We start from the raw sequence: 56,131 nt of genomic DNA, 5'->3' as shown, positions 1-56,131 counted from the left end.
CACCGGTGTGAAACCAGCCGCCCTGCCAGGCTTCGGCGGTTGCAGCTGCATCCTTGTAATATTCGGAAAAGAAACCGTAGCGCGGATTGCCACCCGCGCGGCGGACCAGCAACTCCCCCACATCAGAGGGGGTGCCACTGTCATCGACGATAAGACAATCGACGTCTTTCGCCGGCATGCCGATGCTTGCCTGGGCAACCAGCCGGTCCGTGGTTGACGCCGCAATCACGGCCCCCGCACCGGTTTCGGTCATGGCCCAGGCTTCCACAAGCGGAAAACCGAACCGTTGCTCGAATGCGACCTGCAGCTTCGGATCGACACCGGCCCCGAAGCCAAACCGGACGGAGTGCGCACGGTCGCCCGGAGATGGTTCGAAACCCATCAACATGGAGGGCATCACACCGAGATAATGCAGGCAAGTGGCGCTCGAGGCAGCGACATCCGACCACCATTGGCGCGGATGAAATCTGTCCAGGACCGTAAGGCAACCACCGACCGTCACCATCGCCATGAAGGAATAGGCCATGGCGTTCATGTGAAAGATCGGCAACGGCGTGATCATCCGCTCACCTTCTTCAGTGAGGTTTGCCAGACCACCAACACCGGCATACCAGCGCCCTGCAAGCAGAAAATAGGTATTGGGGAGAACGCACCCCTTCGGCTTGCCCGTGGTTCCGGATGTATAAAGAATGGCAGCTTCCCGCGCTTCTCCTGCATTCGGCCGCATGACCACCGCATCTCGCCTGGGTTCGGGGAACTCCTGCGATGGTCCGATAACAGCTGCCCTGATGCCCGCGGCCTTCGCTGCCGATCCGAGTTCAGCGTGACGGCTTTCGATCGCAACGATCAGCGCCGGCTCCGAGTGCCCGATAAGATATTCCAACTCTGCGGCGCGCAGATCCGGATTGATCGGCACAACGGAACCGCCGATACGATTGACCGCCAGCCAATAGAGAAAGAAGGAAGGGCGATTCTCCAACAGAAGGGCAACGCGCATGCCTGCACCATATCCTGCACGCGCCAGGTCTTCTGCAAGGGCATCAATTTGCTGCTGGGCCGTACGGTATGACATTTCGCCAGGCGCAATGCCATAGACCTTCGCCGTTCCGGAAAGCACGTTCAGAACCGGGCGGTCTGGATACCTGGTTCCCGTTGCCGCAAACGCTTCATATACAGTTGAAAGACCAGGCACGCTCATGGCAGCAGCTGAATATTGCCGAAAGCCGCATCGCAATTCAGGATATCGACACGCTTGTTCGCGATCCGCAGCGACCCGTCGACCACGGCAAGTTCGTGCACAGCAGTCAACGCCAGGAGAAACTGTTCGTCCAGCCGGGTTTCGACGTAGTGCATCGATGTGTTGGTCACGACCCGGTTGTCGGTCATCTCGTCTATGAAGGGGCGCTGAATAACGTGATGGCACCGGCTCTTCGGCTTCTGACTGAAGGTTCTGGCCCCATTCAGTCGCTCCACCCGCAGACGCAGCATGAACATGTCTTCGTAAAGCAGTGACGTCACCAGATGAGGGTCGGTCTGCTTGTAGTCAAGCGGCATCCAGTAGTGGCCGTCCTCCAGCCAGAGAGCCAGCCACTCGTCGTAGCGGCCCTCGTCGAGCATCCTCGCCTCTTCATAGAGGAAGTCGATGACCTGTTCCTTTGAAACGGCCATTACGCCTCCTCCATCGATACTGTCATGAATTTAATCCAGGCATCGAACTGGTTGCGCATCTGGCGTTCTGTTGTACCGTTCTCGACAGTCTCCTCGGAAAAGTCCTCCTCCCCGGTTCGCAGCCGCTGGATGTTGACCCATTCCATGCCGTTCGACATGAGGCCTTCCTGTGCCCGCTCGTACATTTCCAGATCGTCGTGCCCGACCATCGAGGTCGGAGCGTTGATCATCCGGTTGTACATGGCGGTACGAGACAGGAGTTGATCCGGTGCGCCGACCAGCCGGTAAATATAGCTTTCCACCAGCGTCTTGTCCGGCCCGAGCGGAATGAAGTTTCTGAGCTGCTGGATCGGTCCCTTGATCATGATGTTCGGGAAATAGACCGTGTTGTGCCGGTTTTCGTCGAGAATCTCCCTGGCACGCTCCTCACCATGGGCCTCGCACAAGGCCTCGAAATAGCCGGGAACCGCCGAGTAGTCCGAATGGATCGAATGGTGGACGCCTGTGTGCCCGTGGCCGTTCGGCCAGGTGCGTATGCCCATCTTTTCGAAGAACTCGTAGGGTGACATGAAAGGAGCAATGATCTCCATCGCAGGTGGCCGCGGCTCCGGATTGCCCATTTCCTTCCAGATTTTCACCGCTGTACCGGCAGAACTTTCGTGGGCAACCATCGGATGGCAGGTGTCCGTCTGGTTCTCCACCAGCATCTTCCAGTTACACTTGTGCATGTAGCGCAGTGGAGGCCCGGCAATCTCCAGTCGACCTGCCGGAGACCGGTCGACCATGTTGTCGATCGAACTCAGGCTGTCACCGAAGAACTCGTCGAAGTCGATCCCATCGGACGCGAGACGGGCAAAGACAAACCCCCGGTAGTTTTTGACTGCCCCGACCGGTGTCATGCCTTTGGCGCTTTCGCTTTCGGAAAAGCCGGTCTCCTCGTAGCCTTTCTTCAGAGGTATCGCGAGCAGGCATCCGTTCGTCTTGAACGACCAGGCATGATAGGGGCAGCGGAAGAATTTGCCCGTATTGCCATCCCGGTCGATTGCGATCTTGGTGCCCTTGTGCGGACACCTGTTGAAGAGCACGTAGATTTCGCCATCGGAATGTCGAACCTGAATGACTGGCTGATCACCGATTTGCGTGGTGAAGTAGTCACCTTTCTTCGACGTCTGGCTTTCATGGCCGACAAACACCCAGGCATTCGCGAACAGGTGTTCCATTTCCAGCCTGTAGATATCAGGGCTGGTGTAAACGTCTCTGTGGACCTGCGGCCCGGTAAACAGGGCGGTGATATCGCTAACTGTCCGCATGCTGGCTTCTCCTCCGGAATGCGACTTACTTCGGGCGCGTGACCTAGATGTCCAGAACCAGACGCGCCGATTTCGCACGACTGACACAAATCTGCATGACCTTCCCAGACGCCTTCTCGGCGTCAGACAACACGACATCCCGGTGATCGGGCGTCCCGCTGATCACATCCGTCTGACAGATGCCGCAATCACCTCTTTGGCAATCATACATGACATCGAGACCAGCTTCCTCGAGCGCCTCGATGATAGTCTGGTCTGGCGCGACGGAGACGACTTGCCCGGTATCGTGCACTTCAATTTCAAACGCTGAATCACCGGTCTGCACCTCCGGCGTGCTGAAAAGTTCGACATGCACGGCGTCGCCCGGAATTCCGGCAGCGGCTGCAGCGGTCCGCGCCGCATCGATCATGCCTTTCGGCCCGCAGATAAAAACATGCGAACCGGCCGTTTGAGCTTGCATGAGTTCGGACAGATCGAGGGGTTCGGTGTCGTCGAAGTAAAAATGTGAAACTTCGCCAAACGCAGATTTCAGCTGATCCGCAAAGCCCATCCTGGACGAGGTTCTGGCTGAGTAGTGTAGTGCGAAGGACCGGCCTTGCGACTGCAGCCGCGTTGCCATGGAGATCAGCGGCGTGATACCGATCCCGCCTGCAAGCAACAGGCTATGCGGTGCATCTGGTTCGAGCGGAAAGTCGTTTTTGGGCTCGGTTACGGAAACCGTCTGACCAACAGCGAGATCGTGCATGGCCTTCGATCCGCCCTTGCCATCATCCTCTCGCTGGACCGCAACGGTATAGAGATCAGTGGCTTCGGGCCAGTCGATCAGGGAATAGGCGCGGGTGCCTGCCGGTCCGAGATCGAATTCGATGTGAGCGCCGGGCTCATAGCCGGGCAAAGGTCCGTCCACCTTCGACCGAAACCTGAAGACGTCAATCTGATCCGTCTCCGGCTCCCTGCTTTCAAGAAAAAGTTTCACCGGCAGTCCCTCCTCGAAATAAATATGAAATTTCATATAAATTGAGTCAAGCCTCTTTTTTCCTGAAAGTTTCCGGGCTAAACGAATGAGGGGCGCATTTGTAGTCTCCCGGATTGCAGACGAGCAGGTTTTCGACCTGCCAACCTCGGTGTGAGGTGCGATGCGCTGTGAAACTTCGAGAGATGGGTTGCAAGCAAATCCACTTGCCGCGCATCCTTTGCAACGGACCTTGTTGTTCTTCCCGGGTTGAATTCCGGTCCGGTCTGACAACAATCAGGAAGGCCCTTGAAGGGACCTGAAGAGCAATTGCTCAAAACGGGGGTGATGTTGGCTCAGACACCGGAAAAATTCGTTTCCTCCTACCTGCTTTATCTCCTGGCAGCGTCGAGTGAAGCGGCCAGCCATCAGTTTCATGCCAAGGTGCGCAAACTGGGACTTCGCGTACCCGAGTGGCGGGTCCTTGCCTGCCTGTTCGATCAGGATGGATTGATGATAACCCAGCTGGCGCGGTTCTCGCTCATGGAACAGTCCCGCATGACGCGTATCGTCGACCAGATGGAAAAGCGCGGGCTTGTTGCCCGAAAAAGTGATGCGGGAGACGGACGCCGGGTCCGGATCTACCTTACCGATGACGGCCGTTTGATGAGCACTCAACTTGTCCTGGAAGCAAAAGACCACGAAAAAAGGCTGCTCTCGGCGCTCAGCCCTGCCGACGCGGAACGGATTAAGCCGTCATTGCTTCGGCTGCTGGATGCGCTCAACTCGTCGCTGATTTCCCAGGACTAGATCTGCCAACCTTGCTGTTTCACCGGAACCCATTGGATTTGGCGGGAGGCAAAACCATAGCCGGTCATTCAATTTACAACTGTTATGCGCCGGGTTTCAGCGGTTGAGACCGTTGGCTTTCCAGGAACGACCATATCGACCGCGTGACGCGGTTCGAGTTCGGCTTATGCCTGAACAGACGGATTTCGAGCGGCACTTCCCACTCCGGCGCGCCGGTCTGCACAAGGATCCCGGCTTTCATGTCCGGCGCGACCAGGCTTTTGGGAAGCCACGCAACACCCATGCCGTCACGCGCCCGGATCCGCAGCGCACCTGCCATGGAGTTCTCATAGACAATCCGCAGGCGGGCCGACAGACCCGCGCCTTTGAACAATGGCTCCAGGTGCCGTGCGATCGGTGCGTCTTCACCGAAACGCAGAAACGGCATCTCAATCTTGTCGGCGCTGAAACTGAACAGCGGATTCCCGTCCGATTGCGGTTTGGAAACCGGAATGAGACTGTCATATCCGATTACCAGGGACCCTGACTTGTCAGGATTACTTTCGGGAGACCCGGTTCCCTGTTCGCTGTAACGGACATGGTGGCTCTCATAGGCGATGACGAAATCGACATCGCCGTTTTTGAGATCCCGCAAACAATTCGGCAAGTCGTCCGCTCTCAGCCGCGAGAGAATGGGTCCGTACGTCTCCTCAAAGCCCTGAAGCCAGGTCGGGTAGAACCGCCAGCCAATCGAATGCTGAGCGCCGAACGTGACCACGTACTTGTCGGGAAGCGACTGAGCCTCGAGGATCTGGCTACGCTCCTGCTCGATCCGCTCGAGAGCCTGCTGGCCGGCCTCCAGTATCTGCAATCCCGCCGTCGTGAGACGCACAGGCTGTCGCGACCGGTCGACAAGGGTCACCCCAATCCAGCTTTCCAGCGATCTGATCCGGCGACTGAAAGCTGACTGGCTCAAATTGCTTTGATCCGCGGCCTGGGAGAAGTTCCCCGTGTTGTTGAGCCGGGCCAGATCCCGGAAGAGATATATATCCATGAGAATCGAACATATTGCAAAAAACGCATAATGTCATGCAAACATAATATTGGATTTGAGTCTGGGTTTGCCTCAATTTTGAGCTTGAGGAAATTCTAATCAGAGCCATAAAATGTCTGTAGAAAAAATATTGCCGACCGTAACGACGCGTATTGAATTCGACCGGTTCCCAAGGGTGGATCTATGCCATCAGCCAACCCCCATCGAAGCCATGCCACGCCTGAGTGCGCATCTGGGCGGGCCGCAACTTTTTATCAAGCGCGACGACTGCACCGGACTTGCGACCGGAGGCAACAAGACACGCAAGCTCGAATTTCTGATGGGCGAGGCGCTCCGTGAGGGGGCCGACATCGTGATCACGCAGGGCGCTGTACAATCCAACCATGTACGGCAAACAGCTGCGGCTGCCTGCCGGCTGGGCATGAAGTGCCATGTACTGCTCGAACGCCGTGTCCCGGGAAGGACCCAGGCCTACGAGGAAACCGGAAACGTATTTCTCGACAAACTGTTTGCAACCACATTCGAATTCCGGCCGAGCGGCCTGGACATGAATGCCGAAGCACAGAATGTGGCGGATCGCATGAAGACCGAGGGACACAAGCCCTATTTCATTCCCGGCGGCGGGTCGAATGCCACCGGCGCCCTGGGATATGTGAGCTGCGCCCAGGAAATCATGGATCAGTGCCTTGAGACCAATCAGCGTTTTCAATGGCTGGTCATGGGCACAGGCAGTTCCGGCACCCAGGCCGGCCTGGTCGCGGGATTTCATATCCTCGGCTATGATCTTCCCGTCATGGGGGTCAGCGTCCGCCAACCGCGTGAACGCCAGTTGAATGCTGTCCTCGCAACGACGCAGAAAACGCTGGCCAAACTGGACGGACCACACATTGAACCGGGAAACATCCTGGTAGACGACGGCTATGTCGGAGAAGGCTACGGCCTGCCGACCGCTTCCACCCTGGAAGCGATCCGGCTCACGGCCCGCCAGGAAGGCATTCTGCTGGATCCTGTCTATTCGGCCAAAGGCATGGCCGGGCTGATCGGCATGGTCCGCGAGGGTTTTTTCAAGCCCGAAGACAATGTCCTGTTCCTGCATACGGGAGGATCGACTTCGCTATTTGCCTATGAAGACCAGATAATCGGAAGCCTGGATTAAGCGAACAAACAAAATCAATAAAATCCGGTCAACCGGCACCATCCACCAGAGGAGTGAATCATGAAAAACAGTTTGAAGTGTCTGACGGTCGCAACCGCAATGAGCGTGTTCGCGGTGCCTGCCCTTGCGGCCGAGGAAGTCAAGATCGGCGTTCCGTCCTGGACCGGCGCCCAGGCAATTGCACATCTGCTTGCCGCTGTGGTCGAAATGCGCATTGGCGGAAAAGCCGAACTGATTCCCGGCAACAACGCCACGATATTTCAGGCGATGGATCAGGGCAAAGGCGACATTGACGTTCATCCCGATGTTTGGCTGCCCAACCAGGAGAGTTTTACCAAGAAATACGTTGATGGCGCCGGCACCGTGACCCTGTCATCCAATCCCTATGAAGGTAATCAGGGCTTCTGTGTCTCCAAGGACTTCGGCGAGGCAAACAACATCACCGACATCGCCGACCTGGGACGCCCGGACGTCGCCGCTCAAATGGACAGCGACGGCAACGGCAAGGGCGAAATGTGGATAGGCGCACCCGGGTGGGCATCTGCCAATGTCAACGAGGTCAAGGTCCGCGACTATGGCCTGATGGATTTCGTTGAACCGATCCGTGCCGAGGAAAGCGTCAAGACCGCGCGTGTCAAGGACAGCATTGCCAAGGGTGAAGGCTATGCATTCTATTGCTACAAGCCTCACGCCATCTGGTACATGTTCGACGTCAAGATGCTGACGGAACCGACCTATGATCCGGCGAAATACGTCATGGTGCAGCCATCGGACGACGCCGACTGGTTCGAAAAGTCGAACGTGACAACCAAAGATGCACTGAAGAAAGTGCAGATTGCATGGTCCAACTCACTGCCCGACCGGTCACCAGCCATTGCGGAGTTCTTTTCCAAATTCTCTCTTACCGCGGATGATGTAAGCGGTTTCGCGTTCGAGATCAGCGGAAATGGCCGGGAGCCAGAAGATGTCGCGCGGGAATGGGTGGAAGCCAACCCTGACCGTGTGGATGCCTGGCTGGGCCTCTAGTCCCGGACGCATTCGAGCATGACGCGGTGCCGGTTCTTCCGGCACCGCCTGATCTTGACGCAGCCAATGCTGCAAAACCGCGGGACGCCGTCAGCCATGAGCGATGAGACCGTCATAGAAATCTCCGATGTCTGGAAGATTTTCGGAGCAGATCAGCAAGGCGCGCTGAATGCGATCCATGAAGACGGTCTGACCAAGGCCGAAGTTCTGGCCCGCTACAATGCGGTGGTCGGTGTCGCGGATGTCAGCCTTTCCGTCAACAAGGGCGAAATCTTCTGCATCATGGGATTGTCGGGTAGCGGCAAATCCACTCTGGTCCGTCATTTCAACCGCTTGCTGGAGCCGACAGCCGGCCGGATCCTGATCGAGGGAACGGATGTGATGGCGCTCGGTTCAAAGGAATTGCAAAATTTCAGGAACCGGAAGATCGGGATGGTGTTCCAGAACTTCGCGCTCATGCCCCACCGGTCAGTCCTGGACAATGTCGCGATGCCCCTCGAAATTCGGAAAGTCTCCAAGAACGAGCGGATGCGGCAGGCGGCAGCTTTTCTCGATATTGTCGAACTCGGCGCCTGGGGTTCCAAATATGCGCATGAATTGTCGGGCGGGATGCAGCAGCGTGTCGGTCTCGCTCGTGCCCTGGCGGCCAATCCCGATGTCCTGCTCATGGATGAGCCGTTCAGCGCCCTGGACCCCCTGATCCGGCGCCAGTTGCAAGATGAATTCATCCGCCTCAGCAAGATGCTCAAGAAAACGACCGTCTTCATCACCCACGACCTTGACGAAGCTGTCCGGATCGGTGACCGGATTGCCATAATGCGGGACGGCAGGGTGGTTCAGATCGGCACTGCCGAAGACATCGTGATGCACCCGGCCGATGACTATGTCGCCGATTTTGTCGCCGGGATTTCCCGGTTGAAGGTCGTCAGGGCACATGCGGTGATGCAACCGCTGGCGGAGTACACACGGGAACATGGCCCGCTGCCGGAGAACACTCCGCGCGTTGCGGAAAGCGAAACACTCAGCACCCTCATCAACATGGCAATCGGCACGGGCGATGCCATCATCGTTGAAGACGAGGGGACCGACGTCGGTGTGATCACAAGAGAAAACATCCTGCGGACGGTGATAGAGGGGACCGAGGTATCATGATGGACCAGAGCAACGTGCCCCTCGCCGATAACGAAGCCGAAGCTGAACGGGCCTATACCGAAGAGCGCCGGAAGAACATTGCCGAATTTGTTCGTACCAATCCGGATTACTATGTCACGAATTTCGACCGTATCGGCGAGAGCTCGAAATTCACGGCAACGCTCAATCTGATGGCAGGTCTGTTCGGGCCTGTCTGGTTCGGTGCGAGAGGGTTGTGGTCATGGGCCCTGCCGTTTCTGATCATCGAGACCCTGGCAATCGTCCAGATCGCGCGCGGATTGTTCGGCGACCTGGCTGCAGAAGCCATGGAACGGATTGCCTCGATCGAGGGAACGCTCGAATTGCGCCGCGAACAGCTTGCTGCGGCAATCGAAAGCGGGTCCGACAAGGCGGATGTCTACAAGCGCACCGTGGATTCCCTGGAAGCCAATATCGGAGGAATACGCGCCGAAGCCGAGGCTCTTGCCGATCAGGGTGTGTCGATCGCCCTGGCAGGCCTGGCGCTGCTCGTCCTGGCAAAAGGTGCACAAGCCATCTGCGCGAACTGGGCGCTGGAAAAGCGGTTCTCCGAATGGCTGTCCGACAACTCCATCCGTTCCGGAATGCCGGCATCCCAAATTGCTTTCAGCGCCGTTTTCATGGCGCTTATCGTTCTGGCTTCCGTTTTGCATTACAGCTTCCCCGGTCGGTTCTCGCTGCTTTCCGCTTTTCCGACCAATCCGGAATTCCGTATTGTCAGTATCGAAGCCGTGGAAGCCTTCTTTGCGTTCTGCGTCGCCAACGGTGAAGGACTGTTTGATGCCATCACCTATGTGATCCGCCTGCTGCTGGACGCTCTGGAACTGGTATTCGTCAGTACGCCGTGGATCGTGGTTGCCAGCCTGATCATCCTGTTGACCTGGCTGACGGCCGGCATTCGGACCGCGGTCTGGTCCGGAGCATTTCTCGCCTATATGGGATTGCTGGGCTTCTGGGACAAAGCAATGACCACCCTGGCTCTGCTGGGTACCGCTGCATGCCTGTCAATCATTATCGGCATCCCGCTCGGCATGTTCGCGGCCAGGCGCCCCCGGTTTTATTCCTTCATTCAGCCAATCATGGATTTCATGCAGACCATGCCGGCCTTTGTCTTCATGATCCCGGTGATCGCATTTTTCGGGACCGGCAAGCCGGCCGCCGTTGTCACGACCATGATTTTTGGCGGTACACCCGTCGTCCGCCTCACGGTGCTTGGCTTGCGAGGCGTTCCCGAGAGTGTTCGGGAAGCCGCAATCGCGTTTGGTGGCAACAAGTGGTACCTGCTGACCCGGGTTGACCTGCCGCTGGCAAGCCCGTCCATAAGGGCGGGGATCAACCAGACAATCATGCTGTCGCTTGCCATGGTGGTGGTCGCTTCACTGATCGGTGCCAAGGGCCTGGGTGAGGATGTGCTCGAAGCCCTGCAATATGCGAATGTCGGTCAAGGCATTCTCGCCGGTTTCTCCATTCTGTTCTGTGCCATGATCCTGGACCGGATCGTTCAAGGTGCCCGGAAATGATCCCACTGGTTCTGGTCCACGGGTTCATGGGTGGCAGCGAACAATGGAAAATGCAGGCACCGCTTGCGGACATAGGTCCGCTGGTGACGCCAGACTTGCCGGGTTTTGGGCAAAATGCGGGTGCTCCCCCTGTCAACTCGATCGGTGGGTTTGCCGATTGGGTTCTTCAGGGCCTTCTGGACCAGGGCATTGAGCGGTTTCATCTCCTCGGGCATTCCATGGGAGGAATGATCGTTCAGGAAATGATGCGGCGCTCGCCGGAAGCTGTCGACAGGCTCATACTGTACGGCACCGGACCCGTCGGAGTTTTGCCGGGACGGTTCGAAACCATTGAAACTTCCATGAAGCGCGCTGCAGAAGACGGAGCGCCAGCGACGGCGCGCCGGATATCAGCCACCTGGTTCATGCGTGGGGAGCAGGCTGAAGAATACGCTGCCTGTGCAGCAATTGCCGAAAAGAGCGGCCTAGGCGCGATTACGGCAGGTCTTGAGGCAATGAGGGACTGGTCTGGTGAAGACAGTCTTTCCGCGATCCAAGCCCCTTCGCTCGTGCTTTGGGGCGACGGCGACCGAACCTATGCCTGGCCACAGGTAGAAACTCTCTGGAAGACCGTTCCCAACTGCGAACTCGCCGTCGTTCCAGGATGTGCCCACGCCGTGCATCTTGAAGAGCCGGAAATTTTCAACCGCCTGATTGCGAAGTTTCTTAGCGACATGTGACGAACTTGGCCACATTCGTGACAACCTGACAGTCAAGCCCACCGCAGAACATTCGCCTCAGAAAAGATATCTGCTTTCCAATAACAGCCCGTAGCGCTGGTAGTTCTGTTCGAAGACCGCCTTGGAACCGTCGGAGACCCATCTGCGGTCAAAATTCGATTGCAGCCACCAGTATCGCCCCCCGACACCCACCTGCCAGTTTCTGGTCAGGTCGAGATTGAGCATCAAGTCGGTTTCAACGCCGTGTGTCCATTGGCTCTCCCAGGTTTCAACCCTGGTGTGGCTCCAGGGTACAGCCGCCACATCAAATGACCAGCTGACCCTTTCGCTGATGTCTCCTTCCGCAGTCAGGCCGACGCGGATCGCATGCCATTGACGCGTCTGCTCAATGACCGTCCGGCCGTCCTCAGCGTCAATACTGTCATTCAGGTAGTGATAGCCGACGAAGCCCTTTAACCGGACCATCTCGTTCGCGAAGCTGGCAAAGCGCCAACCACCATCGACAACAACGTATCCAAGAGCACTTTCCTCCAGATCGCCGCTCGGATTGGTATAGAAGTCCCCTTCACCGCCAAAATTTCTGCCAAGCCCGACATATCCGCGCACAAAGGTGCTCGTGGTCAGGTCTTCCAGCTCTCCGACAATCTCGGCGGTATGCGACGAGACGCCATCGACAGTGTTCCAGTTCAGGTCACCCGTATCCAATTCGGAGTTGTTCTGGCTATACCAGTACCGGAGCCCGATACTTCCCCGCAGCGTTGGCGCCTGATACTGCGGCGATCCCTTGATGTTGTAATCCGCTGCCTGAGCCTGAAAGCACAAGAAAGTCACGGTGAGAAGCGCGAAAAATCTTTTGAACACAGAACCTGTACTGCCGAGAATTGATGCGCGGAACTCGCGCTAAAGATGCAAATATCCATTGCAACTTATGGTTAATGGATGGTGAAAATTTCGCTTTCCAGCTCGGTTTTTCGCAAGAATCTCGACATGTCCATGAACCTGGGAACTGCAAATCCACAGCCGGCAGCCGGATTGGTGCCCCCAGTCTCGCCCGGTGCATCCGCCATCGCGAAAAGCTTTTTTATTATTAAAGTCAGATACTTGTGCAACCAATCTACCGATCGTCCGTCGACACCCCAATGAATAGGCCCTTTCCTGTTCCGGTTAAATTGCATTGCAATGCGCCTCATGTGAGAGTGAGCGAGTGCGGCCAGAATCTGAAGGGATATCCATGGAAAGCATCAATCTGTACCTGCCCGGAATCCTGCTCGCCTACGTGGCATTCCTGATGGCTATCGCGAGCCCGGGACCAAACATTCTGGCGGTGATGGGAACATCCATGAGCGTTGGAAGGTCTTCGGGGATCGCATTGGCGCTCGGCGTTGCGTCGGGCTCATTCACCTGGGCGGTCCTTACCGTCCTCGGTCTTTCCGCGCTTCTCGCTGCATATGCAAACGCGCTCATTGCAATCAAGATATTAGGCGGTCTCTACCTGTTTTGGCTGGCCTACAAGTCGTTCAGGTCGGCGATGTCGCGACACGACATTGAGGCCAGAGAGCTGGCTGGCGGCCGAAGGACACCGTTCGGATACCTGGCGCGGGGATACATCATTCAGATGACCAATCCAAAAGCCGCTCTGGCATGGATTGCGATCATATCCCTCGGAATGAAAGAAGGCGCGCCGATCTGGGTCGGTGCCTCGATTGTGCTCGGCACATTCATCTTGTCGATCATTATCCACGTAATCTATGCGTTGGCCTTTTCGACACCTGTCATGGTGCGCGTCTATGGCAGAGCACGACGCGTCATTCAGGGTACTCTTGGCGCTGTCTTCACGTTTGCAGGATTGAAGCTTCTGACCAGCCGGACGTGACGTGCGTCTGATCTTCTGGAACTGCAGCATGGCGCTTCATCGCAAGGTGGAGGCCCTGCTTTCGCAGAAACCCGACATTGCGGTCGTATCCGAATGTGCAAGGCCAGATATCCTGGCCGAACGCGGCGTCACCGACCTTGAAGCCTGCTCGGTGCTTTGGATGGGGGAAAACCCCCACAAGGGTCTGGGTATTTTCGCTTTCAACGACTTCACTGTATCGCGGGTGGAACCTTTCTACCCGACACTCCGTTTTGTTCTTCCTGCACGCATCGAGGGGCCGCGGACATTCAACCTTTTGGCCGTCTGGGCCCAAAATGCCAGCCCAGGTATCACACGCAAACACCAAAGCGGTCCGCTGCGCCGGGCCCTGACCAAATACAAGACTTTCATAGACTCCGGACCGACAGTCATCGGCGGGGACTGGAACAGCAACGCGATCTGGGACAAACCGGGGTGGCGGATAAATCACATGTCCAAGGTCAATCTGCTGGAAGGCATGGGCCTTTACAGCGCCTACCATGCCTTTCACGAAGAAGAGCACGGGCGCGAAACAATCCCTACGCACTACTGGCGCGACAGGCGCATCGACGGTCCGACCTATCACATCGATTATGTTTTTGCGCCTTTGCCGTGGCTTCGAAATACAAGGGAATTCGAGATCGGCACCTTCGACGACTGGATTGGAAACGGTCTGAGTGATCATGTGCCATTGATCATTGATTTTTAAGGCAAAGCGCGGTCGGTGCAAGCTTGCAAATTCTCACCATTTGCTGATCCGTTTCATCAGAAAAGAGTTTCCCAATTCAAGGCCACCGCTTGTTGGCCCGCGACACGGGCTAACAAGCGGTGCATCAAAGAACCCGCAAAAACTGAAGCATTACACCTTGTTCAGGTCCTTGATCAGCAGCAGAACGTCTCCCGTGTAATAGGGCTGGCATGGATGAAGCCGAACGGGCGCGCTTTCCTTGAGATCATAACCAAGGCGCTGGTAGAGGCGAACGGCACCCGTGTTCTGGGCGTAAACCTGAATGCTCATCGTCGATTTGCCGTTTTCCCGCGCCAGGCTTTCTGCCGAGGCCAGCAACGTGGTGCCCAGCCCCCGGCCGCGATGCCCAGGAAATGTGGCCAGGGCATTGATATACCAGGTGCCGACCGAGTGTTTCTCTAGCTCCACAAAGGGCGCGATCGGTGCGGGAAGTGTATCGGGGTCATCTTCCGGTGCGGTATCGATAGGATAGCTCAGCACCATGCCCGTGACGAGATCCTGATCTTCCGTCACCAGAGCGTTCGTGAAGGAGAACCCTCCAGACGGTCTTCTTGCCCGGTCTGCACCGACATCAAGTGGCGCCTGATCGTTTTCGCAGGCCCGGCTCCAAAGCCAGTTCGGGATACCCTCGCCCGCGATATCGATGAGCTTGGCGAGCGGCTTCGCATCCAGTGCGGTGGCTTGCCGAATTGCACGGTTGGTTTGAATATTCATGTTTTCAACTCGAAAGTTACTATTTGGGAATTCAGTTGAGTACGTCCGGCAGATCACCGGCATGACGCCTGCGGTTCGCTGTTTTCAGTGCGCAGTGACCGGGCCCACCGGACCTCCTGAATCCCACTCCAGATGAGACTTTTCGACTTCCACGGGCGCGGCGTGATCATGTTGATCAGAAGGAGCGGCCAATTCATTGATATTCAGTCTTGCGGCTCCAGCGAGCGGAACCACCAAATACTGGAAGCATTCGCCGTCGAGTGCTTTTCCGACCGCTGGCCGGACTTCATCAAGTAGCAGTTTGGTTGCTGCGACGGAACGCTTCCGGTCCGCGGCAAGGTCGGAGGAAACGCTGGCCCCCGACTGAGCCTGACCGGCCAACGAGAGAACAAGCAAGGGCGATAATACAATTGATTTCAACATTTTAGCATTCCAATTCAAATAATGTGCAAATTCGAGACACGGCGGTTCAAGCTGCTGGTCGGAACTGATCATGTAAAGCAATGCACCCGACATGCCTGTGATCCGTGCCACAGCACCCGCCAACGACACGAATGTTGGGCAGATGGCGCAAGAGGTCTGCACTCAACCGGCCGAGTTCGCCCGGGTTTCCGTCATCAAGGGTTTCCGCTTCATCCAGTTCGGCATGGCTCATTCGCGAGGCGTTCGACCTGATGCCACCGACCCGCAGTTTCCACGATGCACCGGTTTCCAGCACCTCCCGGAAATGGTCGGGGTGAGCACAGTTGATCATGTAGTAGAGCGGACTGCTGTCGGTGGCCTCATCAACCTCTTCAATGGCTTCACGCAATGGCTGGCCGGATGGCAACCGGCCATCGGTTTCCAGCGTAAAGGCGATCACGGCCGGTAGATCGATTTCCCTTGCGGCCCGCGCGATACCAACCGCCTCCCCGGCATGTGTCAGCGTCATTGCGCTGATCATGTCTACACCGGCGCGTCCCAGGGCATGAATTTGGGGTGCATGGATCAAAAGCGCATCTTGATAAGAAAGTGTCGCGTCCGGGGCATAGGCATCGCCCGACGGGCCTACGAGCCCGTTGACCAGGATCGGCAAACTGTCCGTTTCGTGCCGCTTGCGGATCTCGGAGACAAAACCTACCGCCCGTTCGTTTGTCTGAAGAACGTCCGGGACCGATTTGCCCAATGGTCCTGCCCAGGCCACGCCCGCTCGCCAGGTCGGCGCATCCAGGATGAAACCGCGACCCGACTGGCGCGCTATTTCGACAAAACGTTCATAGTATTCGACCAGATCCCACCGTCCCTGATCGCTGTCCAGCAACACCGCTGCTGAAAAGCACGGCAGTTCATATCCCTTGTCAAAGATAAGATAGGTTTCCAGTCCGCCGTCGGATAGAAAGAAACGATCGGCCTGCATAAGCTCTTGAATTCGCATGAAAGCTGTCCTCTTGTGTTGATGACAAGAGACTTATTCGACGCCACGCCAAGCTGATAGTTGTCGCGTGGTCCGGTTGCGAAGATATTTTTTTCGTTTTATTTTCAATGAGTAAGGGAAGATTTTCTCCAAAGGTGTTTGCTTTGGGGAGTGTCAACTGGACTCGCGGTACAGTCGGGATGCAGCCGATGAAAGAGAAAATCGACACACGAACGAGAATACTCGACATTGCGGAAGCCGCGGTTCTTGAGAAAGGTTTCGAGGCAACGTCCATAGAAGAAATTGTCGCCGGTGCCGAGATTTCACGCGGCGGTTTCTTTTACCACTTCAAGGACAAGAACGCGCTGGCACGTGCCATGCTGGAGCGATACATCGAAGTCGAAAATGCTCTCTACGACGATCTGTTTGCGCGCGCCCGCGAACTGAATGACGACCCGTTGCATTGTATGCTCATCGGCCTGAAGCTGCTGGCAGAAATGCTGGAAGAAATGCCGACCGGGCACCCCGGTTGCGTGATCGCGTCGACGGCCTATCAGGATCGCCTGTTCGACGAAGGTGTCCGGGAATTGAACCGGCAGGCCATTCTCGGATGGCGAAAGCGGTTCAGAGGCATGTTCGAAGACATCTCGGAGCTCTACGAACCCAGGGAACCGGTCAATCTCGACGCGCTCGGAGACATGGTATCAGGCGTGGTTGAAGGCGGTCTCGTGTTGCAGCGTGCCTTGCGAGAGCACAACAACGCTTCCGAACAGATCATGTTGTTCCGCACCTACCTGAAGCTGCTGTTTGCACCCCGGTGATTGTCGCCGCCAACGACGCATCCCGAACGCGCGACCCCAGCCGTTCCCGTCGCTAATCCTTCCGGAATCTGACCGGCGGCGACTTCTCAGGCAAGAGCCCTGAACGAAAGCGTTGCAGAACAAATTGCAAAAGCAGGCCGACAAGCAGCATGCGGATGAATGAACTGCGGGTCGCCCATTCGGGTGGCAGGCGATTGGTGAAGATCTCCGTGACCGACCAGAGTGTCCAGATCGTCAGTGCGCCCAGAATGGCGCCCCTGTTGTTGCCCGAACCGCCGGCCATAAGCATCACCCAGACCAGGAAGGTCGTCAAAAGCGGGTCGGTCGCCGTTGGTGACAGGAAGCGGAAATAGTGAGCCGACAGACCGCCTGCAACACCCATGACCGCGCAGCCGATGACGAAGGTCTGAATGCGGTATTTCTCGACATTCTTGCCGGCAGCCAACGCGGAGGCTTCGTTGTCCCGTATCGCGCGAAGGCTGCGGCCCCAGGGGCTGTCGTAAAGCCGGGAGGTGGCAACATAAACCAGAAGTACGATCACCCAGACGAAGCCAAGAAAAACAACGTCCGACATGCGTCCCGTGGTGAAGTCGGAAAGTGGTCTCGGTATCCTGGAAACACCCAGGCTGCCATTCGTCAGCCAACTTTCGTTGACAAAGACGAGGCGCAAGATCTCGGCGATGCCGATGGACGCCATGGCGAGGTAGTCACTCTTGAGCCGCACGCAGATGCGGGCAACTGCCCAGCCCGTTATGCCCGCAACGAGCGCCGCACCGACAAGGCCGATCGGAACCGGCATTGAAAATCCGCCCAGGTGCCTGCCGGATGCCGCCGTCGAAAGGATCGCGGAGGTGTATGCTCCGACACCGTAGAAGCCGGCTATGCCTGCATTGAAGAGACCGCCCATGCCCCATTGGACATTGAGTGCAAGACAAAGCAGCGCGTAAATGCCGCCCATGATCAACAGGCTCACCACGTAGAAGAAAAGGCCGGTCAGTTCCATTACAAGAGCCTCCCCTTGAACAGCCCCTGCGGGCGGAAGATCAGCAGCGAAATCATGATCACGAAGGCGACTGCGGTCTTGTAAGACGGTGAGATCAGCGCTTCGTCGCCGATCCAGTGATAGGAGGACAATTCCTCTGCCATGCCGATGATGAAGCCGCCGGCCATGGCGCCCATTGGCTTGCCGATGCCGCCGAGAATGGCCGCCGCGAACATGGGCAGCAGCAGGTTCCAACCCAGGTTCGGGTGCGCGCTGGTGTTCAGTGCTGCGAAGGCTCCGGCAACGGCAGCGAGCGCGGCACCGATGATCCAGGTCCAGCGCACGACCTTCGCGGTATCGAGGCCGGAGACTTCTGCAAGTTCGGGATCATCCGCAACAGCGCGCATGGATCGGCCGGTCCTCGTCGCCGTCAGGAAAAAATGCAGCAAAACCGCGATCACCGCCGTCGTCACAATCGCCTGAAGGTGCAACACCGATACCCGGAAGGTGTCGAACAGGATCAATGGCGGTCGAACCCCGGCGACAAGGACCTGGTTCTCCGAGCCCCAGACAAGCTGGATCAGAGAACGGAACACAAGCGCGATCCCGAAGGAGGAAATCACCGTGTAGATCGTCGGCAGGTCGCGGAGCGGGCGGTAGAAATAGCGGTCGACGAAAAGGGCGGCGAAAACCGTCAGCGCCATGCCGAACGGCACGAGCAGAAGCGGGTTCACCGGCATGAGCGCTGCGACGGCCAGGATCCCGTAGGTTCCGAGCGTCATCAGGTCACCATGGGCGAAATGCGCGAACCGCAAAATCCCGAAGATCATCGATATGCCTACGGCGCCGAGTGCATAGATGCTGCCGATGGTGAGTGCCGGAAACAGGTAGAAATTGATGAATTCGCTCATCCGGCAGCGCCTCCGAGAAAGAGACGGCGTACGTCTTTGTCGCCAAGCAGTTCCTCGCCTGTGCCGCTGACGTGGTTGCGGCCATTGACGAGGATGTGGCCGTGATCGGCGATCTGCAATGCCTGGCGGGCGTTCTGCTCGACCATCAGGATCGTGATCCCTGTCTTGCGGATATCAAGCAGAAGATCGAAAATCCGTTCCAGGTAGGCAGGGGAAAGGCCTGCTGTCGGTTCGTCAAGCAGCACCAGTTTCGGTTCGCTCATTAGGGCACGGCCCATCGCAACCATCTGCCTCTGCCCGCCCGAGAGTTCTCCTGCAGGCTGCCTGAGCTTGCCCTTCAGATCGGGAAACAGCGAAAGAACCCTTTCGCGCGTCGCCTTCTGATCGGCTGGCGGTGCCGCGTAGGTGCCGACATCGAGGTTTTCATCAACCGTCATGGAAGGGAACACGTTTCTGTTCTGTGGAACGGCGGAGACACCCAGCGGCACAAGCGCGGATGTCCTGCATTCGGTCAGCTCACGTTCACCAAGCCGGATGGTTCCGGCGGAAACGCTCGTGAGCGCAAATATGGTCTTCAAGAGCGTTGACTTTCCCGCGCCATTCGGACCCAGGACGACAGCAATTTCACCAGGCTCCACGCTCAGCGAAATATCCTCGATGATCGGCGGGCCGCCATATCCAGCCGTCAGCCCCGTGACGGAAAGCTGCTCGGTCATAGCTGGGCCTCGTACTTTCCGCCGCCGAAATAAGCTTCGATCACACGTTCGTCCTGCCTGACCTCGTCGACCGTTCCCTCGGTCAGCAGAGTGCCCTGCGCCATCACCAAAACGTGGTCGCACAGTTTGGAAACGTAATCGAGATCGTGCTCGATCAGGCAGAACGTAAGGCCCCGTTCCCTGTTCAGCATCAGGATCTTGTCAGCCAGTTTGCCGAGCAAAGTCCTGTTGATACCCGCACCAATCTCGTCGAGCAGAATGATCTTGGGGTCGCGCATCAGGGCGCGGCCGAGTTCGACCAGTTTCTTCTGGCCACCGGACAGGTTTCCGGCCTTTTCGTCAATCACATGTTCCAGTTCGAGCAGGCGAACAGTTTCGCGTGCGGTTTCATAGATCCCACGCTCTTCCTGCAAATACCGGCCACGCCGAAAAATGACATTGAATACGTTCTCGCCGTCTGGCGCCGCCGCAGACGCCATCAAGTTCTCAAGCACGGAAAGCTGCGAAAATTCGTGCGGGATCTGGAAGGTTCGTGCCAGTCCGGCCTGAGCCCGCTGGTACGGCTTCAGTCCCGTTACATCATGGCCATCGAAATGAACACGGCCAGACGTTGGCCGGATCGCCCCGGCAATGACATTGAATGCGGTTGTCTTGCCCGCACCATTGGGTCCGATAAGACCCGTGATGCGGCCTGCGCCGATTTCGAAGCTTGCATGGTCTACCGCCCGCAAGCCTCCAAAATCGACGCAGATCTCGTCCAGTTGGATCACGCTACGATCAATCCGGCTTATTCGATGATGGCTATCTGCTTGTAGCCGTCGCCGTCGACGACGAACTTGCCGATATAGCCCCCGACATCCCCGTTTTCGTCGAACTCCGCAGTGCCGCTGGCACCGTCATAGTCGATGTCCTTGCCTTCCTTGATCAGGGCGACGGCCTTGGCCCAGTCGCCCGGCCCCACTTTCTCACCCGGAGCCATCGCGACTTGACGAAGAGCCTCGGCCATTTTGGCACGGTCCGTGGAACCGGCTTTCTCGATTGCCAGCAGAGCAAGGAATGTCGCGTCATAGGTCTGATCCACAAATGCCTTGTCGGCACCTTCGCCGTATTCGGCGTTGAAGGCATCGTGGAGCGTTTTCTGCGCCGGGTTTTCAGCCGGAGATGTCGGCGAAGAGAAGAATGACGTCTTGAGCGCATCGGCGCCGACATTCTGGATCAGAAGTTCGTCGCGCAGCCCGTCGGTTCCAACGAACCTGTCGAACAAGCCACCTTCGATCGACTGCCTGACGATCTTGCCGCCGCTATCTCCAGCGTAAGCAATCACGACGAGCGCCTGGGCATCCCCCTTGGCAAGGCTCGCCAGTTCAGAACGATAGGAATCCTTCTTTTCCTCATGCTTGTTTTCAGCAACGATTTCACCGCCGGCCTTCTTGTAGGCTTCCTTGAAGGTCTGGCCGATACCAACACCATAGTCGTTGTTCACATATGTGAGCGCGACTTTATCAAGACCTTCTTCAAGCACCATCTTGGCGAGAATTTCACCCTGATAGTTGTCGGAAGGAACAATGCGGAAAACAAGGCCATCATCCTGCAGTTCAGTCATGGCCGGCGAGGTTGCCGTTGGCGAGATCTGCGCAACACCTGCCGGGATAATCGCAGCTTCGGCTGCCGCAATCGTGGTTCCGGACATCAGCGACCCCATGACAATGGGGACGTTCTCGATGTTGACCAGTTTTTGGGCCGCATCGACGGCACCCTGCGCGGTCCCGGTGGTATCGCCATAGATTGCGACCACTTCTTCGCCCAGCAACCCACCCTGGTCATTCACGTGTTTGACAGCGAGGTTTGCCGCGTTTTGGAGCGGCGGAATGAAATTGGCGATCGGTCCGGTAATATCCATCAGGACGCCGATCTTGGTCTCCGCGTAGGCCAGAGAACTGGTGCCCAGCATCAACGTGGCGGCTGCAAGTGTAGTCAACTTCTTCATGCTTACTTCCCCTCATCGATTATTGTTATGTCCAATGCGCCCGTTCATTTCCTCCCAGACGAGCTCAGAACCTCGGTTTTGAACCGGCCCGGCAAGCTGACTTCAAGCAGCTCGAGGTCGGTTGTTGCGCCAGTGTATCGCGTCGCCATGTCCGGCGGGATCACGAAGGCGTCTCCGGCGGACAGGCGGTAAGGGTCTTTACCTTCGCCCTCCAGTGTCATTTCGCCTGCCAGCACAAAGTTGAAAAGAATGTCACAGTCGTGCCGCGTCCAGGGAGAAGCCTCCCCTGTTGCACGTGCAACCATAACAGATGCGACGCCCCTGGTGTTGTCCGAGATGCTTGTGTCCCGGACTTCGAAACCAGGAATACGGTAGGGTTCGAAAGTGCTCCCTCTGGCAAGATTGTGCACGAATTTCTGTCCTTGCCACTCCCTGTCCGGGCGTTCAACCGGCGTCGGCAGGGTCATTTCGTGATCAATCTCGGTAACATGCTCTGCCGGCACACCGATCTCGATCACCTCTATGCCGTCGGCAGCATGCATGACCCGGTGCCGGATTTCCGGCGGCTGAATGAAACAGTCGCCTGCCGTCAGCCGTCTCACATCACCCTGGTCCTCATAGAGAACATCAACCCAGCCCCGGACACAGAAGATCAGCTGAAAACCCACCTTATGGAAATGGACCATATCGGGAACCGGACCGTCGGGCACCCGGATGTGCGAGGCGATCATTGCCCCACCCAGGCGAGTTGGCACGAGGTCCCGGTATTCCATGCCGGCACGGCCGATCACCCAGGGTGCCTGATCGGCCAGCCGGCGAACGACGAAGGCGTGTCTGGTCTCGGGCAAGACCAGCGGCGGATTGAGTTCATCGATCTCGATCCGCGTACCGTTGGGCGCGACAAGGACACGTTCACCACCACCAAATTCGTCAGGGTCGTCCGTCAGGATCCGGATAGTGCCGGGTTTCTCCTGTGCGCCCTTTTCAATCCGTATTCGCAAACCATGGCCGGAAAACACCGCGATCTCGGGGCTGTCCGCCGGATAGATCATGTCGAGCCGCAACTTCAGCACCTTGGTAAAAAACGGCAGGTCCTTGCTGAGATCCTCGGTCGGCAATCGTATTTCCGCGCGTGTTTCCATCAATCCGTTTCCATCATCTTTTCCGTCTGCCAGCATCAACCGTTTCGAGCAGCAGTCGGCGTCTTGTGCTTCTGCGCTTCTTCGTGTGCGGCGAGATAGGCCGCCTCACCATCAAAAACGAAACGTAATATCCGGTCGGAAGCCGCAACGGCATCGCGTAGTCGAAATGCCTCAAAGAGCCGGGCATTGCCTTCCACGATGACCGGGTGATTTTCCGGATCGGCAAACGTCATCATGCGAACTGCCTGGACCTGGGTCATGTAGCGTTGCAGCGTCTTGCGGAGCGATGAATTCGAGACGGCATTCACCCAGCCGTTTCTGAATATCTCGCAGGCCCGAAACAGATTTTCCTGGTCACCTTCTTCCATTGCGAAACGGGCATCTTTCAGCGTCGCGTCCAGCAGCAGAATTTCCACCTCCGACAAGCCCTGTGCCGCCAGTGCCGCTGCCCTGGGTTCAAGCAGGCGTCGAAGGTCGAAAATCTCAAGGATCTCCTGGTGATCGATCCTCGGCAGAATGAACCCCTTGGTCGACGGCTCCAGATATCCTTCATGGGCCAGACGCATGAGAGCGTCACGCGCCGGCATCCGCGACACACCGAATTCCGCCGCAACCGCCGTGTCGACCAGCCGGTCCTTCAGACCGATTTCACCCTTTTGAATGCGCCCTACCAGTACGTCATGAATCTGAGCGCTGGTATTTTGCCCCACACCGGAAGACAGGGAAGATTTCAGATCAGGCAAATTCTCCCCCATACTTCGCTGCGGTGGCAAAATCGTATACTAATCTGGAGTGAAACTTGGCCTGATACTGCTTGTCAGCAATATTTTCGGCGCCATTCCAATCCTTTAAGCTTGAACTATTTCGAAAACTGTATACGAATAATCACCTACCGGTCAATACCAGCCGACCCGCAAAAACGCATCGCCCGAGAGACACGCATGACCGACAGGAAAGAGGGTTATTTCCTCTATCATTCCATAGGACAGTATCCTGGCAAGGAAGCCGACCTCTGCAAGGCGATGGCGGAACTTGCATCTGTGTGGAGTGCCCCGGATGATCAGCAGTGGTCCTATATGCTCGGCAAACGGGCCGAGTTCATTGACCTGTGGCGCGCGCTGATCGATGCTCCCGAAAGATCGACGACGACCTGCGAAAACGTCACGCAAGGGGTTCATATGCTGCTGACGTCACTGCCGGCCGACCGATTGCGCGGCCGGACGGTTCTGGTCGCAGCGGATTGTTTTCCCTCCAATCACTTTCTGCTTTCAAGGCTGCAGGAGCGTTTCGGATTCGAGCTCAAGACCGTCCACCCGAGGCAGGGTGCAAGCTGGGTTGCCGATGACGACATGATTGCCGAATGGGACAGCGATGTAGCATTGGCGCTTGTCACCTGGGTCAGTTCGACCACTTCGCACAAGACCAACCTGGAAAATCTCGCCACGCACGGCCGTGCGATGGGCAGCCTGATCGGGGTCGACATCACGCAAGCAGCTGGGTTGCTGCCGTTTTCGGTTCAGGAGCCGGAGATTGATTTTGCGGTTTCGACGAGCCTCAAGTGGATGTGCGGCACACCCGGTGCCGGCATGCTTTACGTTCACCCCGACCTGATCGCGGAGTGCCGGCCCGAACTGCGCGGCTGGTTCAGCCAGGACAACCCGTTCAACTGGGATATCGATGCATTCGACTATGCTCCCGATATCCGCCGTTTCGACAACGGAACACCCGCCATTCTGCCCGCGGCAGCAACGATCCCCGCCCTCAAATGGCATGCGACGATCGACACGCGCGCCCTTCTGCATCACAACAGATTGCTGTGCGACATTGTTATCGAGGGCACTGACGAGTTGGGGCTGACCCTGCTGACTCCTCGTAATGAGCAGGAGCGGGGCGGTAGCCTGATGATTGACCTGACATCGGAAGGCATTGCATCAGAAACGCTCGCCACATTGAACGCGGCCGGATTTTCCGCCGATATCCGCGGCACAATCCTTCGGTTGTCGCCAGGCATCCAGACAACGGAAGAGGCAACGCGAGAACTGGTCAACTTGCTCGGCGAGTCACACTCTGGTCACTGAAATTCAGGCTGCGAAACTCTCGACAGTCTTAAGCGCACCGTCCAGTTCACCGCCCTTTTCCTCCTTGAGTGCTGCTTCCCGCAGCCGCGCGACCCACTGCGGACCGTCGTCCCGGTTTTCAACCATGCGTGCACCGGACAGGACCTTGTCGAATTTCGACAAGCCGCGTGCATGGGTATCGGAATATCCCTTGATCAGGCGCCGGCAGCGCAGGATCTCAACAGCCATCCCGTACCGGTCAGGCAGATAACCCGACACCATCTGGAGCCATGCGTTCAGGTGATCCTGTTCCATTTTATGTCTCAGGGTCTTCAGCCGCCACTTTCGCAACCCGCCGAGAAAATACAGCATCGCGAAGCCGCGCAGGCTGTCGGTGCGGATGCGGCGCCCGCGATTGAACCAGCGATCGATCCTTTTCATCCAGGCCGGATCGTTCTCCAGTTTCCGGCCCGTCTTTTCCGGCAGCAGCCCGACAATCTCTTCCGCGCGCGGATGAAGATAGTCGGTCAATTGCAGAACATTGCCGTCTCCAAGACGCATCTCGTCTTCGATCCTATCAATGCGCTGCGCGCGTGTCTTGAGGTCGGCGACGCGGATCACATCGTCATAAGCCATTGCGTTGGCGATATATTTCGCCGCCTCGCTGGACAATTCGAATTTATTGTCTTCACTATCGGCCTCGATCAGGGGCGACAGGCGGTCAAGATATTCGGCCCCATAGGTGCAGTCCTGAAAGTCCACGACCTTGGTCAATCCGGCGGTTGCCATTTTACGGACTGGTTCGGGAAACGCCGCGATACGGGCTTCAAGGCTTGCCCACGCGGCCTGGCCGGCATCGGGTCCTCTGGGAGCAACGAGCTCCTGTTTTGAAGCAACCGGTTCTGCCGATTGTTCCCTTGCGCCGTTTTCCGCCAGGTCATAGCCCGCAGCAAAGGCGCGCAGGCTCGCTTCAACTCCCTTGCCACCCGCTCGGATTGCGTCCTCGAAGGCGGCGCGTTCGAATGGCAACGCCCCGGAGCCTGCGAGGGCACCAAAAAGCGAGGCCGAGATCACCGAGCCGACCTTGACCGCTGCGGTGTCCATGTCGGCGAGTATCAGTTTCTGCGATGCAACTTCGGCCGCGGCTTTGACTTCTTCGGACGAGGCCATGCCGTCTCCCGGCACGGTTTTCTCCGAGACCGCCAGCATCCGGTGGGTCGAGGCGATCAGCGTGGTCCTGTCAGGGGTTACAAAACCGCGCATGATTGCACGACCCGCTTCCATCATTTCCGCGGCGATAGTGATGTCCACGTCACCAGCAGACGGCGCCAGCGAAAAGACAGGGGTTGTTACATCGCCGGGAGCCATCTCGATATAGTAGATGGTCGCACCTGTCCTCTGGGCAACGCCGGCAACACTGGTCGCCTGACAATGATAGCCCTGGGCACGTGCCAGAGACTCGATCCAGTTTGTCAGAACACCACCGCCCTGGCCGCCGACGGCCATGACGGCAAGCTTAATGATGCCATCCAGCGCCGGATCGGTGGGCTGCGCATCAAGTGGCAACACCAGCGACATCAGATGCCCTCCCGGGAAAATGTTAGACGTTTGCTCGTGCGCCGATCCTGCAGCCAGGTGATCACCTTCCTGCGGATCCCGGCGAGCCAGGTTTCAAATCCTCCAGGGTTATGGACCACTTTCGCCTCGTAGAAGGACGGGCACAGGATCGCGGCATCTGCCACTTCGCCGCAATTGCCACAACCGACGCAGGACTGGTCGATGTGGGCAACGGGGTCGTCCCTGAGCGGATCGTCCAGTTTCTTGAGCGACAGAGAGGGACACCCGGACAGGCGGATACAGGCGTGATCTCCCGTGCAGACATCCTGATCGACACCGAAACGCGGCAACTCCACCCTTCGTCCGTCTGCAATCGCCTTGTTGCGCTGTGGCTTTTCCCGTCTCTGGCGGTTGAGCATGCATTCCGAAGACGCAACAATCACCTTCGGTCCCTTGTAGTCCGTCGTCAGGGCCTCACGAATGGTTTCACGCATCTTGGTGACATCATAGGTTCTGTCGATCTGCCGGATCCACTCCACCCCGGCACCCGCCAGCGCCTTGGAGATCGGATTGTTGGTCGACTTTGACTTGTTCAGGGCACGGCTAGACGGGACATCCTGACCGCCGGTTGCCGCTGAATAGTAGTTGTCGACGATGATTGCGACACTGTCCGACTTGTTGAACACCATGTTGCCGATCGACGAACTGAGGCCATTGTGCCAGAAACCGCCATCGCCCAGGATCGAGATCGCCCGCCGTTCGCCACCGCCATCGAAGGCGGCATTCGAAGCAGGTCCCAGGCCGTAGCCCATCGTCGAACCTCCAATTTCGAACGGCGGCAGGCAGGCGAACAGATGACAGCCGATATCTCCGGTGATCTGGCGTGCGCCGAGTTCCTGTTCGGCAAGTTTCAGCGAGGCGAAAATCGGTCGCTCCGGACAACCGGTGCAAAAGCCGGGCGGGCGGATCGGCACTGTCTTGCTGAGATCGGGCATTTGCGGCTTGGGAGAATTCGGCGCCAGCACCTTTGCCGGCAACAATTCCGGCGCGTATTGACGGACAAAGGCTTCAAGTCCATCGAACATGATCTGACCGGTATATTCGCCTGCCTTCGGGAAGATGCCCTTGCCTTCCAGCTTGGTGGACGCACCTTCCTTGTAGAGCATCGCGCCGATCTGCTGTTCGATGAATTCCGGCTGACCTTCCTCCACCAGAAGCACGGCTTCCTTGTTCCGACAGAAATCGAGAACATCGGATTTGACAACCGGATAAGTCACGTTCAAGACGTAGAGCGGGACAGAAGTGTTGCCGCTAATATCGGCAAGGCCCAGCCGTTGCAGAGCGCGGATGACACTGTTGTACATGCCGCCAAGGCACATGATACCGACCTTGCCCGCGTCCGGTCCGAACCGCTCGTTGAGCCCGTTTTCAAGAATGTATTTCTCCGCGGCGGGCCAACGGTTGTCGATCTTGTCATGCTCATGCGCATAGGACATGGGCGGCAGAACCACGCGCTTGAAATCCCGCTGCGGATTGGCAAGCGCCGTCTTGACCGGCAATGGCGGCGGGACATTGTCCGTGGTGTCGAAACTGCCCGTCACGTGACATGAGCGGATCCGTACCATCAGCATGACGGGAGTATTGCTTGCTTCCGACATGTTGAAACCGTCACCAACCGCCTTGACGATGGACGGCAGGTTCGGACGCGGATCCAGCAGCCAGAACTGTGATTTCATGGCGAAGGCGTATGACCGTTCCTGCATGATGGAGGAACCTTCGCCGTAATCTTCCCCGACAATGACAAGCGCGCCGCCATTGACACCGGAAGAAGACAGGTTCGCCAACGCGTCCGACGCCACATTCACGCCGACGGATCCCTTGAAGGTCACGGCACCTCGAATGGGATAGTGAACCGAAGCTGCCAGCATGGCCGCTGCGGCGGCTTCGGAGGCGTTGGCTTCAAAACGAATGCCCAGTTCGCTCATCAGATCTTCTGCGTCAGCCAGGACATCCATCAGATGCGATATGGGCGCGCCCTGGTAGCCGCCAACATAGCCAACGCCGTTTTCCAGAAGCGCCTTGGTGATGGCAAGGATGCCCTCCCCTGTGAAGACGTCTCCCGATCCTTTGCGAAGATGCTCTACCTCAGCCTTGAACGACCTTTCGGCCATCGGCTCCTCCCTCAGCGGTCTCTGGATCCCTTTCGAAGAAAGCGGATCTAAATCGGATGCTTGCGCACGTTTTTCAAAATGGTCTGCAATGTCGCAACAAAGGTTCGCTGATCAGCGTCGCTGATCCCGCGAAACATCTGCTGGTGGGCCGTTGCCAGATGCGGCCAGAGCATGTCATGCGTGTGCCGTCCCTCTGTCGTCAGGTGTATCCGAACAGCCCTGCTGTCGTCCTTGTCGGTGACCCTTTCCACCAGGCCGTCGCGCTCCAGCGCATCAAGGGCACGACTGAGCGTCGATGTTTCGACCACGGCGTAAATCGACAGATCCCGGATCAGCAATCCATCAAGCACGGAAAGGACCGCAAGCGCGCGCATCTTGGGCGTCGTGAGCCCGAGTTTTGCCATTTCATCACGCAGCGCGGCATTGTAGCGCCCCATGATGCGGTTCATCAGGTAAGGCGGAAAATTCTCAAGTCCGATCTCACCCAGGCGCGGGACGCGGGCATTCTGCTCCATCAGCTCCAGCCCGTCTTCCTTTTTCATGCACCCATCCTTTTTGCCAGGTTGTAGCCGGACCCGCCGCCAAGCCCCGGACCCGGATGCGTCGAGGCACCGATCATGTGAAGGTTTGCAATTGCGGTGGCGCTGTTAACGGATTGGGTGAAGGGGCGCCAGACGAAAAACTGGTCAATGCTACAGGCACCGCCATAGGGATCGCCGCCCACAAGGTTCATGTTGAGATCGTTCAGGTCGGCAGGTGAATAAGCGCGGCGTGCGAGCCTGATCCCGTCAAAATTCCGGATGTGCCTTCGCAAAATTTCCTCAAGCCTGTCGGCGAAGGCTTCACGCACAGCCTCTGTCCATTCCGGGCCCGTCTCGATCTCGCCTGCGGCATCTCCCTTGATCACGCGCGGTGCATCGGGGATCTGGAGCCACAACACTGCTTTCCCATCCGGCACACGTGACGGATCCAGCCTGTGCGGCTGGCCGACACAGATTGTCGGCGTTACCGGCAACAGGCCTCTTTCGGCCTCGTTTGAGGATTTCGAGACACTGTCGATCCCGTCTGTCAGGTGGATCAATGCAACATCTTCAAGTCCGTCAGCAATCCATTCCGGCTCGCCGCTCAACGCGTAGTGCAACTGGAAATTTCCGCGCCCGTACCTGTAACGCTCCGCATGTGCCGGCGGCGGCGCGTCTTCGAGCAGCCGTTGGTGGAGTTGTGTCGGTGTGACCGAGGCAATGACGGATTTCGCTTCGATACTCTGACCGCCGCCCGTCTCGACTCCAACTGCCTTGCCGTTCGTGACGATGATACGCTCGACATCGACACCGGTGCGGATCTCGCCCCCATTTTCCTCGATCAGGCCTCGAAACACCTCCGGTACCTTTCCCGCGCCCCCCTTGGCAACGGGAGCCCCGGCGGCTTCCAGCGCAAACGCGATGACCCGGCCCATCTGGCCGGAATAGGTGCTTTCCGGAGTCAAACCGGTGTGCAATACCCACGGCGCCCAGAGTGCCTGCACTGTTTCACTGTCGTAACCGTGTTCCAGCCAGGCTCGTGCAGGCTGAAGGGCATCACCGAACCAGGTTTTCAACCCGTTCAATCCGAGTTTCCAGGCCTGTCTGGCCATGAGCCGCGCCATCTTGCCTGACCAGAGCGGGCTGCCCAGCAGGGCAAACAGAAAATCCGCATCCGCCTCAATGCCTCCGACATCTGCTGCATGCTGACTGCCGTCTCCCGGCCCAAGGGCATCAAATGCGGCGACATTGGCTGCACGGTCCATCGTGAGGACGGCCGTCTGGCCGCCTGGGCGCAGTACGGCGGTGGGATTGGCAGCGTGACAGAACTCAAGGCCGTGGCGACCGAGGTCCGCGGCGATCTCACCATAAGCCGGAGACGTCAGAAACAGAACGAAGGTGGCCGCCATCACATCATGATGAAAACCGGGCAGCGTGATCTCTTCGGTCCGCATGCATCCGCCAATGCGATCCGATCGCTCGAGCACCAGAACAGGTTCGCCCTTGCGCGACAGCAATGCTGCCGCGACGAGTGCGTTGATCCCGGAACCGATAATCACATGCGGTGCGGACACGAAACCGGCCTCAGTTGCGAGGAACCAGGGCCAAAGCGCGGATCGGGCTGCCCGTGCCGCGTTCGATCTTCAATGGCGCTGCAATGAGGATCGCGCCCTTTGCCGGGAGCTTGCTCAGATTGGTCAGCGACGCCAGACCGAAACAATTGTCCCTGTGAAGAAGATTGTGAGCCGGGTAGGGTGGCTCCATGCCACCGGCCTGGCCGGCATCCGTACCGATACACTGGGTCCCCCAACCGACAATCTTCTTCGACAGCAGATATTCGATTGCATCCGGGGTCGGGCCGGGGCTGTGCGGACCGGTCTCGTCGGTATTCAGGAACAGGTTCTCGTCATGCGCCCGGTTGTCCCAGTCGGTGCGCATGACGACCCATTCGCCGGCACCGATCGCACCATGCTCCGCTTCCCACGCCTTGATGAGGTCAGCGGTCAGAAGGAAATCGGCGTTTTCCGCGCTTTCCTTCGAGCAATCAATCACGTTTACCGGGGCGACGAGGCGCTGCACACTGAGCGTGTCGGTAAAGCCGTCTTCGTAGTCCTTACCCGTGATCCAGTGGTGCGGCGCATCGAAATGCGTGCCGGAATGCTCGCCCAGAACCATCCAGTTCCACGCGAAAAAGGGTCCGTCTGAATCATATTCGCTGATCTTGTGGATTTCGACCTTGGGCGTGTTCTTGGCGAAATCCGGCGGCAGCTGAATGATCGGCGTGCCCGGCCCCAAAACGCCCGTGCAGTCCACCACTTCAACTTCGCCGGACAGAATTTTCGACCCCAGTCCGCTGAGTGCGCTCTCTGCTGACATCTCTTGCTCCCTCTGTACCACTTGGCCTGTCGGCTCGTTTTAGCAATTCAATGCTAGACAGATTTAGTTGTATTTGCAATTATCTATTTCGAGGGGGACAAGGATTTGCGCGATGGATGAGACTCTGGACGGCGTGATCATCGGCAGCGGACACAACAGCCTGGCCTGCGCAGTCCATCTTGCTGCGAATGGCTGGAAGGTCGGCGTCTTTGAACGCGCTGCAACGCCTGGCGGGGCTGTAAAAACGGGAGAGTATACTCTTCCCGGGTATCGTCACGACTGGGCGGCAATGAACCTCTCCCTTTTCGCCGGATCCGGATTTTGCAAGGAACATGGCGACGAGCTGCGAAGCAATGGGCTGGAATTTGCTCCGGCATCTGATTGTTTCTCTTCCGTTTTTCCCGACGACTCCTGGTTGGGCGTCAGCAATGACCTCGAAACGACCGCTGGCAGGATTGAGGCGATCAGCCCGGAAGACGGGAAGGTCTGGCGAGAATTGACCAGAGAGTTTCCCGCCACTGCAGAAGCGCTGGTCGGTCTTCTGAGCAGCCCGGCAAAAAAACGTGCATTTGCATATATATTATATAAAAAGTGGCGACAGTCCGGAACGGCTGGCGTCCTCGACCTTGGCCGCTTCCTGCTGTCGTCACCCCGCGACTGGCTGAACGAGACCTTCGAATCCCCGAAAGTACGCGCGCTGCTCGGCGCCTGGGGAATGCATCTGGACTTCGCCCCCGACATCTCCGGCGGCGCGCTGTTTCCCTATCTGGAAGGCATGGCGAACCAGGCATTCGGAATGGTTCTGGGCAAAGGTGGCGCCGGAACCGCGACGTCCGCCATGATGTCGACGCTCGAAGCACGCGGCGGCACGGTAACCTGCGATGCAGAGGTTACCCGCATCATCCTCGAAAACGGCGCAGCGAAAGGCATCGAACTTGCCGATGGACGCAAGATCATGGCGAGCAAGGCGGTAATCGCGAATGTTGCCCCCAAGGCCCTTCTGAAGCTCGCCGGAGAGACCGGCAACACACACTACGACGACGGGCTGAGGAAATTTTCCCATGCTCCGGGAACGATGATGATGCATCTTGCCGTCGACGCTCTTCCCGACTGGCGAGCCGGCGACGAACTCAAGAAGTTCGCTTACGTTCATCTAGCGCCCGAAATCGACCAGATGGCCCGCACCTATGCCCAGGCACAGGCAGGACTGCTGCCCGACGAGCCGATCATCGTCTGCGGTCAGCCAACCGCGATCGATGCAAGCCGTGCGCCTGAGGGAAAGCACGTATTGTGGCTGCAGATCCGGATGGCGCCGGGGAACATCAGGGGCGATGCCGCAAACAAGATCACGGCAACAGACTGGGAAACGGCGGCCGAACCTTTTGCGGAGCGGGCGCTTGATATCGTTGAACGCTATGCGCCGGGAACACGCTCGAAAATTCTGAAATCGCATATTGTGACACCCGCCATGATGGAGGCGGACAATCCAAATCTGGTTGGAGGAGATCAGATTTGCGGAAGCCATCACCTGACCCAGCACTTCATGTTCAGACCTGTACGCGGCCATGCCGACGGAAGCACGCCGGTGGGGAACCTGTTCCATACCGGTGCTGCCGTTTGGCCGGGAGCAGGCACGGGAGCCGGGCCCGGATATCTTCTCGCTCGAAAGCTCGCCGGATAGCGAAAACGAAAACACGCACGGCGTTCAGATAAAAATGGGGAACATAACAATGAAGGTTTCAAGACGCACGCTTCTTAAAAGCGCGGCCGCCAGCGGAGTGCTGACAGCCGTGGGAACTCCCGTATTTGCAAGCGAAATCGATGAACTGGTTATCGCCTACAACGTCAATCTGCCGAGCTGGGACCCGACTGTCGGCCCATCTGCGGTGAACCCGACAATCCAGGGTATCTACCAGTCCGTTTTCGACATGTTCATTCATCAGAACCCGGATCTGAGTTTCGGACCGGGCATCGTGACCGAGTGGGGCTGGAACGACGACAAGTCCAAGATCTGGATGGATGTGCGCGAAGGCGTGACCTGGCACAATGGCGATCCGCTGACACCGGAAGACGTTGTCTGGTCGCTTGAAAGGGCCGGCAACCCGGAAACGGGCAATCCAATCCAGTTCATCTGGGGCAAGATCGGCAATTTCCAGATCGACGGCAACCGGATTACAGCGGATGTGAAGGAATACGAACCCACGATCTTCAAGTGGATGAGCTTCCTGACAGGCTACGTACTTCCGAAAAAATACTATGAAGAAGTCGGTGCGGAGGGCTTCGAAGCCAATCCGGTCGGAACCGGTCCCTATATGGTCGACAAGTTCGAGCGCAACGCGTTCGTGCGCTTGAAAGCCAACGAAAACTACTGGGGCGGTGCGCCGGAATTCAAGACGGTTACGATAAAATTTGTCACGGATGCTTCCAGCCGTACCTTCGAGGTCAGCTCAGGCAACTCTCACGTGACCCTGGAAATGCCTTACGAGGAATTCGACCGCCTGAAACAGCAGGACGGCATCGAGGGAACAGCGGCTCCAATCTCCGATATCGGCATGATATTCATCAATGATGTCGAACCGATGAACGATCCGAACGTTCGCATGGCAATGGCACACGCGATCGACAAGAAGACCATCATCGAACGGCTCCTGTCCGGCTATGGTGTTGCTATCGACACGCTTCAAACGCCTGACTACACCGCCTACGATCCTTCCGTCACGGTTCCCTATGACCCGGAAAAGGCAAAGGAACTGCTTGCCGCATCCGGATATGGTCCGGACAATCCGGTCAAGTTCAAGATCCAGACCACACGCGGTTTCAAGCCCAAAGACTACGAGATCATTCAGGTCATCGTCGGTCTGTGGCGCAAGGTAGGTATCGAAGCCGAAATCGAGGTCTACGAGATCGCCAAGCACTACGAACTGCGCGCGGCAGACACGCTCGCACCGGCTGCGTTCTACAACTGGGGCAACGCGATCGGGGATCCGACCACGTCGACAGGGTTTGCCATGTTCGGCCCGTCACCACATTCGGTCTGGGACGGGGAAGACCTGATGCAGATGATCATTCCGCTCTGGGGTGAAGCCGACGAGCAGAAACGCATCGACGGCTGGAAGGAAGTGGACAAGCACATTGCCGAAAACGCACTTGTGCTGCCGCTGATCCAGTATGTGCAGCCGATCCTGCACAGCGACAAGGTCAAGGTTACGCCGCATGCCTCCGGTGCCTTGCTGCCGCATCTGATGACCCGTTCGTAAGTCCGGGAAAGATCAACTCCGTCTTCGCCGCTGGACCTGTACCCACCCTTTCAACGGGTCCCGCGGCGGTTCTCTTTTCCGAACGACAGGCCTGAACCTCACATGCAGATCGTGCGTGCGCTGCTGACGCGCCTAGCGACAACACTGGTAACCCTGTTGGGGGCAGCCATCATCGTTTTTGTCGTGATCCGGGTCGTCCCAGGCAATCCGATTGCAATGATGTTGCCGCCCGGTGCGACAGAAGCGGATATCGAGCGCCTGAAAACGCTTTACGGCCTGGACAAGAGCATTCCGGAACAATTCTGGATCTGGATCGTCAATGTCGTTCAAGGCGATTTCGGAACTTCGATCACCTTGCGCCAACCGGTCTTCGATCTCGTAATCGGCCGCTTGCCGGCGACACTGGAACTTTCGCTGATGGCCCTTCTGATCGCGGTTCTCATCGGTGGAACCGCAGCACTGACCGCGACACTTTACCGGGATACCAAGATCGAGGGCGGCATCGATGTGGCGGGCGGCGTCGCGCTGTCGCTGCCTGATTTCCTTTGGGGACTGGCGCTCATCCTGGTTCTCGGCGTCCTCTGGCCGCTGTTTCACATCTCCGGGCGTGTATCCCCGTCACTCGGCTTCGACTTCCAATCCAATTTCTTTCTGCTCGAGGCCCTGCTCAGATTGCGTTTCGACGTCGTTTTCGATCTGCTCGGACACATGCTGCTGCCGGCTTTTGCCCTGGCAATCCCGCTCGCCGCCATCATCCTGCAATTGCTCAAGCAGTCGTTGAAGGAATGCATGCATGACGACTACATCACACTCGCCCGCACAAAGGGCTATTCCGAAACGTCGATCATCACCCGCGATGCATTGCCGAATGCGATCCTGCCGACTTTGACTCTCATCGGTGTACAGTTCACCTTTCTCATCGGCGGCACGGTGATCATCGAGAGGCTGTTTTCCTACGAAGGCCTCGGCAACATGGCGATCGATGCCGTCATCAACCGCGATCTTCCGCTCATTCAGGGCATCGTTCTGGTGTTCGCCCTGCTGTTTACTCTCGTCAATCTTCTGGTGGACATGACCTACGCCGCATTGAACCCGAGGTTGCGCCATGCGTGATGCCCGCGGAGACATTCGCCAATTGCCCGGTCTTCGGCTCTGGCTGAGCGGCGGCTGGCTGCTCCTCCTGGTGCTGGCAGCCGTCTTTGCGCCGATGCTCAGCCCGCATGACCCGCTGGAGCAGGATCTCTTTGCGGCACGGCTTCCCCCTTTCTGGGAGCAGGGTGCCGACCCTGCCTATCTCCTGGGGACGGACTCGCTCGGCCGTGACCTGCTGAGCCGGATGCTCTATGGCGCGAGACTGGCGCTGACCGTTGCCCTTGTCGCCGGCACACTCACCTGCCTGGTGGGTGCGACGCTCGGGCTGATCGCTGGCTATTATCGCGGTTGGGCAGATCTGGTGATCTCACGCCTGGTCGATATCTGGATGGCATTTCCTCCGGTCCTCTTCGCCATCCTTCTGATTGCCGTTCTTGGCACCGGCCTGACATCGATCATCATCGCTATTGTGGTAATCGACTGGACGCGGTTTTCCCGTGTCGTGCGCGCCGAGGCCATGAGCCAGGGCGCGATGGACTACGTTGCCTCTGCACAAGTGGCCGGGCGCAGCCGGCTCGGGATCGCGCTCGCGGAAATCCTGCCCAATGTGTTGCCGACCATCGTTGCGCTGCTGACCCTCGAAATGGGGATTGCAGTGATCGTCGAAGCAATCCTGAGCTTCGTCAACCTGTCCATTTCGACCGACGAACCGACCTGGGGCGGCATGATCGCGGAAGGCCGGACATCAATCTACCAGGCCTGGTGGGTGCTGGTATTTCCCCTCTTTGCGCTCTTCCTGACGGTGCTCAGTTTCTCGCAGCTTGGCGAAGGCCTCAAAGAATACTTCGATCCGGTGCTGCGATGAGCTACCTGTCCATTCAGGATCTGTCGGTCCGGCTGAGAAACGGCCTCCCCCTGCTGCGCAAGGTCTCGCTCGATGTGAAGGCCGGGGAGGTTCGCGCCCTGGTCGGAGAAAGCGGCGCGGGCAAAAGCATGATCGGCAAAGCGGTGCTGGGTATTCTGCCGAGAGCAGCGCGCCTTACCGGCGGGAAAATCCTCCTCGATGGTGAAGATCTTCTGGCGTTGCCGCCAAAGACAAGACGTCAGAGGATCGGCGCAAAGGCCGCGTTGATCCCGCAGGATCCGCTAACTGCGCTGAATCCGTCCCGACGGATCGGACCACAGATTACGGATCGCCTCGTCGACATTCTCGGCTGGAAGCGTCCCGAGGCCGAAGCGCGCGCGCTTGAGTTGCTGGAAGAGGTCCACATTCAGTCGCCCGGGCGCGTGATGAAGTCCTATCCGCACGAACTGTCCGGCGGCATGCGGCAACGGATCCTGATTGCGTCCGCCTTTGCCGCCGAGCCCAAACTCATCATCGCGGATGAACCGACGACTGCGCTCGATGTAACGGTTCAAAAACAGATCCTTAAACTGATCCGCGAAATGCAGGAACGGCACCAGACAGCGCTCCTGTTCGTGACCCATGATCTCGGCGTCGTGTCAAAAATCAGCCAGTCTCTTTCTGTTCTCTATGCGGGAAAGGTTATCGAGGACACCGATGTTCGTACCTTTTTCGATGCCCCGCAGCACGCCTATTCGAAGGCGCTTCTGGCAGCGACCCCCAAATACACCGATCCGGATGGCTCGCTGATGCCGGTCCCGGACAACATCATCGCTGCGGTGGAACGCGAAGTTGCCGCTTTCGATGCGCAAATGAACGAGTGATGAGAAGCCGTGAGTGACCTGATCTACCAACTCAAGGACTTGAAAGTCTCCTTTCCGGACCTGTCGCAAAAGCCGCTTCTTGGCGCCGCCCCGCGAACGCATGTCCTCAAGGGCCTGACATTCGATATCGCAAAGGGCGATGTCCTCGGCATTGTCGGCGGTTCCGGCTCGGGCAAATCGACCCTCGGACGCACCATGATCCGTCTGCTGGAACCGGATTCCGGCTCAATCCTGTTCGAAGGCAGTGAAATCGCGCATATGAACGAAGACGATCTGCGCCCCCTTCGCAAGAAGTTCCAGATGATCTTTCAGGATCCGATGTCCTCGCTCAACCCGCGCCGACAGGTCGGCGGTATTATTGCCGGGCCCATGCGTCTGCAGGGGTTCGACAACCTGTCTGCGCGCGTGAACGAAGCGCTGGAGATGGTCGGACTGCCGAAAACCTTCACGAACCGCTATCCGCACGAGCTTTCAGGCGGCCAAAGACAAAGGGTGGGGATCGCCCGCGCCATTGCACTCAGGCCAGATTTCATTCTGGCCGACGAAATCGTCTCCGGACTCGATGTCTCCTCCCAGGCCCAGGTCCTGAATCTTCTGGAACAGCTGGTTCGGGATCTGGGATTGACACTCGCCTTTGTCAGCCATGACCTGTCCGTAATCCGGCGCCTGTGCAGTCGCATTCTCGTTCTCCATCAGGGGGAGATTGTCGAAAACGCACTGACAGCAAATCTCTTTTCCAACCCGCAGGCCGACTATACCAGGACGCTGCTCGATGCCATTCCGCTGCCAGATCCAAATCAGGTCTGGGAATAAAGCAACCGGTGGCCGATCCAAGATCAAATCCATATCCCGACTTCTCTCTGGTTCGCGGTAGACTTTAGGCAGCAAAGCTTTGTCTGCAATGAAAGCTGTACACTGTTCCGTACATGACTTGAGTCAAACCCAACAATTCGAATTCCTGCTAGAAAACTTCCGGAGACTTCGAAGGAACACGTTTCGCTTCGAAACAGCAAAGCACTCCAAATCCGCATTTCGAAGTGCATGACCGCAACCGGCAAACGTGCACCAGACGGATCTAGGGGGGGCAGATTTACCTAGGTGAATCTGGAAGGGATCTTGGAAAAATGCCGAATGAACGCCGCAGGAAAATTGCGCAGAACTCTCTGCTGTTGAAAAGCTTCTCACAGGACATTCAGGACATGATCCTCAGCATGTCGAGCTGGCGCGAATACGACCGCGGCGAGACGCTGTTCCTGCAGGGTGAAACGGCCCACGCCATTCACATCGTGACGGGAGGGTGGGTGAAACTCTACCGGATCGCGCCGAATGGCGGCGAAGCGGTGGTGAATGTTTTTGCCAAGGGCGAAAGTTTCGGCGAGGCCGTCGCGTTCCGTGGCCATGCCTATCCGGTTTCCGCAGAGGCCGTGACAACCTGCGAGGTCATGCGCATTCCGAGCGTTGCGCTGGTCGAGGCGATGAGGAAAGATCCCGAGATCGCGGTTTCCGTGCTTGCCTCGACATTCACTCACCTGCACTCACTTGTCTCGCAACTTGAACAACTCAAGGCGCATACGGGTCCTCAAAGGGTTGCGGAATTCCTGCTCGGCCTTTGCGAACAGGAGGAGGGCAGTTGCGTTGTTACCCTGCCCTATGACAAGTTTCTGATTGCCGGCCGTCTCGGCATGAAGCCGGAGAGCCTGTCACGCTCTTTCGCGAAACTGAAGACTGTCGGCGTTCATATCAACCGGAACAATGCAGCCATAGAAGACATCGAGCGGCTTCGCGACTTCTCCGAAACCGACCCGGTCGAAGCCTGGCACAAGGCGCAATGACAGACCTAGAAAAAGCACTGAGAACCATAGACGAAGCCAACGCTGCCGACCCAGGTCAGGAAGAGGGTCAACCTGCCGCCCTGCTCTACGGACAGCGGATGAGTTCGGAGCTGGGACGGCTTTATCCCGGCGCACCGGATACGCTCCGGATCGCAGCACGCGGCCAGCATATCGAACGGTGGACCCTGCCCAGAGCTTCGTATCCGGAAGGCAAGGCCGGCTACCATGCATGGCGCGGCGCTCTTGCCAAACGCCATGCGGAAAGAGTTGGCGCAATCATGACGGACGCCGGGTACGGAAAGGAGGATATCGACGCTGCGCAGCGCATGTTGCGGAAGGAAGGCATCAAGCGCCACGACGATGTCCAAACGCTGGAAAACGTGATCTGCTTCGTGTTCCTCAAATGGTATTTCGCGCCATTTGCCGCCAAGCACACCGAGGAAAAAGTGCTCGGGATCGTTCAGAAAACGGCTCGGAAAATGTCAAGTGACGCCAGGATCCGTGTTCTGAAGGAATTCGATCTCCCGGAACCGCTCGCCGCGGCCTTCAGGGACTGACTTCGGGGATCAGAAACAATCCGAGCAACAACAGGCAAAACAGCCCGAGCGCCCAGTTGAAACCCGATAACCAGACCGGTGCCTGCCAGAGCCCGAGGTAGCGGGACAGGATCACGCGCGCCTTCATCCATGCAAAAACCAGCACCAATCCGCCAGTCGCGCCAGCACCAAGTGTTTCGGTGAATCCGGCGGCGATCAGGACGGATGCGGCGCTGAGAAAGAGCAGACCGAACCAGGCACGGGTTATTGTGTCGAATGTCATTTTTCTCTCATGCCAGCAGATAGATCACCGGAAACAGCAACACCCAGACAAGATCCACCATATGCCAGAAAGCGGTGCCGACTTCGACATTGCGGGACGTCCTTTTCCAGGACACCAAAGCCAAAATCACCATACCCGCCAACACGTGCAGGGCATGAAACCCTGTCAGAAGGTAGTAGAACGTGAAGAACGGATGTGTCTCCGTTGAAATGCCCTGCCCAGCGACGTCGGCATATTCATAGATCTTGATCGCCAGGAAGACTGCGCCAAGCAATCCTGCCCACAACAGGTTCCAGCGAACGCTGGATTGCCTTTGACCTTTGCTGAGATCGAGCGCGCGGGCGGCGAAATAACCGCTTGTGATCAGGACAATCGTGTTTAAGCCGGCAAGGGCCGGATGAAGATAGTTCCGTGCGGCGGCAAACCCATCCGGATCCACGACCCTGACACCCAGAAATGCAGCAAGCCCTGCCCCGAAGACCAGAAGCTCGCTTACAATCAGGACCCACATCATCAGGTCCCCGGGCAGTTCATCGAGCACTCCGGAATTATTCGTTTCCCCGGCCCTCATCTGCTCACCCACCGACGAGCTGGCGGTAGATCTGCGGCAACGCCTGGGTCAGCTTGTCGGGATGCGGGATCAGCGCGAAGCCACCCTGGCCAAACAAGCGCGGAAACCATGATTTAGCCGACTTGTCGATGGTAACACCGAACACGGCCTGCCCTGCCCTTCGGGCTTCCCTGACGGCCATTCGCGTATCCTCGATACCGTGACGGCCTTCATAATGATCGAGATCGTTGGGCTTTCCGTCGGTGATCACAAGAAGCAGTTTTCGCTTTCGGGACTGTTTTTCCAGTTCCCGGGAGGCATGGCGCATGGCAGCTCCGAGCCTTGTGTAGAATCCCGGCTTCAAACCGCTGATCCGGTGTTCGACGGTCCGGGACATGGGTTCGTCGAAACGCTTGCAATTTTGCAGGTAGACGCGGTGACGTTTCAACGACGAGAAGGCGGATATCGCAAAATCGTCGCCGCAGGCATTGAGTCCCCAGGCAAGCGCAGTGAGGGCTTCGCGTTCGATTTCAATCACCGCGCGACCAGATACGGCACTTTCGGTCGACCTTGAAACATCGAGCAGGATGGAGACTGCAAGGTCCCTTGCTTCTGGCCGGGTCTGCAGCCAGATCCGGTCATTGCCAACGCCGGAGGCAATCCGCTCAACCTGTGATCTGACAGCGGCATCCATGTCGAGGCCATCGCCTTCCAGATGGCCACGCGTCGTGACCCTGCCGGGCCTGAGCGCCTCGAATTGGCGTTTGACAGACCGGATACGCCGCGCGGCCCTGGGGTCCCTGGCAGCAATATCCTGTTCCGGATCAGCATCCGCGACGCTGGTGAGCACGCAAACGTGGTCGGACAGATACTTTCCGGTGCGTGTGTCCCATTCCGGATACAGGACACGACCGGACAGCCTTTCCCGATCAACGTCTTCCGGCGCAAGATCCAGATGCAGTTTCAGACGCGTCGCGGGTGCTTTTGAGATCTGCCCAAGGCCGATTTCTTCCTGATCTTCGGCAGCCTTCCTCGCATTGTCGTTGTCGTCGTCATCGACGCGGCGATTGAGATTCAGGAATTCGGTCCAGCTCAGGATCGCTTCGAACTTGTGAAGGATCAGGCTGTCTTTTCGTTCCGCCTGTTCGGATTTGCGACGTCTGGCGCGGATGGTCTTGCCGGTCGCCTGTTCCGGCGTTCCTTCCGTGTCGCGGTTTTCGACCGCATCTCCGGTTGAAAAGACGACATCACGCAGGCGCGGCCAAACCGGTACGGGCCGGAAGGGGTGATATCCTCGAGGCGCGGTAAATCCCGTCAGATCATCCTCTTGAAGAGCTGCCTTCATTGCTTCCGCGTCCGGCGGGAGTTCGGCCGGATCGCCAAGCAAGTGGCGCACGAGTGTTTCCACTGTCGCTTCAATGGCCGGCAGGGAGGCGGCATTCCGTTGCGCGAGTGCGCCGTGACCGAGTTCTCCATAAAGAGCACGCAGCCCGGGTGCCGCCGACAGCGTATCGTGAACCGTCTTTTCGATGAGTTGCAACGCACGCAAATCGGTGCGCAGGAGATCGTCCTCCACAAGATGTTCAGGCGCGTGCGCAGCCATGGCAGTCAGCCAGACATAAAGCGCGGCATTTGCTTCCCTGAACGGGAAAACGGCTAGCTTTTCCGGCAATCGGAGGGTCTCTCCGTCAAAGCTCGCCTGGGGAACGCTTTCTGCTTCCGTGCCGAGGCGCCTCAGGAATCCCAGCCGGTGGCGCGAGACTTCTTCGGAGACCGGGCGAACGTCCACACTGTGGCTTCCGCCCAGTCCCCGAAAAAGCACAGCAAGCCGCCCGCCGACCTCGGAGAGGCCGACCGCGGCTCCATGATGCACCTCAGGTGCATCGAGGCGGCTTGCAAATGCGTGCCACAGTTTCCCGACCGTTTCTTCGGGTTCCCATGGCTCGAAGTCGATCTTGCCCATCGGTCTGGCCTCACCCAAACACGGCCGTGACAAGATCTAGGAGCCCGCGTTTCACGTCTTCATCGTCGGTCAGCGGTTCGATCATCGCGGCCAGTATGGCCCGATCCACCGGCATGCCCTGTGCGACCAGGGTTGCGGCGTAAACAACGAGGCGGGTCGAAACCCCCTCTTCCAGGTCCTGGCCCTTGAGCGCCCGCAATTTTCCGGCAAGGCGGACCAGCGCGGTGACCCGATCCCGGTCCAGTCCGCTTTCTTCAGCCACGACCTCTACTTCAAGATCAACCGGCGGGAATTTGAATTCGAGTGAAATGAAGCGCTGCCGCGTGGACGGTTTCAACGTCTTCAGGATGTTCTGATACCCGGGGTTGTAAGAGGCAACCAGCATGAAACCGGGTGCCGCGGCCAGTTCTTCACTGGTCCGGTCGATCGGAAGCGTCCTGCGGTCATCCGTCAGAGGGTGCAGCACGACGGTGACGTCCTTTCGCGCTTCGACCACTTCATCGAGATAGCAGATTGCGCCTTCCCGAACCGCTCTTGTGAGTGGTCCGTCAACCCAAACCGTTTCACCGCCCTTGAGAAGGTAACGGCCGATCAGATCCGCCGCAGACAAGTCGTCGTGACAGGCAACGGTGTAGAGCTTGCGCCCAAGTTTTTCAGCCATGTGAGCGACGAACCGGGTCTTGCCGCAACCCGTCGGTCCCTTGAGCAGAACCGGCAGGCCATTTTCATAAGCAGCTTCGAATACCGAGCATTCGTCTCCCTGAGGGAGGTAGAAAGGGGCGTCGGCCGCCCCTTTTGCCAAGGATACAGAACCTTCCATGGTCTTACTCCGCAGGAACGTGGTCGGCTTCGCCGGGTTCGATGACTTCGTGTTTGGGCACGGCGATCGCATAGATGAACAACAGTGCACCGATCACGAAGACCGCCCCAGCGCCGAAGCGCATCCAGTAGAACAGGGCGATCTGGTCCTGGACGTCCATGAAGTAATCACCGTTGACCCTTTGCAGGTGGGTCTGGATGGTTCCGGCAAATGTCAGCACGAAGGTCATGAAGGTCATGCCGCCCGCCATCAGCCAGAAGGATGCCATGTTGAGCACCTGGTTATAGGGATCTCGGCCCCGCAGGATAGGCATGGCATAGGTGATGATCGCCAGGTTCAGCGAGACATAGGCGCCGAAGAAGGCCAGGTGGCCGTGAGCCGCGGTGATCTGTGTGCCGTGTGTATAGTAATTGACACCGTGCAACGTGTGCAGGAAGCCCCAGACGCCGGCACCAAAGAACGCGAGCGTCGCGCAACCGAGCGACCACAGCAGTGCCGCCTTGTTGGGGTGATCCCGCCGGCCCTTCCAGACCATGACAAAGGCAAAGGCCATCATTGCGAAAAACGGAATGACTTCCAGCGACGAGAAGATCGAGCCTATCCACTGCCAGTAGCCGGGTGTTCCGATCCAGTAGTAGTGGTGGCCGGTTCCCAGGATACCGGAGAACAGGGCCGCGGCGACGATGACATAGAGCCACTTTTCGACAACTTCCCTGTCGACGCCTGTCAATTTCAGCATCAGGTAGGCCAGGATGGATGCCATGATCAGTTCCCAGACACCTTCAACCCAAAGGTGGACGATGTACCACCAGTATTGTTTGTCCAGAGCCAGGTTGCTCGGATTGTAGAAACTGAACAGGAACAGCAGGGCGAGGCCCCACAGGCCCAGAAGCAGGATGTTGGTGATCGCGGTTTTCTTGCCCTTCAGCACCGTCATGGTGACGTTGTAGAGGAACATCAGCGCGGCAACGACTATGCCTACCTTGACCCACTTGGGCTGTTCGATGAACTCACGCCCTTCCTTGCCAAGCAGAAAGTTGCCTTCAAACGGGTTGAAGACATAAGTGACGACCGCGCCGAGCGTGCCGATCACCAGGATCGCAAGCTGAAGATAGGCGAGCCTGGGCGAATGAAGTTCGCGCTCCGTTTCTTCCGGAATGAGGAAATAGGCCGCTCCGAAGAAGCCGAGCAGCAGCCACACGATCAGGCTGTTGGTGTGCAACATCCTGATAATGTTGAAGGGCAGGACTTCCGAAAGAAAGTTTGGCTGAACATAGACCCAGCCGGCCAGCAATCCGCCCAGTACCTGGATGGCAAAAAGACCCAGGGCGACGGCGAAATACGCCAGGGCGACCTTTTGTGATTGATATTTCATCGTTCGTTCCCTTTGCTTTCAGATCAGCCGGCATCGTTCGGCGGCCAGTCCTGGGCGTCGATCTTGTCGGTCCAGATCAGGAAGTTCGTGAGATCACGGATTTCCTCGTCTGTAAGGTTGAAATTCGGCATCTGCCTGCGGCCTTCGATGCCGGTCGGCATGGATTCCATCCAACCCTTCAGCGTTTCGAAAGCTGCGTCCGGATCGTCCAGAACGCCCCAGCGCGTCATCACGTTCCCGACTTCGGGAGCGAAATAGGCCCCTTCTCCGAGGATCGTGTGACAGTTGATGCAGGCCTTGTCTTCCCAGACACGTTTGCCGGCGGCAACGCTATCGGTGATGCCGGCATGGTCTGTCGATGTCCCTGTAATATAGAAGTGACTGTGGACCGACAGTCCCAGGAAGATGATGATGAAGAACAGTGACCCGCCATAGAAAATATTTCGGGCCATGCTTTTGGTCATGACTTCGCGCATCGCGCGCTCCTTTCCCCCGAGTTGATCGTGGCCACGAGGGTGACAGGCAGTGCCTTTGTTTCCTTAACCAAAGTCAAGCCGATCCAAAGGAGGTCCGGATCACGGCACGCGGGCTGCGACAATGCGGTACAAGAATACCGCCCCCCCTTAAGGAAACTTGTTTATTTACAAAATCTTATCTTCTTGTCAGCAGACAAGGCCTCAAATTATTAATGCGAAAATTACGCCGCGGTGGCTCGTCTTAACGAAAGTCAAGGAAGCGGGCCGGTGATTGCGCAAACTCGCGAGTGCCTCACCAGCATTTGGAGTTTGGAGAATGTCACATCCAGGAAAACGAAAAGGGACAGGCTACGCGTTAGCGACCTGCCTCGCACTGCTGATGGGCAGTGTGACGGCGCCTGCCTTTGCTGAAGGCCCCACGTTGAGCGAGGAGGCCTTTGAAAGTTCCAAACAGCTCTATTTCGAAAGATGCGCAGGTTGCCACGGCGTCCTGCGGAAGGGAGCAACAGGTAAGAATCTCGAGCCGAAATGGAAAAAGACAGCAGCAGACGGAACCGTTACGGAAGGCGGTACGCTGCAACTGGGACAGGAGCGACTTGAAAAGATCATCTCCTGGGGGACTGAAGGCGGCATGAACAACTTCTCGGACATCATGACCGAGCAGGAAATCAAGGACATGTCGACCTACATCATGATGGAGCCGCCTACACCGCCGGAAATGTCACTGGCGCAAATGGAGGCCACCCGGAAGGTCTATGTCGACCCGAAGGACTATCCAACCGAGCCCCTGCACGGCCGGAACTGGGAAAACTTCTTTGTCGTCATCGAGCGTGACGTCGGCAAGGTTGCAGTTGTGGATGGTGACACCAAGGAAGTGTTGGCGCATATCCCGACCGGTTACGCGGTTCACGTCCTGAAAGCCTCCGAGCACCACTCGGTCACCGAGCCCGAGCATCCTGGCCGTTTCTGGTACACCATGGGTCGCGACGGCAAAATGACCAAGATCGACCTCTGGCAGAATCCGGAGAACATGCTGGTCGCTGAAGTCAAGATTGCGTATGACGCACGTGACGTTGCCGTCTCCGGCGATGGCAAATACGTGATCGGCGGCGGATACTGGCCACCTCATTTCGCGATCGTCGATGCGGAAACCATGGAGCCGAAAAAAGTCGTCTCCACCCGCGGCGTGAATGTCGATGGCGAATATGTGGAAGAAAGCCGCGTGGCCGCCATCTACACGACCCCGAACGAGCCCACCTGGATCGTTGCGGTCAAGGAGCTCGGCCAGCTGTGGCAGGTCGACTATACCGATCTCGACAATCTGCGTATCGACAAGATCGATTCGGCGAAGTTCCTGCATGACGGCTTCTTCGACCCGACCGGCCGCTACTTCCAGATCGCCGCGAATGCGTCGAACAAGATGGTGGTGGTCGACACGGAAACGCACAAGCTGGAAGCGATGATCGACACCGCAGCTCTGCCGCACCCCGGCCCGGGCGCCAACTGGGTTGATCCCAATTGCGGTCCGGTCGGTGGCACGACACACCTCGGTGAAGGCACGGTGACGGTCTGGGGCAACGATCCGGCTGAACATCCCGATCAAGCCTGGAAGATCTGCTACGAGGTGGAAACCGATGGTGCCGGGCTCTTCATCCGGACCCATCCGAATTCGAAATACATCTGGGCCGACCAGACCAAGCATCCGGAACCGGAAGTGCAGCAGTCCGTTCAGGTCATTTCGAAGGAAACCGGTGAAATCGTCAAGACGATCCAGATCACCGACGAAGAGGGCAGTGCTGCTGTTCATTTCGAATTCAACCAGGATGGTTCGGAAGTGTGGGTCTCCAAATGGAACCGGTCCACTTCACTGGAACCGAACGGTGAAATCGTGATCTTCGACGCCGAAACGCTTGAAGAAAAAGGCAGGGTCAAAGGACTCTTCGCCCCGACAGGCAAGTTCAACGTCTACAACCGTTCGAACCACGTCACCTGATGTGAGCCAGCACTCCGGAAGGGCGGGCACAACGCCCGCCCTTCCCATTTGCCAGCGGTGAAGGGACTGCATTGACCAAAGGTCGCCCCAAACAGGGCAAACGCTCCCCGCATCCGCATAGCGATCGCTGATGGCCCGGTCACAAGGGCCGGCGGAGAAATCCAAAACGGAGCCTGGTCATGACCGAGAGCAGCCAAGGTGACAAGAAAAAGCCGATCTGGCGCAGATACCTTATCTGGGGAATGCCGATCGGTGGTGTCGCAGCCGTGTTTGTTGGCGGCATCATTTTCTGGGGCGGTTTCAACACCGCAATGGAAGCCACGAATACCAAGCAATTCTGCATTTCCTGTCACGAGATGCGCGACTTCGTCTACGAAGAATACAAGGGTACGATCCACGACGTGAACCGGTCCGGTGTCGGTGCAATGTGCTCCGATTGCCACGTGCCCAAGGACTGGACCCACAAAATCATCCGGAAAGTTCAGGCCTCCAAGGAACTCTGGGGCAAGATGGTGGGAACCATCGACACGCTCGAGAAGTTCGAAGCCAAGCGCCTCCAGCTCGCCAAGAACGAGTGGGAGCGCATGAAGGCCAGCGATTCGCGCGAATGCCGGAACTGCCACGATTTTGAATCGATGATGCCGGAATTCCAGAGACCTCGCGCGCGCCAGCAGCACCTGAACGCCATGTCCAATGGCCAGACCTGCATCGACTGTCACAAAGGCATCGCGCATTCTGACCTGCGTGACCGGGCCGACGAGGAGTATCTGGAAGAACTCGAGGCTCCCCATCCCGGCTTCATTCGTGAAATTCCGCAGGAATACATGGCCAGCCTTGCCCGTATCGAGGCAAAGGAAGCCGGAGAGGCAGAAGCTGCGAAAGCTGCGCAAAAGGCGCAGCAGGAAGCCGTTCAGACCCAGATCGCAGCGGCTGTGGAGGCCGCTGTTGCGGAGGAACGCGCCAAGTCGGAAGGAAACGGTGCGAGCCAGACCGCAGCAGCCGGTGATGGCGGTGGCAATGTCGCTCCGGATATCGACTGGAATTCGGTCGCAGCAACGGATTTGACGCTGTTCTATCCGGGTCAGGCCTCCTTCGAATGGGTCCAGAACGGAAAAACCCATGGCGGTGCGCGTCCGCTTACAAAGGGGGGCGATGCCTGCACGACCTGCCACGAGAAGGAAATAGAGGCGATCGGAACCAAGATTGTTGCCGGTGGCGAGATCGAACCGACCCCGATCCCGGGTAAGCGCGGCACGATCAATGCGAGCATTCAGGCTGCCCATGACGACGAGAATCTTTATGTGCGGATCCAATGGCCGGACGGCGGCCATAACCCGGCGCCATTCGTTGACGGTGGCAAAATGGATCCGGACAACCAGATCAAGGTTGCCATGATGATCACCGGAACCGGCATCGAAATGGGCGAAACGACCGGATGCTGGTCCTCTTGCCATGCGGACAACACGTATATGCCATTCGATCCGGGGGCGGAGGCAATCGCCGCGAATGCCGATGTTGCGGCACAACTCGAAGCGAAGGAGACGATCACCAAATATCTGACCGAAAGCCGGACCAAGGTCGAGGTCAAGGGCCGGCGCGGCAAGGCCCAGGGTGGTTGGGACAAGCTGAAGACAGCTGAAGAGATCGACCAACTGCTTGCGGACGGCACCTTCCTTGATCTGCTGAGGGTCTATGCGGACGGAACGGCTTCCAACGGTTATCTGCTGGACCGCCGTGTTGCCAACGATGGTGAAATGTCCGCCGAGGCAAACCTCTCAGGTGGTGTGTGGACCGTCGTGTTCGCCCGGCCACTTGCTTCCGGGGCACCTGGCGACGTTCCGCTGGAACCGGGAAAGACCTACACGGTCGGGTTTGCGATCCATGACGATTTCGCGGCGGCCCGCTTCCACCATGTAACGCTGAACACCAGTTTCGCGCTGGATGACGACGCGGCTCAGATCAATGTGATCAAACAGTAGCCACACAGGCGGCCGGGAAACCGGCCGCCCGTTTGTTCAAAGAGGGAGAAATTGCATGTTGTTGAATACGGCCCGTCTTCCCGCTTTCCTGCTGATGTCACTATTCGCCTTTCCGGTCCTTGCGGATGATGAAGACACCGCAGCAATTTGTGCCGAAGCCGAAGAGCGCTACGTCGACATGTTCGGACACCCGTCAGCGGACGAGGACGGCGTAACAATCGTCAAAATGTACAAGTACAAATTCTGCCCGGAAAACCTTTCCGTGCCGGTCGGAACCACAGTCCGCTGGGTGAATGTCGACAAGAGAACCAGCCACAGCGTGATCCTGAAAGAAGAAGGTGTACCGGAATCCGATCGCCTCTTTCCCGAAGAAAACTTCGAATTCACATTTCTGACGGCCGGACCGACACAGAACTACCTGTGTGGCCCTCATTGGGAAACCCAGAAGATGATCGGCATGATCACCGTAACACATTGACTAAAAACATCTTATTTCGATGAAAAAAGTGGCGGAACCCTTGACAATTATCAAGCAGATCGCAAGCGAAGTAAGAGACCATAAGCCAGAGAATTTTGAGGAGAAGCGAGGTCTTTCATGACTGGAAAAGTCTTTCTCATCGGAGCAGGTCCAGGCGATCCTGAATTGCTGACCGTCAAGTCTGTGCGCATGCTGCAGGACGCCGATGTGGTCGTGTATGACCGTTTGGTCTCTCCCGAAATCCTGTCCATGGCGCCAGCCGGTGCGCAAATGGTTCCGGTCGGCAAATCGCCGGACAACCATCCTGTTCCACAGGAACGGATCAACGAGATCCTGCTTGAATTTGCCCGGAAGGGTCAGATCGTGGCCCGGCTGAAAGGCGGTGATCCACTGATCTTCGGAAGGGGGTCGGAAGAGGCCGCGCATTTGATGGCCCGGGGAATATGCGTTGAGTATGCACCCGGTATCACCGCTGCACAGGGGGCAGCTTCCGTCAGCGGTGTCCCGCTGACACATCGGGGTCTGGCTTCAGGTGTACGCTATGTCACTGGCCACAGGCAGGCCAACGGGTCTCTCGACCTGGACTGGAAAAGCCTTGCCTGCGAGGACACCACGCTCGTCATCTACATGGGTGTTGCCAATATCGGACAGATCGCGATGCGTCTGGTTGCCGAAGGTCTGAGTGACACGACACCGGTCATGGCGATCGCACAGGCAACCACCCCGCGAGAGACAAGACTGTTTTCACAACTCGGCAGAATTACGCTTGATGTTCGTGCGTCGGCCCTGAAAGCCCCAGTCCTCTTTGTCATTGGCAAGGTCGTTACATTCAGCTCGGAATGGCCAGCTTACGAATCCGACCTGCTGACGGTTTCAAGCCGCACAATCGCCGCCGGACAGCAGGCCCATGCCTAGACTGTTCGCCATCGGCCTTTTGTGTTGCACGCCTGCTCTGGCGGGAGAGACCAGTCCGTCGGCTGACCTGGTCAATCTTGTCCACCAGGACTGCGGGTCTTGCCACGGGCTGACACTCAAGGGTGGGCTTGGACCGGACATCAGGCCCCAATCACTGTCCCACTATGACGTCGAGACTCTTTCCACAGTCGTATTGGACGGAATTCCGGAAACCGCCATGCCGCCCTGGCGTCCCTTGATGAGTGAAGCGGACGCGAAACGGGTTGCCGAATATCTCTTGCAGGGAGAATTGAAATGAATGCTCTCAGGGGTGTCTTTCTCGCAATTGCGATATCGGGAGCTGTGTTTTCAGGTGCCGCCAAGGCTGACACAATCGTTGCAACTGGTGACCTGGGGCTGGTGGTTGAACGCGCCAGCGGCTCACTCCTTCTGGTGGATCAGTCCGAACGCGCCGCGATTTCTAGGATAGAAGGCCTGGGTGACCTGTCTCATGCGAGTCTCGTCTACTCCCCGGACCAGCGATACGCCTATGTCTTCGGCCGGGATGGTGGCCTGACCAAGGTCGATATCACCGAAAAGAAGATCGTCAATCGCGTCGTCCAGTCCGGTAATGCCATCGGTGGCGCAATCTCGGATGATGGCCGGCTCGTGGCTGTCTCAAACTATGAACCGGGCGGCGTGCGGATCTTCGATGCCGAAACGCTGGATCTCGTTGCCGACATTCCGACCGGCTCCAAGACAATCGGCCTGGTCGACGCGCCCGGCCGGAAATTCGTCTTCACGCTTTGGGATGATGGGGAAACATGGATCGCGGATCTTTCTTCCCGAGAGCTCAAGGTCACAAAGATCACGGAGATAGGCACCAATCCTTATGACGCCCTGATTACCGGCGACGGCCGTCTCTATATTGCAGGACTTTTTGGTGAGGACGGGCTGACGGCGATCGATCTTTGGGACCCCGAACCAAAACCAATCCGCGTCCTGCCGGAATATGGCCGCGGCCAGAAGGATCTGCCGGTCTACAAGATGCCGCATCTTGAGGGCTGGGCCCGCGCGGGACAGGAATTCGTCCTGCCGGCGGTCGGACATCACCAGGTGCTCTGGATCGACGCGGGCAATCTTTCGGAGACAGGACGGACCGACACATACGGGCAGCCGGTGTTTGCCATGTCCCGTCCGGACGGTCGTCAGGTATGGGTGAATTTTGCCCACCCACTCAACGATACGATCCAGGTCATCGACACGGTCTCGAAAGACATCGTCCACGAGTTCAAACCGGGCAAGGCGGTTCTGCACATGGAATTCACCCCGCGCGGCCACGAGGTATGGATGTCGGTGCGCGATGCCGGAAAAGTCATGATCTACGACACGAGGACCTTCGAAAAGCGAGGCGAAATCGACGCGGAAAGCCCGTCGGGCATCTTCTTCACCTCACGGGCGCACAGAACGGGACTTTGAGCAATGGAACGGATCGGCGATCCCCTTGATCTGAAACTCCTTGACGACTGGCAGCGAAACTTTCCGCTTGAGCCGCGACCGTTTTCACGGATCAGCCTGGAACTGGGCTGCAGTGAAGCGGACGTTATCGGCAGGTATGAAAAACTGAAGGCTTCCGGACGAATAACCCGGGTGGGTGCGACCTGCGCGCCGAACTCGGTCTCCGCGAGCACACTGGCAGCGCTCGCGGCACCAGGTGAAAGACTGGAAGACATTGCAGAAATCGTCGGCGGCCAACCCGGCGTCAACCATTCCTATCAGCGGGAAAATCACTGGAACCTCTGGTTTGTAGCTACCGGGCCCGACAGGGATCATGTGAACCGGGTCTTGAACGACATCCAGAAACAGACCGGATTGCGCGTTCTCGACCTTCCACTGGTCAGACCGTTCAACGTTGATCTCGGATTCAGATTGAACGGAGAAATGGACCGGCCACCAGCGTCCCGGCCGGTTCGTAAAGAGCGCCTGCAGGAGGGTGACAACGATCTCCTGCAGGCGCTCACTACCGGGATGCCGCTGTCCAGGCGCCCTTATCTTCAGATTGCCCAGGCTCTGAACCGGAGCGAAGAGGATGTGCTTGAGCGCATTTACGTGCTGCAGGAGGCGGGAATAATTTCGCGTCTGGGCGTGATCGTCCGGCACCGTGCCCTCGGCTGGCGGTCGAACGCCATGGTCGTCTGGGACATTGAGTCTGGGCACATAGACAAGGCAGGTCCGGCTCTTGCCGCACATCCCGGTGTCACCCTTTGTTACGAGCGCCGCCCGGTGGAAGGCATCTGGCCATACCGACTCTATTGCATGATCCATGCGCAAAGCCGCAACAAGGCGCTCGAAACACTGACGCAGGCCTCCGGACTGCCCGAACTGGCGGGGGTTCCCTATCAAATCCTGTTTTCCAGCCGCTGCTTCAAGCAAACCGGGGCGATGATTGCCCCGCAAGGGAAGGCAGCATGACCCGGGACCTCTCCAAGCTGGACAGGCAGCTGATCAACCGCCTCCAGGATGACCTGCCGCTTGTCTCAAACCCGTTTGCGACGATCGGCGACGACCTTGGCCTGTCAGAACAGGACATCGTCGACAAGGTGCGGCAACTCAGGGATGACGGCTTTCTTACCAGATTCGGCCCGTTTTTCGACGCCGAAGCGCTCGGCGGCGCCTTCTGCCTCTGTGCCATGTCGGTTCCCGAAGACCGGTTCGAAGACGTCTTAACCAAAGTCAATGCCCACGCGGAAGTCGCGCACAATTATGAGCGGGACCACAGGCTGAACATGTGGTTCGTGCTGGCGACCGAAAGTCGTGGCGACATCATGAGAACGGCCAAGGAAATCGAGCACGACACGGGACTTGAAGTTCTCCTGTTTCCCAAGAAACGCGAATTCTTCGTAGGCTTTCGGGTAAACGCATGACACTGGACACAAAAGACAGGGCTATCATTGAAGCCACACAGGCCGGACTGCCGCTGGTGCCACAACCGTTTGCGGTCGTCGCCGAAACCCTCGACATGAGCGAAAACGAGTTACTGGCGCGTCTGAAGTCTCTCAAATCCCAGGGGATCATCCGACGGATCGGTGCCGCGCCCAATCACTACCGGCTTGGAATGACGGCAAATGGAATGTCGGTCTGGGACATCGACGACAAAGTGGTCGATGAGCTTGGTGAGCAGGTCGGATCATTGTCGTTCGTCACCCATTGCTATCGCCGCCCGCGGGCGCTTCCGGTGTGGCGCTATAACCTCTTTGCCATGGTGCACGGCAACAGCCGGGAAGAGGTTCTGATCAAACGGGACAGGATTGCGGACCTGCTCGGCGAAGCCTGCAGGGCAAGCGATATCCTGTTTTCCACCCGGATCCTGAAGAAGACCGGAATGCGGCTGAGCGGCCAGAAAGGTTGAACCATGTTTCGCCTGACGGAATACATGCAGCAAATTGCCAATCCGACACCGGTTCGCGTCCGGAGAACCGACAGACCGGTGAAACCGGTGGTGATCTGGAACCTGACGCGTCGCTGCAACCTCAAGTGCCGTCACTGCTATACAGTTTCCGCAGATGTCGATTTTCCGGGAGAGCTGACCCACCAGCAGGCAATGGAAACGCTGGAGGACCTCGGGCAGTTCGGGATTCCTGCCCTGATCCTTTCCGGCGGCGAGCCGATGGACAGGCGGGACCTTTTCGACATTGCCTTCAGGGCCCGAGACCTTGTGCACATGCTTGCACTGTCGACCAACGGGACGAAGCTCCATGGCGAAACGGCCGATCGGGTCGCCGAGGTCGGCTTCGACTATGTCGGCATTTCAATCGATGGTATCGGTGCGACCAATGACTGGTTTCGCGGCGTCGAGGGTGCCTATGAAGACGCGTTGCGCGGTGTGCGGGAGTGCAAATCCCGCGGCATAAAGGTCGGCTTGCGTTTCACACTCACGGAAGGCAATCACAAGCACCTGCCAAACCTGCTGAAACTCTGCGATGACGAAGGCGTCGACAAATTCTATCTTTCTCACCTGGTCTATGCAGGACGCGGAGACAAGAACCGCGGTGAAGACGCCGAGCACCAACGCTCCCGCTGGGCGATGGATCTTCTGCTCGAGAGAGCGTGGGCCGGTGTCAATGGTGGACGAAGACTTGATATCGTAACCGGCAACAATGATGCCGATGCGGTCTATTTCCTGAACTGGGTCCGCGAAAAGTTCGATGATGCAACGGCGGATCACGTCAGGACACATCTTGCGGCCTGGGGCGGCAATTCCGCAGGTCTCGGTGTCGCGAACATCGATACGCTCGGCAACGTGCATCCGGACACCTACTGGTCCGATTACACGGTCGGCAGCGTCAAGACCGATCCCTTTTCAGCGCTCTGGACCGGCGACGATCCCATGTTGGCGCAACTCAGGACGCGGCCGCGGCCACTCAAGGGCCGGTGCGGTGCCTGCGCGCTCAAGGATGTCTGTGGCGGCAACACGCGCATTCGCGCGCTTCAACTCACAGGCGATCCCTGGGCCGAAGACCCGGCCTGTTATCTCAGCGACAGCGAGATCGGCGTGCTGGACGATGCTTTCGACCGCCTGACCGTGACCCCATTCAGAGGAAAACGCCATGATCCGGCTCATCGTTTCGCTTAGCGCGCTCCTGATCGCGGTTTCCGCACCTCTGGCGGACCCGGCACAGGACTATGCGGACAACTGCCAGGAGTGCCATGGTTCCGGCCGTCTGGGCAGCATTGGTCCCGCATTGATCCCGCAGACGCTTGGCCGGATGCGCGGCCCCAATCTGATCTCGGTGATCCGCGATGGCCGCGAAGCAACACAGATGCCTGCCTTCGGCGACCTGTTGAGCGACAAACAGATTGACGCGCTTTCGGCTTACCTGAAACAACCGCTCGACAACGTCCCCCCCTGGGAAACCGAAGAAATCATGGCGAGCCGCGAACTCAATCCGGAGTATCGGCCGGCGGACGAACCTGTCTGGGCGTCCGATCCGTTCAACATCACGCTCGTCGTGGAAACAGGCGATCATCATGTCAGCGTGCTGGACGGCGACACTTTCGAAACGCTCGACCGGTTTCCAACACCTTTCGCCGTTCACGGCGGACCGAAATTCAGTCCGAACGGCCGATATGTCTTCATCATGTCCCGGGACGGCTGGGTCCAGAAATACGACCTCTACTCTCTTCAGGAAGTCGGACGCATCCGGGCGGGTCTTAACAGCCGCAACATCGCCATGAGCCATGACGGCAACTGGGTGGCGGTAGCCAACTATCTACCGAACACACTCACAATTCTTTCAACCGAAGACCTGAGCGTCGCTGCCGTTCAGGAGATCAAGGGCAAGGATGGAACTCCGAGCAGGATCTCCGCGGTCTATCAGGCCCCACCGCGCGAAAGCTTCGTGCTGGCACTGAAAGATGTGCCGGAAATCTGGGAAGTGTTTTATGGCCCCAACCCGCCACATTACGGCTTCGCCCACGATTGGCGCATCGAGGGTCCGGCACGTCACACAAAGCCGTTTCCGGT

56 protein-coding genes and 1 pseudogene (2 of these 57 running past the window's edge) are annotated in these 56,131 nt (G+C 57.9%); 30 read left to right on the top strand and 27 right to left on the bottom strand.

The window, feature by feature from the left end; all coding sequences use genetic code 11:
- The 4 genes in view from ACO6TI_RS07130 to ACO6TI_RS07115 are tightly spaced (at most 43 nt apart) and all read right to left on the bottom strand, a layout consistent with a single transcriptional unit that may run on beyond the window.
- Positions 1–1,198: the 5' portion of an AMP-binding protein gene (locus tag ACO6TI_RS07130; protein ID WP_422384635.1), read on the bottom strand. Its footprint begins 416 nt before the window's first position; 1,198 of the gene's 1,614 nt are visible here — the first part of the coding sequence; the start codon lies at positions 1,196–1,198; the stop codon falls past the left edge of the window.
- On the bottom strand, positions 1,195–1,668 hold the full coding sequence (locus tag ACO6TI_RS07125; protein ID WP_422384634.1) for an aromatic-ring-hydroxylating dioxygenase subunit beta: 474 nt from the start codon (positions 1,666–1,668) through the stop codon (positions 1,195–1,197). Before ACO6TI_RS07125 ends, ACO6TI_RS07130 begins: the two co-directional genes overlap by 4 nt.
- Positions 1,668–2,978, bottom strand: coding sequence for an aromatic ring-hydroxylating dioxygenase subunit alpha (locus tag ACO6TI_RS07120; RefSeq protein WP_422384633.1), 1,311 nt, complete (start codon positions 2,976–2,978; stop codon positions 1,668–1,670). Before ACO6TI_RS07120 ends, ACO6TI_RS07125 begins: the two co-directional genes overlap by 1 nt.
- Positions 2,979–3,021: 43 nt before the next feature.
- Complete coding sequence (locus ACO6TI_RS07115) at positions 3,022–3,954, bottom strand: PDR/VanB family oxidoreductase (RefSeq protein ID WP_422384632.1); 933 nt, start codon at positions 3,952–3,954, stop codon at positions 3,022–3,024.
- A 285-nt stretch (positions 3,955–4,239) separates the two neighbouring features.
- On the opposite strand from ACO6TI_RS07115, the gene ACO6TI_RS07110 reads away from it, so the two are divergent.
- A complete protein-coding gene (locus ACO6TI_RS07110) occupies positions 4,240–4,740 on the top strand; it encodes a MarR family winged helix-turn-helix transcriptional regulator (RefSeq protein WP_281931518.1) in 501 nt (166 codons plus the stop codon).
- Positions 4,741–4,822: 82 nt separating this feature from the next.
- On the opposite strand, the gene ACO6TI_RS07105 is transcribed toward ACO6TI_RS07110, so the two are convergent.
- Positions 4,823–5,773, bottom strand: a complete 951-nt coding sequence (locus ACO6TI_RS07105) for a LysR family transcriptional regulator (RefSeq protein ID WP_055391752.1) — start codon at positions 5,771–5,773, stop codon at positions 4,823–4,825.
- A gap of 112 nt (positions 5,774–5,885) precedes the next feature.
- Between ACO6TI_RS07105 and ACO6TI_RS07100 the strand changes: the two genes are divergently transcribed.
- The 5 genes from ACO6TI_RS07100 to ACO6TI_RS07080 all read left to right on the top strand — a co-directional run bounded on the left by ACO6TI_RS07100 (position 5,886) and on the right by ACO6TI_RS07080 (position 11,364).
- On the top strand, positions 5,886–6,929 hold the full coding sequence (locus ACO6TI_RS07100; protein ID WP_196901527.1) for a D-cysteine desulfhydrase: 1,044 nt from the start codon (positions 5,886–5,888) through the stop codon (positions 6,927–6,929).
- 60 nt (positions 6,930–6,989) lie between these two features.
- Positions 6,990–7,955, top strand: coding sequence for a glycine betaine ABC transporter substrate-binding protein (locus tag ACO6TI_RS07095; RefSeq protein WP_196880073.1), 966 nt, complete (start codon positions 6,990–6,992; stop codon positions 7,953–7,955).
- A gap of 96 nt (positions 7,956–8,051) precedes the next feature.
- Positions 8,052–9,107, top strand: coding sequence for a quaternary amine ABC transporter ATP-binding protein (locus ACO6TI_RS07090; protein ID WP_108875433.1), 1,056 nt, complete (start codon positions 8,052–8,054; stop codon positions 9,105–9,107).
- Positions 9,104–10,645 carry an ABC transporter permease subunit gene (locus ACO6TI_RS07085; RefSeq protein WP_209012638.1) on the top strand — a complete coding sequence of 514 codons (1,542 nt, stop codon included), beginning with the start codon at positions 9,104–9,106 and terminating at the stop codon, positions 10,643–10,645. The genes ACO6TI_RS07090 and ACO6TI_RS07085 overlap by 4 nt, the downstream gene beginning before the upstream one ends.
- Positions 10,642–11,364 carry an alpha/beta fold hydrolase gene (locus ACO6TI_RS07080; protein ID WP_196901526.1) on the top strand — a complete coding sequence of 241 codons (723 nt, stop codon included), beginning with the start codon at positions 10,642–10,644 and terminating at the stop codon, positions 11,362–11,364. Before ACO6TI_RS07085 ends, ACO6TI_RS07080 begins: the two co-directional genes overlap by 4 nt.
- 57 nt (positions 11,365–11,421) lie before the next feature.
- Here the strand turns inward: ACO6TI_RS07080 and ACO6TI_RS07075 are convergent, their stop codons facing one another.
- Positions 11,422–12,225 carry a hypothetical protein gene (locus ACO6TI_RS07075; RefSeq protein ID WP_104704344.1) on the bottom strand — a complete coding sequence of 268 codons (804 nt, stop codon included), beginning with the start codon at positions 12,223–12,225 and terminating at the stop codon, positions 11,422–11,424.
- 370 nt (positions 12,226–12,595) lie between these two features.
- Between ACO6TI_RS07075 and ACO6TI_RS07070 the strand changes: the two genes are divergently transcribed.
- Both ACO6TI_RS07070 and ACO6TI_RS07065 read left to right on the top strand, forming a co-directional pair.
- Positions 12,596–13,237: a LysE family translocator gene (locus ACO6TI_RS07070; protein ID WP_422384631.1), complete on the top strand. Its 642-nt coding sequence runs from the start codon at positions 12,596–12,598 to the stop codon at positions 13,235–13,237.
- Positions 13,238–13,265: 28 nt separating this feature from the next.
- Positions 13,266–13,964: a hypothetical protein gene (locus ACO6TI_RS07065; RefSeq protein WP_422384630.1), complete on the top strand. Its 699-nt coding sequence runs from the start codon at positions 13,266–13,268 to the stop codon at positions 13,962–13,964.
- A 150-nt stretch (positions 13,965–14,114) separates the two neighbouring features.
- Here ACO6TI_RS07065 and ACO6TI_RS07060 read toward each other — a convergent pair whose 3' ends face one another.
- From ACO6TI_RS07060 to ACO6TI_RS07050, 3 genes are all read right to left on the bottom strand, one after another.
- Positions 14,115–14,717: a GNAT family N-acetyltransferase gene (locus tag ACO6TI_RS07060; RefSeq protein WP_422384629.1), complete on the bottom strand. Its 603-nt coding sequence runs from the start codon at positions 14,715–14,717 to the stop codon at positions 14,115–14,117.
- A gap of 84 nt (positions 14,718–14,801) precedes the next feature.
- A complete protein-coding gene (locus ACO6TI_RS07055) occupies positions 14,802–15,212 on the bottom strand; it encodes a hypothetical protein (RefSeq protein ID WP_422384628.1) in 411 nt (136 codons plus the stop codon).
- On the bottom strand, positions 15,187–16,131 hold the full coding sequence (locus ACO6TI_RS07050; RefSeq protein ID WP_422384627.1) for a homocysteine S-methyltransferase family protein: 945 nt from the start codon (positions 16,129–16,131) through the stop codon (positions 15,187–15,189). The genes ACO6TI_RS07055 and ACO6TI_RS07050 overlap by 26 nt, the downstream gene beginning before the upstream one ends.
- A 188-nt stretch (positions 16,132–16,319) precedes the next feature.
- Here ACO6TI_RS07050 and ACO6TI_RS07045 point away from each other — a divergent pair, with 188 nt between their 5' ends.
- A complete protein-coding gene (locus ACO6TI_RS07045; protein WP_422384626.1) occupies positions 16,320–16,931 on the top strand; it encodes a TetR/AcrR family transcriptional regulator in 612 nt (203 codons plus the stop codon).
- A gap of 52 nt (positions 16,932–16,983) precedes the next feature.
- Here the strand turns inward: ACO6TI_RS07045 and ACO6TI_RS07040 are convergent, their stop codons facing one another.
- Genes ACO6TI_RS07040 through ACO6TI_RS07010 form a run of 7 tightly spaced genes read right to left on the bottom strand, consistent with a single transcriptional unit; the run spans position 16,984 to position 23,412 of the window.
- Complete coding sequence (locus tag ACO6TI_RS07040; RefSeq protein WP_055391762.1) at positions 16,984–17,934, bottom strand: branched-chain amino acid ABC transporter permease; 951 nt, start codon at positions 17,932–17,934, stop codon at positions 16,984–16,986.
- A complete protein-coding gene (locus ACO6TI_RS07035) occupies positions 17,934–18,824 on the bottom strand; it encodes a branched-chain amino acid ABC transporter permease (RefSeq protein ID WP_422384625.1) in 891 nt (296 codons plus the stop codon). The genes ACO6TI_RS07040 and ACO6TI_RS07035 overlap by 1 nt, the downstream gene beginning before the upstream one ends.
- The gene (locus ACO6TI_RS07030; RefSeq protein ID WP_055391764.1) at positions 18,821–19,540 is read right to left on the bottom strand and encodes an ABC transporter ATP-binding protein; all 720 of its coding nucleotides are present in this window, start codon (positions 19,538–19,540) and stop codon (positions 18,821–18,823) included. Before ACO6TI_RS07030 ends, ACO6TI_RS07035 begins: the two co-directional genes overlap by 4 nt.
- Complete coding sequence (locus ACO6TI_RS07025) at positions 19,537–20,310, bottom strand: ABC transporter ATP-binding protein (RefSeq protein ID WP_055391765.1); 774 nt, start codon at positions 20,308–20,310, stop codon at positions 19,537–19,539. Before ACO6TI_RS07025 ends, ACO6TI_RS07030 begins: the two co-directional genes overlap by 4 nt.
- A gap of 17 nt (positions 20,311–20,327) precedes the next feature.
- A complete protein-coding gene (locus ACO6TI_RS07020) occupies positions 20,328–21,527 on the bottom strand; it encodes an ABC transporter substrate-binding protein (protein WP_196880080.1) in 1,200 nt (399 codons plus the stop codon).
- 44 nt (positions 21,528–21,571) lie between these two features.
- Complete coding sequence (locus tag ACO6TI_RS07015) at positions 21,572–22,669, bottom strand: cupin domain-containing protein (RefSeq protein ID WP_422384624.1); 1,098 nt, start codon at positions 22,667–22,669, stop codon at positions 21,572–21,574.
- A 35-nt stretch (positions 22,670–22,704) separates the two neighbouring features.
- On the bottom strand, positions 22,705–23,412 hold the full coding sequence (locus ACO6TI_RS07010; RefSeq protein WP_422384623.1) for a GntR family transcriptional regulator: 708 nt from the start codon (positions 23,410–23,412) through the stop codon (positions 22,705–22,707).
- Between the two features lie 198 nt (positions 23,413–23,610).
- Here ACO6TI_RS07010 and ACO6TI_RS07005 point away from each other — a divergent pair, with 198 nt between their 5' ends.
- The gene (locus tag ACO6TI_RS07005; RefSeq protein WP_422384622.1) at positions 23,611–24,747 is read left to right on the top strand and encodes an aminotransferase class V-fold PLP-dependent enzyme; all 1,137 of its coding nucleotides are present in this window, start codon (positions 23,611–23,613) and stop codon (positions 24,745–24,747) included.
- 3 nt (positions 24,748–24,750) lie between these two features.
- On the opposite strand, the gene ACO6TI_RS07000 is transcribed toward ACO6TI_RS07005, so the two are convergent.
- The 5 genes from ACO6TI_RS07000 to ACO6TI_RS06980 are packed head-to-tail and all read right to left on the bottom strand — an operon-like array spanning position 24,751 to position 31,351.
- Positions 24,751–26,304, bottom strand: a complete 1,554-nt coding sequence (locus tag ACO6TI_RS07000) for an indolepyruvate oxidoreductase subunit beta family protein (RefSeq protein ID WP_422384621.1) — start codon at positions 26,302–26,304, stop codon at positions 24,751–24,753.
- The gene (locus ACO6TI_RS06995) at positions 26,304–28,454 is read right to left on the bottom strand and encodes a thiamine pyrophosphate-dependent enzyme (protein WP_108875352.1); all 2,151 of its coding nucleotides are present in this window, start codon (positions 28,452–28,454) and stop codon (positions 26,304–26,306) included. Before ACO6TI_RS06995 ends, ACO6TI_RS07000 begins: the two co-directional genes overlap by 1 nt.
- Before the next feature lie 47 nt (positions 28,455–28,501).
- Positions 28,502–28,996, bottom strand: a complete 495-nt coding sequence (locus ACO6TI_RS06990) for a MarR family winged helix-turn-helix transcriptional regulator (RefSeq protein ID WP_196880085.1) — start codon at positions 28,994–28,996, stop codon at positions 28,502–28,504.
- Positions 28,993–30,549, bottom strand: a complete 1,557-nt coding sequence (locus ACO6TI_RS06985; protein WP_422384620.1) for a phytoene desaturase family protein — start codon at positions 30,547–30,549, stop codon at positions 28,993–28,995. Before ACO6TI_RS06985 ends, ACO6TI_RS06990 begins: the two co-directional genes overlap by 4 nt.
- A gap of 10 nt (positions 30,550–30,559) precedes the next feature.
- Positions 30,560–31,351 (bottom strand): cyclase family protein, encoded by a 792-nt coding sequence (locus ACO6TI_RS06980; protein WP_104704434.1) that lies wholly within the window; start codon positions 31,349–31,351, stop codon positions 30,560–30,562.
- Between the two features lie 112 nt (positions 31,352–31,463).
- Between ACO6TI_RS06980 and ACO6TI_RS06975 the strand changes: the two genes are divergently transcribed.
- From ACO6TI_RS06975 to ACO6TI_RS06940, 8 genes are all read left to right on the top strand, one after another.
- Complete coding sequence (locus ACO6TI_RS06975; protein ID WP_422384619.1) at positions 31,464–33,032, top strand: phytoene desaturase family protein; 1,569 nt, start codon at positions 31,464–31,466, stop codon at positions 33,030–33,032.
- A gap of 49 nt (positions 33,033–33,081) precedes the next feature.
- Positions 33,082–34,608: an ABC transporter substrate-binding protein gene (locus tag ACO6TI_RS06970; protein ID WP_104704433.1), complete on the top strand. Its 1,527-nt coding sequence runs from the start codon at positions 33,082–33,084 to the stop codon at positions 34,606–34,608.
- A 102-nt stretch (positions 34,609–34,710) separates the two neighbouring features.
- The gene (locus ACO6TI_RS06965; protein WP_104704333.1) at positions 34,711–35,721 is read left to right on the top strand and encodes an ABC transporter permease; all 1,011 of its coding nucleotides are present in this window, start codon (positions 34,711–34,713) and stop codon (positions 35,719–35,721) included.
- Entirely contained in the window at positions 35,714–36,565 is an 852-nt protein-coding gene (locus ACO6TI_RS06960) for an ABC transporter permease (protein ID WP_108875356.1), read from the top strand. Before ACO6TI_RS06965 ends, ACO6TI_RS06960 begins: the two co-directional genes overlap by 8 nt.
- A complete protein-coding gene (locus ACO6TI_RS06955) occupies positions 36,562–37,428 on the top strand; it encodes an ABC transporter ATP-binding protein (protein WP_422384618.1) in 867 nt (288 codons plus the stop codon). The genes ACO6TI_RS06960 and ACO6TI_RS06955 overlap by 4 nt, the downstream gene beginning before the upstream one ends.
- A gap of 9 nt (positions 37,429–37,437) precedes the next feature.
- On the top strand, positions 37,438–38,241 hold the full coding sequence (locus ACO6TI_RS06950; RefSeq protein WP_422384617.1) for an ATP-binding cassette domain-containing protein: 804 nt from the start codon (positions 37,438–37,440) through the stop codon (positions 38,239–38,241).
- 311 nt (positions 38,242–38,552) lie between these two features.
- Entirely contained in the window at positions 38,553–39,260 is a 708-nt protein-coding gene (locus ACO6TI_RS06945; protein ID WP_029066330.1) for a Crp/Fnr family transcriptional regulator, read from the top strand.
- Complete coding sequence (locus tag ACO6TI_RS06940; protein WP_055391775.1) at positions 39,257–39,817, top strand: DUF4202 domain-containing protein; 561 nt, start codon at positions 39,257–39,259, stop codon at positions 39,815–39,817. The genes ACO6TI_RS06945 and ACO6TI_RS06940 overlap by 4 nt, the downstream gene beginning before the upstream one ends.
- Here ACO6TI_RS06940 and ACO6TI_RS06935 read toward each other — a convergent pair.
- From ACO6TI_RS06935 to ACO6TI_RS06910, 6 genes are read right to left on the bottom strand one after another with little or no spacing between them, the layout of a single operon-like run.
- Positions 39,807–40,079: a hypothetical protein gene (locus tag ACO6TI_RS06935; RefSeq protein ID WP_055391776.1), complete on the bottom strand. Its 273-nt coding sequence runs from the start codon at positions 40,077–40,079 to the stop codon at positions 39,807–39,809. The two genes, ACO6TI_RS06940 and ACO6TI_RS06935, sit on opposite strands and share 11 nt — an antisense overlap.
- A 7-nt stretch (positions 40,080–40,086) precedes the next feature.
- Positions 40,087–40,650, bottom strand: a complete 564-nt coding sequence (locus ACO6TI_RS06930) for a cytochrome c oxidase subunit 3 (RefSeq protein ID WP_055391814.1) — start codon at positions 40,648–40,650, stop codon at positions 40,087–40,089.
- A 4-nt stretch (positions 40,651–40,654) separates the two neighbouring features.
- Positions 40,655–42,592 carry a nitric oxide reductase activation protein NorD gene (locus tag ACO6TI_RS06925; RefSeq protein ID WP_055391777.1) on the bottom strand — a complete coding sequence of 646 codons (1,938 nt, stop codon included), beginning with the start codon at positions 42,590–42,592 and terminating at the stop codon, positions 40,655–40,657.
- Between the two features lie 10 nt (positions 42,593–42,602).
- Positions 42,603–43,412 carry a CbbQ/NirQ/NorQ/GpvN family protein gene (locus tag ACO6TI_RS06920; protein ID WP_055391778.1) on the bottom strand — a complete coding sequence of 270 codons (810 nt, stop codon included), beginning with the start codon at positions 43,410–43,412 and terminating at the stop codon, positions 42,603–42,605.
- Positions 43,413–43,416: 4 nt separating this feature from the next.
- Entirely contained in the window at positions 43,417–44,787 is a 1,371-nt protein-coding gene (locus tag ACO6TI_RS06915; protein WP_055391779.1) for a cbb3-type cytochrome c oxidase subunit I, read from the bottom strand.
- Between the two features lie 23 nt (positions 44,788–44,810).
- Positions 44,811–45,263 (bottom strand): c-type cytochrome, encoded by a 453-nt coding sequence (locus ACO6TI_RS06910; protein ID WP_055391780.1) that lies wholly within the window; start codon positions 45,261–45,263, stop codon positions 44,811–44,813.
- Between the two features lie 316 nt (positions 45,264–45,579).
- Here ACO6TI_RS06910 and ACO6TI_RS06905 point away from each other — a divergent pair, with 316 nt between their 5' ends.
- From ACO6TI_RS06905 to ACO6TI_RS06850, 12 genes and pseudogenes are all read left to right on the top strand, one after another.
- Positions 45,580–47,256, top strand: coding sequence for a cytochrome D1 domain-containing protein (locus ACO6TI_RS06905; protein ID WP_055391781.1), 1,677 nt, complete (start codon positions 45,580–45,582; stop codon positions 47,254–47,256).
- Positions 47,257–47,435: 179 nt separating this feature from the next.
- A pseudogene (locus ACO6TI_RS06900) lies at positions 47,436–47,990 on the top strand (NapC/NirT family cytochrome c); the annotation flags it as partial.
- A 90-nt stretch (positions 47,991–48,080) separates the two neighbouring features.
- Positions 48,081–49,235: an ethylbenzene dehydrogenase-related protein gene (locus ACO6TI_RS06895; protein WP_281931658.1), complete on the top strand. Its 1,155-nt coding sequence runs from the start codon at positions 48,081–48,083 to the stop codon at positions 49,233–49,235.
- Positions 49,236–49,290: 55 nt separating this feature from the next.
- Positions 49,291–49,713, top strand: a complete 423-nt coding sequence (locus ACO6TI_RS06890; RefSeq protein WP_209013770.1) for a plastocyanin/azurin family copper-binding protein — start codon at positions 49,291–49,293, stop codon at positions 49,711–49,713.
- Between the two features lie 117 nt (positions 49,714–49,830).
- The gene (cobA, locus tag ACO6TI_RS06885) at positions 49,831–50,628 is read left to right on the top strand and encodes a uroporphyrinogen-III C-methyltransferase (RefSeq protein WP_422384616.1); all 798 of its coding nucleotides are present in this window, start codon (positions 49,831–49,833) and stop codon (positions 50,626–50,628) included.
- The gene (locus tag ACO6TI_RS06880) at positions 50,621–50,926 is read left to right on the top strand and encodes a c-type cytochrome (RefSeq protein WP_108875362.1); all 306 of its coding nucleotides are present in this window, start codon (positions 50,621–50,623) and stop codon (positions 50,924–50,926) included. The genes cobA and ACO6TI_RS06880 overlap by 8 nt, the downstream gene beginning before the upstream one ends.
- A complete protein-coding gene (locus tag ACO6TI_RS06875) occupies positions 50,923–52,086 on the top strand; it encodes a cytochrome D1 domain-containing protein (protein ID WP_422384615.1) in 1,164 nt (387 codons plus the stop codon). The genes ACO6TI_RS06880 and ACO6TI_RS06875 overlap by 4 nt, the downstream gene beginning before the upstream one ends.
- Before the next feature lie 3 nt (positions 52,087–52,089).
- Complete coding sequence (locus ACO6TI_RS06870; RefSeq protein WP_350183794.1) at positions 52,090–53,079, top strand: Lrp/AsnC family transcriptional regulator; 990 nt, start codon at positions 52,090–52,092, stop codon at positions 53,077–53,079.
- Positions 53,076–53,531: an Lrp/AsnC family transcriptional regulator gene (locus tag ACO6TI_RS06865; RefSeq protein ID WP_055391787.1), complete on the top strand. Its 456-nt coding sequence runs from the start codon at positions 53,076–53,078 to the stop codon at positions 53,529–53,531. Before ACO6TI_RS06870 ends, ACO6TI_RS06865 begins: the two co-directional genes overlap by 4 nt.
- Entirely contained in the window at positions 53,528–54,016 is a 489-nt protein-coding gene (locus ACO6TI_RS06860) for an Lrp/AsnC family transcriptional regulator (protein WP_055391788.1), read from the top strand. The genes ACO6TI_RS06865 and ACO6TI_RS06860 overlap by 4 nt, the downstream gene beginning before the upstream one ends.
- A gap of 3 nt (positions 54,017–54,019) precedes the next feature.
- A complete protein-coding gene (gene nirJ, locus ACO6TI_RS06855) occupies positions 54,020–55,240 on the top strand; it encodes a heme d1 biosynthesis radical SAM protein NirJ (protein WP_197000834.1) in 1,221 nt (406 codons plus the stop codon).
- Positions 55,215–56,131: the 5' portion of a nitrite reductase gene (locus ACO6TI_RS06850; protein ID WP_209013771.1), read on the top strand. The gene runs 616 nt beyond the window's last position; only the first 917 of its 1,533 coding nucleotides appear in the window; the start codon lies at positions 55,215–55,217; its stop codon lies off the right edge, out of view. Before nirJ ends, ACO6TI_RS06850 begins: the two co-directional genes overlap by 26 nt.

It is taken from the genome of Roseibium album, assembly GCF_965233825.1.
Classification (GTDB): Bacteria; Pseudomonadota; Alphaproteobacteria; order Rhizobiales; family Stappiaceae; genus Roseibium; species Roseibium album.
The sequence above is the reverse complement of the archived record's forward strand: the minus strand, read 5'-3'. Positions and strand labels throughout refer to the sequence as shown.

What these genes read in the sequence shown, in the direction of transcription:
- ACO6TI_RS07125 (WP_422384634.1), bottom strand. Translation starts at nt 1,668, where the DNA reads ATGGCCGTTTCAAAGGAACAGGTCATCGACTTCCTCTATGAAGAGGCG.
- ACO6TI_RS07120 (WP_422384633.1), bottom strand. Translation starts at nt 2,978, where the DNA reads ATGCGGACAGTTAGCGATATCACCGCCCTGTTTACCGGGCCGCAGGTC.
- ACO6TI_RS07105 (WP_055391752.1), bottom strand. Translation starts at nt 5,773, where the DNA reads ATGGATATATATCTCTTCCGGGATCTGGCCCGGCTCAACAACACGGGG.
- ACO6TI_RS07100 (WP_196901527.1), top strand. Translation starts at nt 5,886, where the DNA reads ATGTCTGTAGAAAAAATATTGCCGACCGTAACGACGCGTATTGAATTC.
- ACO6TI_RS07095 (WP_196880073.1), top strand. Translation starts at nt 6,990, where the DNA reads ATGAAAAACAGTTTGAAGTGTCTGACGGTCGCAACCGCAATGAGCGTG.
- ACO6TI_RS07090 (WP_108875433.1), top strand. Translation starts at nt 8,052, where the DNA reads ATGAGCGATGAGACCGTCATAGAAATCTCCGATGTCTGGAAGATTTTC.
- ACO6TI_RS07085 (WP_209012638.1), top strand. Translation starts at nt 9,104, where the DNA reads ATGATGGACCAGAGCAACGTGCCCCTCGCCGATAACGAAGCCGAAGCT.
- ACO6TI_RS07080 (WP_196901526.1), top strand. Translation starts at nt 10,642, where the DNA reads ATGATCCCACTGGTTCTGGTCCACGGGTTCATGGGTGGCAGCGAACAA.
- ACO6TI_RS07070 (WP_422384631.1), top strand. Translation starts at nt 12,596, where the DNA reads ATGGAAAGCATCAATCTGTACCTGCCCGGAATCCTGCTCGCCTACGTG.
- ACO6TI_RS07065 (WP_422384630.1), top strand. Translation starts at nt 13,266, where the DNA reads ATGGCGCTTCATCGCAAGGTGGAGGCCCTGCTTTCGCAGAAACCCGAC.
- ACO6TI_RS07060 (WP_422384629.1), bottom strand. Translation starts at nt 14,717, where the DNA reads ATGAATATTCAAACCAACCGTGCAATTCGGCAAGCCACCGCACTGGAT.
- ACO6TI_RS07055 (WP_422384628.1), bottom strand. Translation starts at nt 15,212, where the DNA reads ATGATCAGTTCCGACCAGCAGCTTGAACCGCCGTGTCTCGAATTTGCA.
- ACO6TI_RS07050 (WP_422384627.1), bottom strand. Translation starts at nt 16,131, where the DNA reads ATGCGAATTCAAGAGCTTATGCAGGCCGATCGTTTCTTTCTATCCGAC.
- ACO6TI_RS07045 (WP_422384626.1), top strand. Translation starts at nt 16,320, where the DNA reads ATGAAAGAGAAAATCGACACACGAACGAGAATACTCGACATTGCGGAA.
- ACO6TI_RS07040 (WP_055391762.1), bottom strand. Translation starts at nt 17,934, where the DNA reads ATGGAACTGACCGGCCTTTTCTTCTACGTGGTGAGCCTGTTGATCATG.
- ACO6TI_RS07035 (WP_422384625.1), bottom strand. Translation starts at nt 18,824, where the DNA reads ATGAGCGAATTCATCAATTTCTACCTGTTTCCGGCACTCACCATCGGC.
- ACO6TI_RS07030 (WP_055391764.1), bottom strand. Translation starts at nt 19,540, where the DNA reads ATGACCGAGCAGCTTTCCGTCACGGGGCTGACGGCTGGATATGGCGGC.
- ACO6TI_RS07020 (WP_196880080.1), bottom strand. Translation starts at nt 21,527, where the DNA reads ATGAAGAAGTTGACTACACTTGCAGCCGCCACGTTGATGCTGGGCACC.
- ACO6TI_RS07015 (WP_422384624.1), bottom strand. Translation starts at nt 22,669, where the DNA reads ATGGAAACACGCGCGGAAATACGATTGCCGACCGAGGATCTCAGCAAG.
- ACO6TI_RS07005 (WP_422384622.1), top strand. Translation starts at nt 23,611, where the DNA reads ATGACCGACAGGAAAGAGGGTTATTTCCTCTATCATTCCATAGGACAG.
- ACO6TI_RS07000 (WP_422384621.1), bottom strand. Translation starts at nt 26,304, where the DNA reads ATGTCGCTGGTGTTGCCACTTGATGCGCAGCCCACCGATCCGGCGCTG.
- ACO6TI_RS06995 (WP_108875352.1), bottom strand. Translation starts at nt 28,454, where the DNA reads ATGGCCGAAAGGTCGTTCAAGGCTGAGGTAGAGCATCTTCGCAAAGGA.
- ACO6TI_RS06990 (WP_196880085.1), bottom strand. Translation starts at nt 28,996, where the DNA reads ATGAAAAAGGAAGACGGGCTGGAGCTGATGGAGCAGAATGCCCGCGTC.
- ACO6TI_RS06980 (WP_104704434.1), bottom strand. Translation starts at nt 31,351, where the DNA reads ATGTCAGCAGAGAGCGCACTCAGCGGACTGGGGTCGAAAATTCTGTCC.
- ACO6TI_RS06975 (WP_422384619.1), top strand. Translation starts at nt 31,464, where the DNA reads ATGGATGAGACTCTGGACGGCGTGATCATCGGCAGCGGACACAACAGC.
- ACO6TI_RS06970 (WP_104704433.1), top strand. Translation starts at nt 33,082, where the DNA reads ATGAAGGTTTCAAGACGCACGCTTCTTAAAAGCGCGGCCGCCAGCGGA.
- ACO6TI_RS06965 (WP_104704333.1), top strand. Translation starts at nt 34,711, where the DNA reads ATGCAGATCGTGCGTGCGCTGCTGACGCGCCTAGCGACAACACTGGTA.
- ACO6TI_RS06960 (WP_108875356.1), top strand. Translation starts at nt 35,714, where the DNA reads ATGCGTGATGCCCGCGGAGACATTCGCCAATTGCCCGGTCTTCGGCTC.
- ACO6TI_RS06955 (WP_422384618.1), top strand. Translation starts at nt 36,562, where the DNA reads ATGAGCTACCTGTCCATTCAGGATCTGTCGGTCCGGCTGAGAAACGGC.
- ACO6TI_RS06945 (WP_029066330.1), top strand. Translation starts at nt 38,553, where the DNA reads ATGCCGAATGAACGCCGCAGGAAAATTGCGCAGAACTCTCTGCTGTTG.
- ACO6TI_RS06940 (WP_055391775.1), top strand. Translation starts at nt 39,257, where the DNA reads ATGACAGACCTAGAAAAAGCACTGAGAACCATAGACGAAGCCAACGCT.
- ACO6TI_RS06935 (WP_055391776.1), bottom strand. Translation starts at nt 40,079, where the DNA reads ATGACATTCGACACAATAACCCGTGCCTGGTTCGGTCTGCTCTTTCTC.
- ACO6TI_RS06930 (WP_055391814.1), bottom strand. Translation starts at nt 40,650, where the DNA reads ATGAGGGCCGGGGAAACGAATAATTCCGGAGTGCTCGATGAACTGCCC.
- ACO6TI_RS06925 (WP_055391777.1), bottom strand. Translation starts at nt 42,592, where the DNA reads ATGGGCAAGATCGACTTCGAGCCATGGGAACCCGAAGAAACGGTCGGG.
- ACO6TI_RS06920 (WP_055391778.1), bottom strand. Translation starts at nt 43,412, where the DNA reads ATGGAAGGTTCTGTATCCTTGGCAAAAGGGGCGGCCGACGCCCCTTTC.
- ACO6TI_RS06915 (WP_055391779.1), bottom strand. Translation starts at nt 44,787, where the DNA reads ATGAAATATCAATCACAAAAGGTCGCCCTGGCGTATTTCGCCGTCGCC.
- ACO6TI_RS06910 (WP_055391780.1), bottom strand. Translation starts at nt 45,263, where the DNA reads ATGCGCGAAGTCATGACCAAAAGCATGGCCCGAAATATTTTCTATGGC.
- ACO6TI_RS06905 (WP_055391781.1), top strand. Translation starts at nt 45,580, where the DNA reads ATGTCACATCCAGGAAAACGAAAAGGGACAGGCTACGCGTTAGCGACC.
- ACO6TI_RS06895 (WP_281931658.1), top strand. Translation starts at nt 48,081, where the DNA reads ATGGCCAGCCTTGCCCGTATCGAGGCAAAGGAAGCCGGAGAGGCAGAA.
- ACO6TI_RS06890 (WP_209013770.1), top strand. Translation starts at nt 49,291, where the DNA reads ATGTTGTTGAATACGGCCCGTCTTCCCGCTTTCCTGCTGATGTCACTA.
- cobA (WP_422384616.1), top strand. Translation starts at nt 49,831, where the DNA reads ATGACTGGAAAAGTCTTTCTCATCGGAGCAGGTCCAGGCGATCCTGAA.
- ACO6TI_RS06880 (WP_108875362.1), top strand. Translation starts at nt 50,621, where the DNA reads ATGCCTAGACTGTTCGCCATCGGCCTTTTGTGTTGCACGCCTGCTCTG.
- ACO6TI_RS06875 (WP_422384615.1), top strand. Translation starts at nt 50,923, where the DNA reads ATGAATGCTCTCAGGGGTGTCTTTCTCGCAATTGCGATATCGGGAGCT.
- ACO6TI_RS06870 (WP_350183794.1), top strand. Translation starts at nt 52,090, where the DNA reads ATGGAACGGATCGGCGATCCCCTTGATCTGAAACTCCTTGACGACTGG.
- ACO6TI_RS06865 (WP_055391787.1), top strand. Translation starts at nt 53,076, where the DNA reads ATGACCCGGGACCTCTCCAAGCTGGACAGGCAGCTGATCAACCGCCTC.
- ACO6TI_RS06860 (WP_055391788.1), top strand. Translation starts at nt 53,528, where the DNA reads ATGACACTGGACACAAAAGACAGGGCTATCATTGAAGCCACACAGGCC.
- nirJ (WP_197000834.1), top strand. Translation starts at nt 54,020, where the DNA reads ATGTTTCGCCTGACGGAATACATGCAGCAAATTGCCAATCCGACACCG.